Annotated in this window: 41 protein-coding genes and 2 tRNA genes; 26 read left to right on the top strand and 17 right to left on the bottom strand. The window is 39.9% G+C overall.

The annotated features are described in order from the left end of the window. Positions 1-292: 292 nt before the first annotated feature. The 3 genes from H4O18_RS20090 to H4O18_RS20080 form a co-directional block, all read right to left on the bottom strand. Positions 293-2,488, bottom strand: a complete 2,196-nt coding sequence (locus H4O18_RS20090; RefSeq protein WP_187588004.1) for a M56 family metallopeptidase — start codon at positions 2,486-2,488, stop codon at positions 293-295. Between the two features lie 2 nt (positions 2,489-2,490). Then, positions 2,491-2,856, bottom strand: coding sequence for a BlaI/MecI/CopY family transcriptional regulator (locus tag H4O18_RS20085; protein ID WP_187588002.1), 366 nt, complete (start codon positions 2,854-2,856; stop codon positions 2,491-2,493). 1,618 nt (positions 2,857-4,474) lie between these two features. Then, on the bottom strand, positions 4,475-5,863 hold the full coding sequence (locus H4O18_RS20080; protein WP_187587997.1) for a dipeptidase: 1,389 nt from the start codon (positions 5,861-5,863) through the stop codon (positions 4,475-4,477). Positions 5,864-5,974: 111 nt separating this feature from the next. Between H4O18_RS20080 and H4O18_RS20075 the strand changes: the two genes are divergently transcribed. The 6 genes from H4O18_RS20075 (at position 5,975) to H4O18_RS20050 (ending at position 12,749) form a co-directional block, all read left to right on the top strand. Then, positions 5,975-6,056, top strand: a tRNA-Leu gene (locus tag H4O18_RS20075). A 320-nt stretch (positions 6,057-6,376) separates the two neighbouring features. Further along, positions 6,377-7,897, top strand: a complete 1,521-nt coding sequence (locus H4O18_RS20070) for an FMN-binding glutamate synthase family protein (RefSeq protein ID WP_187587995.1) — start codon at positions 6,377-6,379, stop codon at positions 7,895-7,897. Positions 7,898-8,073: 176 nt separating this feature from the next. After that, positions 8,074-9,267: an Nramp family divalent metal transporter gene (locus tag H4O18_RS20065; protein ID WP_187587993.1), complete on the top strand. Its 1,194-nt coding sequence runs from the start codon at positions 8,074-8,076 to the stop codon at positions 9,265-9,267. Positions 9,268-9,270: 3 nt separating this feature from the next. Beyond that, complete coding sequence (locus H4O18_RS20060; RefSeq protein WP_187587991.1) at positions 9,271-10,287, top strand: NAD-dependent epimerase/dehydratase family protein; 1,017 nt, start codon at positions 9,271-9,273, stop codon at positions 10,285-10,287. Between the two features lie 30 nt (positions 10,288-10,317). Beyond that, positions 10,318-11,382 carry a dihydrodipicolinate synthase family protein gene (locus H4O18_RS20055; RefSeq protein WP_187587989.1) on the top strand — a complete coding sequence of 355 codons (1,065 nt, stop codon included), beginning with the start codon at positions 10,318-10,320 and terminating at the stop codon, positions 11,380-11,382. After that, the gene (locus H4O18_RS20050) at positions 11,367-12,749 is read left to right on the top strand and encodes a Gfo/Idh/MocA family protein (protein WP_187587988.1); all 1,383 of its coding nucleotides are present in this window, start codon (positions 11,367-11,369) and stop codon (positions 12,747-12,749) included. Before H4O18_RS20055 ends, H4O18_RS20050 begins: the two co-directional genes overlap by 16 nt. 201 nt (positions 12,750-12,950) lie before the next feature. On the opposite strand, the gene H4O18_RS20045 is transcribed toward H4O18_RS20050, so the two are convergent. Both H4O18_RS20045 and H4O18_RS20040 read right to left on the bottom strand, forming a co-directional pair. Next, positions 12,951-15,002, bottom strand: a complete 2,052-nt coding sequence (locus tag H4O18_RS20045) for an alpha/beta hydrolase family protein (protein ID WP_187587986.1) — start codon at positions 15,000-15,002, stop codon at positions 12,951-12,953. Between the two features lie 211 nt (positions 15,003-15,213). Continuing rightward, on the bottom strand, positions 15,214-15,834 hold the full coding sequence (locus H4O18_RS20040; RefSeq protein WP_187587984.1) for a CatB-related O-acetyltransferase: 621 nt from the start codon (positions 15,832-15,834) through the stop codon (positions 15,214-15,216). 405 nt (positions 15,835-16,239) lie between these two features. On the opposite strand from H4O18_RS20040, the gene H4O18_RS20035 reads away from it, so the two are divergent. The 5 genes from H4O18_RS20035 to H4O18_RS20015 all read left to right on the top strand — a co-directional run bounded on the left by H4O18_RS20035 (position 16,240) and on the right by H4O18_RS20015 (position 25,513). Then, positions 16,240-18,573 (top strand): helix-turn-helix domain-containing protein, encoded by a 2,334-nt coding sequence (locus H4O18_RS20035; protein ID WP_187587982.1) that lies wholly within the window; start codon positions 16,240-16,242, stop codon positions 18,571-18,573. A gap of 486 nt (positions 18,574-19,059) precedes the next feature. Beyond that, positions 19,060-20,031, top strand: a complete 972-nt coding sequence (locus H4O18_RS20030) for an NAD(P)-dependent alcohol dehydrogenase (protein ID WP_187587979.1) — start codon at positions 19,060-19,062, stop codon at positions 20,029-20,031. 644 nt (positions 20,032-20,675) lie between these two features. Continuing rightward, a complete protein-coding gene (locus tag H4O18_RS20025; protein WP_187587977.1) occupies positions 20,676-20,960 on the top strand; it encodes a hypothetical protein in 285 nt (94 codons plus the stop codon). A 251-nt stretch (positions 20,961-21,211) separates the two neighbouring features. Continuing rightward, positions 21,212-24,055 carry a DUF1549 domain-containing protein gene (locus H4O18_RS20020; protein ID WP_187587975.1) on the top strand — a complete coding sequence of 948 codons (2,844 nt, stop codon included), beginning with the start codon at positions 21,212-21,214 and terminating at the stop codon, positions 24,053-24,055. A gap of 6 nt (positions 24,056-24,061) precedes the next feature. After that, positions 24,062-25,513, top strand: a complete 1,452-nt coding sequence (locus H4O18_RS20015; protein WP_187587973.1) for a DUF1501 domain-containing protein — start codon at positions 24,062-24,064, stop codon at positions 25,511-25,513. A 136-nt stretch (positions 25,514-25,649) separates the two neighbouring features. Here the strand turns inward: H4O18_RS20015 and H4O18_RS22415 are convergent, their stop codons facing one another. From H4O18_RS22415 to H4O18_RS20000, 4 genes are all read right to left on the bottom strand, one after another. Further along, a complete protein-coding gene (locus H4O18_RS22415) occupies positions 25,650-25,778 on the bottom strand; it encodes a hypothetical protein (protein WP_262509684.1) in 129 nt (42 codons plus the stop codon). A 134-nt stretch (positions 25,779-25,912) separates the two neighbouring features. After that, the gene (locus H4O18_RS20010) at positions 25,913-27,247 is read right to left on the bottom strand and encodes a sugar porter family MFS transporter (protein WP_187587971.1); all 1,335 of its coding nucleotides are present in this window, start codon (positions 27,245-27,247) and stop codon (positions 25,913-25,915) included. 60 nt (positions 27,248-27,307) lie between these two features. Then, positions 27,308-27,544, bottom strand: a complete 237-nt coding sequence (locus H4O18_RS20005) for a hypothetical protein (RefSeq protein WP_187587969.1) — start codon at positions 27,542-27,544, stop codon at positions 27,308-27,310. A gap of 16 nt (positions 27,545-27,560) precedes the next feature. Then, positions 27,561-28,805 carry a glycosyltransferase N-terminal domain-containing protein gene (locus H4O18_RS20000; protein ID WP_187588008.1) on the bottom strand — a complete coding sequence of 415 codons (1,245 nt, stop codon included), beginning with the start codon at positions 28,803-28,805 and terminating at the stop codon, positions 27,561-27,563. A gap of 115 nt (positions 28,806-28,920) precedes the next feature. Here H4O18_RS20000 and H4O18_RS19995 point away from each other — a divergent pair, with 115 nt between their 5' ends. The 4 genes from H4O18_RS19995 (at position 28,921) to H4O18_RS19980 (ending at position 32,299) form a co-directional block, all read left to right on the top strand. Further along, a complete protein-coding gene (locus tag H4O18_RS19995) occupies positions 28,921-30,075 on the top strand; it encodes a DegT/DnrJ/EryC1/StrS family aminotransferase (protein WP_187587967.1) in 1,155 nt (384 codons plus the stop codon). A gap of 71 nt (positions 30,076-30,146) precedes the next feature. After that, positions 30,147-31,163, top strand: a complete 1,017-nt coding sequence (galE, locus tag H4O18_RS19990) for a UDP-glucose 4-epimerase GalE (RefSeq protein ID WP_187587966.1) — start codon at positions 30,147-30,149, stop codon at positions 31,161-31,163. 167 nt (positions 31,164-31,330) lie between these two features. Beyond that, entirely contained in the window at positions 31,331-31,759 is a 429-nt protein-coding gene (locus H4O18_RS19985) for a hypothetical protein (protein WP_187587964.1), read from the top strand. 183 nt (positions 31,760-31,942) lie between these two features. After that, positions 31,943-32,299: a hypothetical protein gene (locus tag H4O18_RS19980; RefSeq protein ID WP_187587962.1), complete on the top strand. Its 357-nt coding sequence runs from the start codon at positions 31,943-31,945 to the stop codon at positions 32,297-32,299. A 1-nt stretch (position 32,300) separates the two neighbouring features. On the opposite strand, the gene H4O18_RS19975 is transcribed toward H4O18_RS19980, so the two are convergent. Next, positions 32,301-32,801 (bottom strand): alpha-ketoglutarate decarboxylase, encoded by a 501-nt coding sequence (locus H4O18_RS19975; RefSeq protein ID WP_187587960.1) that lies wholly within the window; start codon positions 32,799-32,801, stop codon positions 32,301-32,303. A 135-nt stretch (positions 32,802-32,936) separates the two neighbouring features. Between H4O18_RS19975 and H4O18_RS19970 the strand changes: the two genes are divergently transcribed. Together H4O18_RS19970 and odhB are read left to right on the top strand one after the other, a co-directional pair. After that, the gene (locus H4O18_RS19970) at positions 32,937-35,750 is read left to right on the top strand and encodes a 2-oxoglutarate dehydrogenase E1 component (protein WP_187587958.1); all 2,814 of its coding nucleotides are present in this window, start codon (positions 32,937-32,939) and stop codon (positions 35,748-35,750) included. A 114-nt stretch (positions 35,751-35,864) separates the two neighbouring features. Next, complete coding sequence (gene odhB, locus H4O18_RS19965; RefSeq protein ID WP_187587956.1) at positions 35,865-37,088, top strand: 2-oxoglutarate dehydrogenase complex dihydrolipoyllysine-residue succinyltransferase; 1,224 nt, start codon at positions 35,865-35,867, stop codon at positions 37,086-37,088. A 109-nt stretch (positions 37,089-37,197) separates the two neighbouring features. Here the strand turns inward: odhB and H4O18_RS19960 are convergent, their stop codons facing one another. Further along, positions 37,198-37,638 (bottom strand): retropepsin-like aspartic protease family protein, encoded by a 441-nt coding sequence (locus tag H4O18_RS19960; protein WP_187587954.1) that lies wholly within the window; start codon positions 37,636-37,638, stop codon positions 37,198-37,200. Between the two features lie 38 nt (positions 37,639-37,676). Here H4O18_RS19960 and H4O18_RS19955 point away from each other — a divergent pair, with 38 nt between their 5' ends. The 8 genes from H4O18_RS19955 (at position 37,677) to H4O18_RS19920 (ending at position 42,958) form a co-directional block, all read left to right on the top strand. Then, positions 37,677-38,444, top strand: coding sequence for a TatD family hydrolase (locus tag H4O18_RS19955; RefSeq protein WP_187587952.1), 768 nt, complete (start codon positions 37,677-37,679; stop codon positions 38,442-38,444). A gap of 90 nt (positions 38,445-38,534) precedes the next feature. Continuing rightward, positions 38,535-39,581 carry an asparaginase gene (locus tag H4O18_RS19950; RefSeq protein ID WP_281387376.1) on the top strand — a complete coding sequence of 349 codons (1,047 nt, stop codon included), beginning with the start codon at positions 38,535-38,537 and terminating at the stop codon, positions 39,579-39,581. 66 nt (positions 39,582-39,647) lie between these two features. Next, positions 39,648-39,735 (top strand) — tRNA-Ser (locus H4O18_RS19945). 79 nt (positions 39,736-39,814) lie between these two features. Then, the gene (locus H4O18_RS19940) at positions 39,815-40,564 is read left to right on the top strand and encodes a MotA/TolQ/ExbB proton channel family protein (RefSeq protein ID WP_103441715.1); all 750 of its coding nucleotides are present in this window, start codon (positions 39,815-39,817) and stop codon (positions 40,562-40,564) included. A gap of 26 nt (positions 40,565-40,590) precedes the next feature. After that, a complete protein-coding gene (locus tag H4O18_RS19935; protein ID WP_187587950.1) occupies positions 40,591-41,034 on the top strand; it encodes a hypothetical protein in 444 nt (147 codons plus the stop codon). 14 nt (positions 41,035-41,048) lie between these two features. After that, the gene (locus H4O18_RS19930) at positions 41,049-41,669 is read left to right on the top strand and encodes an ExbD/TolR family protein (RefSeq protein WP_187587948.1); all 621 of its coding nucleotides are present in this window, start codon (positions 41,049-41,051) and stop codon (positions 41,667-41,669) included. Between the two features lie 25 nt (positions 41,670-41,694). Further along, the gene (locus H4O18_RS19925; RefSeq protein ID WP_187587946.1) at positions 41,695-42,177 is read left to right on the top strand and encodes an ExbD/TolR family protein; all 483 of its coding nucleotides are present in this window, start codon (positions 41,695-41,697) and stop codon (positions 42,175-42,177) included. 88 nt (positions 42,178-42,265) lie between these two features. After that, positions 42,266-42,958: a porin family protein gene (locus tag H4O18_RS19920; protein ID WP_187587945.1), complete on the top strand. Its 693-nt coding sequence runs from the start codon at positions 42,266-42,268 to the stop codon at positions 42,956-42,958. Here H4O18_RS19920 and H4O18_RS19915 read toward each other — a convergent pair. The 6 genes from H4O18_RS19915 to pyrH form a co-directional block, all read right to left on the bottom strand. Further along, positions 42,953-43,558 (bottom strand): hypothetical protein, encoded by a 606-nt coding sequence (locus H4O18_RS19915; protein ID WP_187587943.1) that lies wholly within the window; start codon positions 43,556-43,558, stop codon positions 42,953-42,955. The genes H4O18_RS19920 and H4O18_RS19915 overlap by 6 nt on opposite strands. After that, positions 43,558-45,015, bottom strand: a complete 1,458-nt coding sequence (rpoN, locus tag H4O18_RS19910) for an RNA polymerase factor sigma-54 (RefSeq protein ID WP_187587941.1) — start codon at positions 45,013-45,015, stop codon at positions 43,558-43,560. Before rpoN ends, H4O18_RS19915 begins: the two co-directional genes overlap by 1 nt. Before the next feature lie 40 nt (positions 45,016-45,055). Next, the gene (asnS, locus tag H4O18_RS19905; protein ID WP_187587939.1) at positions 45,056-46,489 is read right to left on the bottom strand and encodes an asparagine--tRNA ligase; all 1,434 of its coding nucleotides are present in this window, start codon (positions 46,487-46,489) and stop codon (positions 45,056-45,058) included. A gap of 102 nt (positions 46,490-46,591) precedes the next feature. Beyond that, entirely contained in the window at positions 46,592-48,994 is a 2,403-nt protein-coding gene (locus H4O18_RS19900) for an efflux RND transporter permease subunit (RefSeq protein WP_187587937.1), read from the bottom strand. Between the two features lie 303 nt (positions 48,995-49,297). Continuing rightward, positions 49,298-49,852, bottom strand: coding sequence for a ribosome recycling factor (gene frr, locus H4O18_RS19895; RefSeq protein ID WP_187587935.1), 555 nt, complete (start codon positions 49,850-49,852; stop codon positions 49,298-49,300). Between the two features lie 43 nt (positions 49,853-49,895). Beyond that, positions 49,896-50,603, bottom strand: coding sequence for a UMP kinase (pyrH, locus tag H4O18_RS19890; RefSeq protein ID WP_187587933.1), 708 nt, complete (start codon positions 50,601-50,603; stop codon positions 49,896-49,898). 242 nt (positions 50,604-50,845) lie between these two features. Here pyrH and H4O18_RS19885 point away from each other — a divergent pair, with 242 nt between their 5' ends. Further along, complete coding sequence (locus H4O18_RS19885; protein ID WP_187587932.1) at positions 50,846-52,738, top strand: M61 family metallopeptidase; 1,893 nt, start codon at positions 50,846-50,848, stop codon at positions 52,736-52,738. Positions 52,739-53,029: the final 291 nt, after the last annotated feature.

Below are 53,029 nucleotides of genomic sequence, written 5' to 3'. Positions count from 1 at the left end.
ACTTGCTGTCGGAAAAGAATCCACCCCTCCCTGTCCAGGGTGGGGAGCCGCTTTTGGCAGGTAAGTCAAATAGAATAGTCCAGAAAGAATCTATTTTATTTGAATATTGCTAAAACCGGGCGTCATCGTTAATTCATTTTTGCGTAGCTGTGGCAGCCGCATATTTTTGCTTTTTATCAGCTTGCATCTACTCCTGCAAGGTTTGCATAATCCCATAGGTATCTCAGTTGGTTGATGATTATAGTCCTGCAAGGTTTTAAAAACCTCGTAGGACAGACTTAAGTCCCATTGATCAACAGCCTCCCAGTTTAACCACAGGGTAATCGCTTACATCAATGTTGGGATCTTTACTATTTCTGACTAATTCGATTGCTTCATCCGTCTTATATTGATGGGGGCCAATATAAAAGGTCGCACCTTTTTCGGCCAATTCCTTTATATATTCCACTGGATCTGGATTTTTTTGAGCTGGTGGTTGAGGTACAGTGTACAAATGTCCATAATATAAAAAAGGCTCTTTTATAGCCTTTAAATTTTGATCGGTGCTACTTTGAGAAGTTGGTGATGATATATTATCTTCTTCAACGTTTGGCGTAGAATTTGGTTTTCCAAATTCCCCATTAGGGTCATTATATAATGGGACCGGATGCACGTAATGATTTTCCTTATATGCCAATTTTTTATACGTATCGTAAAATTGCATTACTTCAACATATTTTTTTTTTAGTTCATCAATACTACCCTTGTGCTCGTTGTGGTAACGGGAGACTGCAGCCCTATAGCTTTTCGCTTTTTTTAAATAGGTATTAATCGCATATTTCACTTCTTTCGAATAGTTTTCAGTATTGACGTGGGTTGCAATAGTTGGAGGAGGTGGTGGGAAATCGGAGCTAACAACGGGTACTATTTTCGCTTTCGATACCACTTTTCTTGAGATATGATTATTGTTTCCTAACTCTTCTTCATGGTCAACTTTTGTTTCTGTCTTTGGCGGTGTTGGAACTGGTGGAATAGGACTTGGCTCACCTTTTTTTACGGTTGGAACCAGCTTTGGAGCAGGAGCAGGAGCCTGTGGAACTGGTGGGCATTCTGGAAAGGGCTGAGCCTGCTGTTTTTGCTCATTGCTCATACGCCCGTAAATAGTTTCTAATTTCTTTAGGTCCTTTAACGGAATAACCCTTGTTTCTTGGGGTTGTGCATTGTATTTTTTGGCGAGGGTGTTGAATTCCTTTATTTCGGTTTTGGTGGCCCCAACTTGATCCGGGAATTTTGAAGGTCCTTTAATGTCAATGGTGGCTACGCCATAGTCCATTAAAATAGCATCTACTTGTTTTATAATATTATCCGGAGTTTCTTTCTCTACCCTAATAATGGCCCTAACGCTTTGCTCTCTTTGTTCTTTAGTTAGGCCTTTGTTGTATTTTGGTAGGTGTGATTTTAAGTCTTCAATCTTAACTATATCAACATTGACCAACAGCTGTCCCTTTTTGTTTATAGCTATGGAAATTTCTTGTGTTGGAATATTTTGATTTCGTAAATCGTTAATTTTTTCCTGTTCAATATCCTCTACGATTGTTTCTTGTTGGTAGTCCCGCTCAATAGTAATGGTCTCGATTTTTTGAATTTCAAGAATTTCTTTGGTGCTAAAACTATAGAGTAGGAGAGCCATTAATGGAATTAGCAATAAACTTTTAAGCCAAATGGCTTTTTTTGATGTCTGTGTTTTCATGATAACGATTCGTTTTTTGATTGATGAATAATGAATGGCGTTTGCCAAAGGGGATGTTACGGCATTTGATGAGAATACCAATACCAAGTTTTGATAGTTGGCAATACGTGCTCCTCTTTTTAAAACGGCTTGGTCCGCTAAAAATTCGTGGTTCAGTTTTGCTAAATGCTTTGCCCAATAGACCAAAGGGTGAAACCAGAAGACAATTTGAATCAGCTCCAACAGTAAGATATCCAAGCTGTGTTTTTGTAATGCATGTGTTTCCTCGTGCCAAAAAACTTCTTGCGGAATTTTCTCGGTTTCGTAATTGTTTTTGTTGAAAAAAATATAGCTAAAAAAGGTATGCGGAGCAATAAGTTCTTGAAGCAACACGTGATGGATAGGTCCCGATTTGCGTTTTGGATTATTTTTAATACTCTTAAGTAAGGATTTTAGATTGGCCAAAAACTTAAGAGCAAAAAGGACTACGCCCAAACCATATAGGCTCCACAACAAAATAGGGAGGATGTTGGACTCCGGATGTGGAAGTGCCTCTATATAGATACCGCTGTGTTCAGGGTTTTGAGCGAACATCATGCGTTCCACAGTAACCGTAACGTATTGGGTGAAAGTAATTAACGGGATAGCAAGAGAGATTATAAAGGAAGATAATAGGTAATATCTTTTAAAATGGTGAATGTGGACCTGTTCCAATACCAACTTGTAAAATAGAAGGAGTATGGCCAAAGACGCACTAAATTTTAAAAGATAGATCAACATGGCTATTTATTTTTAATTTCTGTATCGATCAAATTTCTTAATTCTTCCAGTTCTTCCTTGCTCAAATCTGTTTCTTTGGCAAAGAAGGAAGCAAACTGTGAGGTGCTATCGTTAAAAAAGGTTTTAATGAGTCCGTTTAGGTGCTTGGAGAAATAGTCTTTTTTCTTTACCAAAGGGTAGTATTGTCTAGCGTTTCCAAACAAGTTATACCCAACAAAGCCTTTGTCCGTCATTCGCTTTAACAAGGTAGCCACAGTTGTGGTGGCGGGTTTGGGTTCCGGATAGACCTCCAACAGATCCTTCATAAAAGCTTTGTTCAGCTTCCAGAGGTGGTTCATTAATTCTTCTTCTGTTTTTGATAGTTTCATTTGTAAAATGATTATTGCTCTACAAACATAGAGCAAATATTTTAATTCTACAAATGTAGAGGTATTTTTCTTGCTGAGAGTGATGAAAATTGAATCGCGGTTGAATAAATAGTTTTGCCTGAATGACGGGTTTAGGAACTGACCCGAGAGATTGTAAATTGATTTTGCGTTAGCAATTGCAGTGGCATCCTTTTTTGGCCTTACTCCTTCCAAGGTTTGTCAAACCTTGGAGGTATGTTGTCAGGTCATCATTGCTTATCTAGTTTTTCGGGGTAAGCTTGGTTCCAATCCTGCAAGGTTTTTTTTAACCTTGTAGGATTGGAGTAAGAGCGTTTTAATTTGTCGGGAAGTCTTGCTAAGCTAGGTGCTATAGTCCTACAAGGTTTTGAAAACCTTGTAGGTATGATGTCAGGTCATCATTGCTTATCTGGTTTTCCGGTGTAAGCTTGGTTCTAATCCTGCAAGGTTTTTTTTAACCTTGTAGGTATAGAGTAAGCGCGTTTTAATTTGTCTGGAAGTCTTACTAAGCTAGGTGCTATAGTCCTACAAGGTTTTGAAAACTTTGCAGGACTACCCAATAGTGCGCAAGGGAGGGGGCATCCCGACCTTTTTGTCGGGATGGCGGGAGGGGTAGTGTGCATTCTTGGGCTATTATGATATGGCTATTAGTGCAATCACTATTTTACAGGTTTTCTACCCGCCCCGTCTTCTTTTCCGACTCGTTGTCGGTAAAGAATCCACCCCACCCTGTCCAGGGTGGGGAGCCGCTTTTTTAAATTTTTTATTGGCCTGCCCTAGCCTACAAGGTTTTAAAAACCTTGCAGGACTACCCAATAGTGCGCAGGGGAAGCTGGCATTCCGACCTTTTTGTCGGGATGGCGGAAGGGGTAGTGTGCATTCTTGGGCTGTTGTGATGTGGCTATTAGTGCAGTCTCTATTTTACGGGCTTTCTACCCGCCCCGTCTTCTTTTCCGACTCGTTGTCGGTAAAGAATCCACCCCTCCCTATCCAGGGTGGGGAGCCGCTTTTTTAAATTTTTTATAGGCCTGCCCCTAGCCTACAAGGTTTTGAAAACCTTGCAGGACTACCCAATAGTGCGCAAGGGAGGGGGCATCCCGACTTTTTTGTCGGGATGGCGGAAGGGGTAGTGTGAATCCTGACGCTATTGTGAGGTGGCTATTTGGGCACCCTATAGTTTTACGCGCTTTCTACCCGCCCCGTCTTATTTCCTTACTCGCTGTCGGTAAAGAATCCACCCCTCCCTGCCCAGGGTGGGAGCCACTTTTGGTAAATAAAGCGATCAGAATATATGTCGTAATGTTAGAGAATTGGTCGAACCTAATTAAGTAGTGCCAAATCATGGCGTCATTGTTAATAGATTTTGCGTTAGCTATTGCAGCGGCATCCTTTTTTAGCTGACGCTAGGCCCCATACAGCGGTCCTGCAAGGTTTCTAAAACCTTGTAGGACTAGAATATAAATGTGACCGAAATATCTACAGGGTTTCCAAAACCTTGCAGGATTAGAACCAAAACCTTGCAGGACTGCTGGACATGAGCAAAAAAGATATAGCGGAAAGAGCGACCCGCTAGGGAAACGCCCAATAACATGATTCTTGCTTATTTGGATAGTTCCGTGAAATATTGATAGAAATAAGGAATGGTCTCTATGCCTTTTAGGTAGTTCCAGACTCCAAAATGCTCATTGGGAGAATGTATGGCATCGCTGTCCAGACCGAAGCCCATAAGGATGGTCTTGCTTTTCAACTCCTTTTCGAAAAGGGACACAATGGGGATACTGCCACCACTACGCTGAGGTATTGGGGTCTTGCCAAAGGTAGTTTCGTAGGCTTTGGAAGCGGCTTTATAGCCATTATTGTCTATGGGCGTTACATAGCCCTGTCCACCGTGATGGGGGGTAACCTTGACGGTTACTCCGTCTGGGGCCAGACTTTCGAAATGGGTTTTGAACAACTCGGTTATTTCTTTCCAATCCTGATGTGGCACCAAGCGCATGGAAATTTTAGCATAGGCCTTACTGGCAATTACGGTTTTTGCTCCTGCACCAATATATCCACCCCAAATTCCGTTTACGTCCAAGGTAGGTCTAATGGAGTTGCGTTCATTAGTGGTATAACCTCTTTCACCGTAAACAGCTTTTATATCCAGAGCTTTTTTATAGTTCTCCAAGCTAAAAGGTGCCTTGGCCATTTCTGCACGTTCTTCCTTGGAAAGTTCTTCCACCTTGTCATAGAATCCAGGGATGGTGATATGGTTGTTTTCATCGTGAAGTGCAGCAATCATTTTGGTCAATACATTGATGGGATTGGCCACAGCTCCGCCGTATAGGCCTGAATGCAAATCCCTGTTGGGTCCGGTCACTTCGACTTCCACATAGCTAAGTCCGCGTAAACCAGTGGTTATGGAAGGCACATTGTTGGCAATCATGCCGGTATCTGAAATTAAGATGATGTCGTTTGCAAGTTTTTCTTTGTTTTCGGCTACAAAAGTGCCCAAATTCTCGCTTCCGACTTCCTCTTCCCCTTCGATCATAAATTTTACGTTGCAGGGCAATTGGTTGGTTTTTACCATAAATTCCAAGGCCTTTACGTGCATATACATTTGTCCCTTGTCATCGCAGGCGCCTCTTGCAAAAATGGCCCCTTCGGGGTGAACGTCGGTGGATTTTATAACCGGTTCAAATGGAGGGGAGTTCCAAAGGTCTATGGGATCTGCTGGTTGAACGTCATAATGACCATAAACCAATATGGTAGGCAATTCTGGATTTATTATTTTTTCCCCGTAAACTATGGGGTATCCATTGGTTTCACAGATCTCTACCGTGTCGCAGCCAGCTTCCAAAAGTGAAGCCTTTACGGCTTCAGAAGCATTGATAACGTCCTGTGAATAAGCAGGGTCGGCACTTACCGAGGGTATCTTTAAGAGTTGTGTCAATTCGTTAATAAAACGTTCTTTGTTTTTAGCTAGGTACTCCGTAATGTCGTGCATAAATTGATTTAATTGAAGGCTAAATTTACAAAAAAGAACTTTTTAATGCCTAAGTATTTTAAAATTGAAAAATTACTTTATATTTGCATCCCGATAATAATCGGAGTCAATGCAGGCGTGGTGGAATTGGTAGACACGCTAGACTTAGGATCTAGTGCCGTGAGGTGTGAGAGTTCGAGTCTCTCCGCCTGTACTGAGTAAAAAGCTCTTCAGAAATGAGGAGCTTTTTTTGTGGTCGATGGTTTTGAAACGGGAGAGACGAGAAGCCTGTCCCGCCATGGGCGGGAAGTCTCGGAGTTTATTCTGGAAATTTCGAAGCATTAATCTTAAAAATTATGTCTGCTATGGAAATAGTTGGATTAAACCATCACAAAGTTGGTGTTCTGTTCCTTTTTTGCATCGCCAAAAAATCACTGGGCTGGTTTTAATTTTCTTATTAATTAACCTTGTATATTAGACTTCAACAATACATTTCTGTTTCTTATTTTTGTTGTTAACCTAACATGCCTTCCTATGAAAGTCCGTGAACGTTTTATTCTTATCTCAACCATAGTTGTCATTGCCATCATCTGTATTGCTCTTTTCTGGCCTCCTATTTTATGGAGTTTTATATTGGTAGGGCCATTGGTTATGATGGGCATCTTTGACATCTTTCAAAAACGTCATACCATAAGGCGTAACTTCCCGTTAATCGGTCGGTTTCGGTATGTATTGGAATCCATACGGCCAGAGATAATGCAATATTTTGTGGAGACGGATACCGAGGGAAGGCCGTTGAACCGTATTTTAAGGTCAGTGATCTACAGAAGGGCGAAAGGCGAAACAGATACCGAACCTTTTGGTACGCAGATGGATCTTTACCACTCGGGATATGAATGGATGGAACATTCCATGTATGCAAAGAATAATCCAAAGGATATTGGGGAGTTTCCCAGGTTGCTGATCGGAGGCAAGGATTGTAAACAACCTTATTCATCAAGCCTTTTGAATATTTCGGCAATGAGTTTCGGTTCTTTGAGCAACAATGCCGTTATGGCCTTAAATAAGGGTGCCAAAATGGGGAATTTTGCTCACAATACGGGCGAAGGCGGAATCAGCGATCATCATCTGAAATACGGCGGCGACCTTATTTGGCAGATTGGTACCGGGTACTTTGGCTGTAGAAACGATGATGGCACTTTTAATGAAATAACCTTTCGAGAAAATGCCCTACGACCCTCGGTAAAAATGATAGAGATTAAACTGTCGCAAGGGGCAAAACCTGGTCACGGGGGAATTTTACCTGCCATAAAGAATACAGAGGAAATCGCCAAGATCAGGCATATAAAACCTGGTATTGCCGTTCATTCCCCTCCGTCGCATTCGGCTTTTTCCGACCCTATTCAATTCATGTATTTTATTAAAAAACTGCGCGACCTGTCCGATGGAAAACCAATTGGGTTCAAATTGTGCATTGGGAGGAAACAGGAATTTATGGATTTCTGCGAGGCCATGATCTTTACAGGCATAACTCCAGATTTTATTACCGTTGATGGGGGAGAAGGTGGCACTGGTGCCGCCCCTGTCGAATTTTCGAATACAATGGGAATGCCCTTGCGTGAAGGGTTGATTTTTGTACATGATACCTTGGTAGGTTTCGGATTGAAAAAGGATATAAAAGTAATTGTGGCAGGAAAGATCATAACCGGATTTCATATGGCAAGGGCATTGGCTCTGGGAGCCGATGGTTGCAACAGCGCCCGTGCTATGATGTTGTCCATAGGATGTATCCAGGCCCTTCAATGCAATATGAATACATGCCCTACAGGGATTGCCACGCAGAACAGGTCGCTTGTTAAAGGGCTAGTAGTGGATGACAAAGCGCCAAGGGCTGCAGATTTAAGGCGTGAACATATAAGCAAGAGGGTGGGCATGTACGTTGTAAAGACCTACGATGAAATTTATCCATACATGGAGGAAGGTTGCTTATTGGATATTGCGGACATCCCCAAAAACTATCAAAGATATTTTCAATTGACAAGGATAATGAAGTAATATCTCTTGTTTGGCCTAAATATTAAGAATATGCGGTATAAAAAATATAACTTTCCGGTTAAGATGACATGGAGTTATGATTTCCCGCAAGGCTCAACGCTTGTGAAGGAGGTGAAGAAACTCCTTTAGTACTGCTAGAATGTATTGAGCTAATAAAATTCCAGTTCCTTTAAAAAATGAAAAAAATCTTCGAGCTTATCGGTCCTGGCTTTATTACGGCAGCCATGGTTTTGGGTCCTGGTAGTTTGGCTGTAGCATCTAAGATTGGGGCAAACTACGAATATCAACTGCTGTGGATAGTGCCGTTGTGCGTTGTGTTTATGGGTGCATTTACAGTTGTTTCCACAAGAATAGGCATTACCTCTGATATTTCATTGCTCCAACAGATTCGTCTCACATACAGTAGTTGGGTTGCAATTGTGGTTGGGGTCGGACTTTTTTTGGTAGCAGCATCGTTTCAAGCTGGAAATTCCATTGGTGCGGGAATGGTATTTAGTGAGACCTTGTCCATGTCATCAACCCCATGGATTATTGGAATATCGGTCATTGCCATTTTCTTGTTGTTTTTTAAGACCTTTTTTAGGATTCTTGAAAAAGTTATGATCGGTATGGTCATTTTAATGCTGGGATCCTTTGTGATTACCTTGATCATTTCTAATCCGGATCTTACAAGATTGGGAAGACAATTTATTTTTGGAATTCCGACAGGTTCCGAAATGCTCGCTTTAGCGTTGGTGGCATCAAGTTTTTCTATTGCCGGGGCCTTTTACCAAGCCTATTTGGTTCAAGAAAAGGGATGGACAAAAGCCAAATCACGATCCCACGAACGGGAAGGAATTACTGGAATTGTTATTTTGGGAGTAATTACCTCGACCGTACTCTTGGTAGGTGCGTCCGTTTTATTTCCCAAGGGTATAGCGGTGAATAGCGCCACTGAAATGGGAATGGCATTGGAGCCAATTTTCGGGTCGTATGCCTCTAATGCCTTTATGTTGGGACTTTTTGCAGCCTCCTTTTCTTCCTTATTGGGTAATGCTACCTTGGGTGGCGTTTTAATATCCGATGCGCTGGGGTTTGGGATGAAACTCGAATCGATAAAAGTACGTGCTATGGTTATGTTGGTGATTGCAATCGGTGCTATGGTCGCGATAGTTTTTGGCAATTTGCCCATTGAACTGATCGTTGTGGCACAGGGCCTTACCGTTATCGTGTCGCCATTGATCGGGCTGTTGTTGCTTTTGATCGCCTTTGGAAAATCGGCAAAAAAAGAAATGGAATTGGGCATTGGTTTAAAGGTCCTGATGATCTTAGGTTGGTTGATATTATTATTTTTGGCCTTGGCCAATGGGTATAACCTTTTTATTAAATAGCATATGCAAACCGTAGAAGAACTTGAGCTTAAATTATCGGAACCTTCGGAGAGACTTATCAAGGATGTTGCTAGGATCCATGGCGATATTATGATTTTAGGTTTGGGTGGAAAAATGGGCCCTAGCTTGGCCAAATTGCTTAAAAAAGCCATTGATAAGGCGGGAATTTCTAAAAGGATAATGGGGGCTTCACGGTTTTCGAACGAGACTATATACAACGAACTTTCCGATTTCGGAATTGAATGTCATAAGGTCGATTTGTTGAACGATGCCGCATTAAACGGGCTGCCCAAGACCGAAAATGTCATTTATATGGCTGGCAATAAATTCGGGACTGCAGGCAACGAGCATTTTACCTGGGCGATGAACGCCTATCTCCCGGGAAGGGTTGCCGAAAAATACAAACACTCCAATATCGTAGTGTTTTCAACTGGAAATATTTATCCCTTTGTGCCCATCGAAAGCGGTGGTGCAACGGAAAACATAAGGCCTTCGCCGATCGGGGAGTATGCCCAGTCCTGTTTAGGTAGAGAGAGGGTGTTTGAGCATTTTTCAGTAAAGAACGGCACCAAAATGTTGTTGTACCGTTTGAACTATGCACTTGATCTAAGGTATGGGGTGCTTTTGGAAGTCGCTAAAAAAGTGATTTCCGAAAAACCCATCGATTTGAGAATGGGTCACGTCAATGTAATTTGGCAGGGCGATGCCAACGAATATGCCATTAGAAGCCTGCTGCATTGTGAATCTCCTGCCAAAAAACTAAATATTACAGGTCCGGAAACCATATCGGTACAATGGCTTGCCGAACAATTCGGCGAACATTTCCAAAAAAAGCCGATTTTTGAGAACCAGCCTGCAGAAACAGCCTTGCTGAACAATGCTTCGCGATCATTTGAGCTTTTCGGAAAGCCTTTTGTTTCCCTAAATGAGATGATTATGATGACGGTAGAATGGGTAAAATCCGGAGGAAAGGAAATTAGTAAACCAACCCATTTTCAAGAGCGAAAGGGAGATTTCTAAATTTTATTGCCTTAAAAGGAACTCAAAAAAATGAAAGATTTGGATTCAAAAATAAAGGAATTATTAAATGAGGGAACAGTGATTCCGGCCCATCCGTTGGCCCTTACCGCCGACCGTAAGCTGGATGAGGCTCGGCAACGCCTGTTGACTCGCTATTATATAGCTTCCGGTGCCGGTGGCATAGCCATTGGCGTACATACCACCCAATTTCAGATACGCGATCCTGAAATCGGATTATACCAAACAGTGTTGGAACTGGCGCTAGAAGAAATCGACAAGGCGAATCTAATTCGGCCCTTCATAAAAGTGGCTGGGGTAAGCGGCAATACGGAACAAGCGATCAAGGAAGCCAAATTATGTGCTAAATTGGGGTATGACATCGTGCTGCTCAGTACAAACGGATTGAGAGATTGGACCGAAGAGGCTCTATTGGAACGTACCCGAAAGATTGCCGAGATCATTCCCGTATTCGGTTTTTACCTTCAGCCGGCGGTAGGAGGGAAGGTATTGAGTTTTGATTTTTGGAAGGCTTTTGCCGAAATAAAGAATGTTCACGCCATAAAAATGGCCCCGTTCAACCGCTATCAAACCTTGGAGGTGGTCAGGGCGGTCTGTGAATCGTCCCGATGCGATGACATCGCCCTTTATACGGGTAACGATGATAATATAGTCAATGATTTATTGTCCACATATAAGTTCAACGTCAATAATAAACCAGTAACCAAAGACATAGTCGGTGGTTTGTTGGGTCATTGGGCAGTTTGGACAAGTAAGGCGGTTGAAATGCTCGACAAGATAAAAAAGGTAAAAAAGAGTGGAAGTAACCTGCCAAAGGAACTATTGACCTTGAACGTGGCCGTAACCGATTCAAATGCCGCTTTTTTCGATGCTGCCAATAATTTTCATGGATGTATCGCTGGCATTCACGAAGTATTGTACCGCCAAGGAATTTTAAAGGGAATTTGGTGCCTCGATGAAAAGGAAAACCTTTCTCCAGGACAAAAAGAGGAAATCGACCGTGTTTACCGTGATTACCCTGAACTTAATGATGACAAGTTTATAAGGGTTCATATTGAGAAATGGATGGAGGATTAGTTGTATTGTTTCAACTTATAAATTACAGTATAGTTAGAATCAAAATAAAAATAGCGATTATGAAAGAATTAAATAAAACCGACAGAAGAGCTTTTGTAAAGACATCGGCCAAAACGCTAGCAGCCGGTATGGTCTTCAGCCACTTGCCGATATTTTCAAGTGCCAATGTACTGGGCCATGAAATAATTAGATTGGGATTGGTAGGTTGTGGCGGTCGTGGGACAGGTGCTATTTTTCAAGCTTTGACCGCTTCAAAGTCAGTACAGCTAGTCGCTATGGGCGATGTTTTCCAGCATGAGCTCGATAATAGCCTTCAACAGGTAACCACCAAATTTTCCGATCAGGTAGCTGTACCGAAAGAACGTCAATTTTTAGGGATGGATGCGTTTGAGAAGGTTATTGCGCAGTGCGATGCGGTCATCTTGGCAACCCCGCCGGGATTTCGTCCCCAACATTTTCAACATGCCATCGATGCTGGAAAACATGTGTTCTTGGAAAAACCTTTGGCCGTAGATGGTCCGGGCTATCGTAAAATAATCGAAACGGGAAAAAAAGCAGAAGATAAAAAACTAAACGTTGTTGTAGGTCTGCAATTCCGCTACGAAATCGCCATGAATGAAATGGTAAAGAAAATACATACAGGAGAAATCGGCGACGTGCTTTCTGCCGATGTGTATTACAATGTAGGCAAAGCCACCGTGCACCCACGAAAAGAAGGCCAGACAGAACTGGAATACCAGATCAGCAATTGGCATTATTTTAATTGGCTTTGGGGTGGACAGCTGGCAGGGCAGGCCATACACCAGATCGATGTCATCAACTGGATAAAACAGGCTTACCCCATAAAAGCAAGTGGAATGGGTGGCAGGGCACTGCTGGAAGGCCCGGATCATGGGGAAATATTCGATCACCATTATGTGGAGTACGAATATGCCGATGGCTCGAAATTACACGTACAATGTCGCCAAATGGACAATTGCGCCAACCGAATGGGGTTCAATGTACAAGGTACCAAAGCTAGAGCCGATGAGCGTTATCAGTTTCTCGACAATCAGGGTAATGCGCTTTGGCGGTACCGTGAAAGGGACGACCCTTCATCTTCACAAATCGAACAGGATGTGTTTATCGGCGCGATATTGGGATCCAAGCCCTATGTGAACAACGTTGAATTTGGTGCAGAAAGTAGTTTGACCACGATCATGGGCCGCATGGCGATCGAGTCCGGCCAGATTATTGAATTGGATAAGGCCAAGGCCTCCGATTTGAGTATTGTCCCAGATTCAATGTCATGGGATATGAAAATGGCCAATGCACCCTTGGAAGATGGTAATTATGCCATACCAAAGCCGGGTGTGAGGGTGCTGTAGAATGAAAGGATTTGTTTAATGTAGCCCCTAAGAAATCAATTATCCATAATCTGTTGTTAAACATCATATTGATGCATCTAATTTAAAAAGTGGCAGGGATATGGAGTCATATGCGTTAATCCTAAGAGTGGGGTCATTAAGGCCATTACTTATATCTTGGATTCATTTATTTGAAATGTCAGCGGAAAGTATTCCTTAAAATTAATCATCCGCCCATTGAGATACTTTTTGAACTTTTTTGTAGCCATCAGACCTATCCAAATTTTCATACAGGTCTTGGGTCCACTTATATGTTTTGGGCTCATTGCCGATAATAACGATTTCATCGGGATAATGCAAACCTACCACTTGCGGTAGATCCGTAACCCTCAAACAATTAAGCATTTCTATGGCTTCTCCCTTCCCTGTTGGTTCGCTGGGCACGTTTTGGGTCGCTGGGGGGTCTTTAAGCAAAAGTGATTTTACATGACCATCAAACAACGCGGCGTAAGCGGCAATTGCTGCCATTTCACCCTGTGCCAGAATGCTAATGTTGTCGGCATCCAAGCCCGGGATGCTTCGCAAGGCTTCCAAACAGCGTAGCACGTCATAGACACGCATGGAGGCGATGGTTCTTCCAGTCCAAGCTGCTGCCCTCCGTATATGCCATTGCTGTGATGCGGACCAGCCCGTGTCGCCGATGCCCCGCGCCTCAAAATAGGCTACTGTCATTTGTTCGCCCAGACCTCCGGCCAATCCTGCCGATGCATAGCGTTCTTCATTGGGATTTTTCAATACGAGAACAAGGGGTTTGGCGGTATTTGTGGGTTGCCCTGTATGAAGGGACACCTTCAAGCGCCATCCTTCCTCGGAAACAAAACTGTAATCCTTTCGTTCATCTCCCGACTTACTCGAAGACCTAAAAATCAATCGCATATCCAGCGGTTGGGATTCGTCGGGAAATGCGCCAAACGTTTTTTCTATCAAAAAAGCCTTTACCTCGTTTCTATAGGAATCCAGTTGTTCTACCGTTTTAATTTCTGGCGCTGTGGCCAAGTCTACGAACGAATCCTGAATAGATTTCGTTCTATTGTCATTTGGCACACCATTTATATAGACTTTTAATTCTTCCTCCGACAGTTCCTTGGTGGTGTCAATATTAATAAGGGCTTCCGGTTTTGCCTTCTTTCCTTTTAATTCTTTTATAAAGAATGATAAAATTTCTGGTCGCAGTTCTTCCTTCGATCCATAACTATGTCCCCCAGTCGCATCTTTCATAATCAGATTTTCTGGTTTTCCGTAGGAGGAATAAATGGGTTTTATCTTATTGTACAGCGTATGGACTGCCTCGATGGAGTAGTACAGGTCACGATTTGGTTGTGCAATCATAAACGGTCGTGGAGCAATCAATGCACCAATATCGGAAAAGTCGATGCCATAAGTGTTGATCGGCATCATACAGTCGCAATGGTCATCGATTGTTTTTTGAGCTATTTGTCCTTCAAGCGAACTTGCGCCTGCCACGGCCGCAGCAGCTTTTATTCGTTGATCGGCAGCCGGTAGATACCAGCTTTGGGAGCCACCTCCAGAAATGCCGGTTACCCCCAGGTTATTTTGATCTACTTCCGGCATTGCAGATAATAGATCTAAGCCTCGTATTCCGTTCCATACTTCCACCCCGGCAGGATTGTAGCCTCTACTGTACCAATGGAACCATCCGTTTGATTCCTGACCTAAATGTTCACCTTCTACCTCTCCTCTTTGAATGGTTTCGATAATCATGCACACAAAGCCATTTTCGGCGAAATTCTTGGCATGTGCTTGATAGTTGTATTTTTGGGAATGGGCATGGCCACTTACATACAAAATGGCGGGCACCGGTTTTTTGATTCCATTGGGAATATAGAGGTTGGCGGGCACATATAGACCGGGCAAAGATTCGTAGTATAGCTTTTCGATACGGTATCCTTTTTTTTGAATGCTTCCTGTTTTGGTTACATTTAAGGGAGACCTTTTTCCTTGAAGGGGCTTTCCCTGTAGCCCCAACATCTCAATAAATTGATGGTGCCTCTCCTCGCGGACAGCCTCCCAGTCCTGCAAATTTTTAATATCATTTAAGGAATTATGGGTAATATTGCTGGCCACCGTACACAGATGTTGACGAATGTTATTTGGTTGATCAAAGTTCGTATCAACTGTAAGCTCAAAAGATTGAGGGAATGTCAACATTGAACAAAATGCAAAAAGAAGGATTACAATAGATTGCCTTTTCATTGAATTGCGTGTTTACTTTTTTTAACTAAACTGTTGCATACATCAACACTAGATTCACGATTCTGCTTCTGACTAGACTTGTTGTAGCTTTTTATTTTGATACACTTTACTTACAATATATAAAAATATACTACCAAATGTATTTGAATATGATGTTTAAAAAGTTGTAAATCAAAAAGAAACAACCGGTAAATCCTTTGGTAAGAAAATTTTAAAACAATAGGTTTAAGTTAGTGCCGGTAAGATTTTGGACATTGGCAGTTATTTTTTCTATTGGCCAGTCCCACCATTGCTGTTCCAATAATTTGGCAATGTCCCCTTCTGAAAAGCGTTTTCGGATTAATTTGGACGGATTGCCCCCAACTATACTATAGGGCTCTACATTCTTTGCCACCGTGGTGTTGCTGGCTATAATTGCTCCATCGCCAATTGTAATTCCCGGCATAATGGTGGCTTTGTAGCCAATCCATACGTCATTGCCTATAACTGTGTTCCCTTTGGAAGGATAGCTTTTTCCATCCATCGCATGTTTCCAATCCTTGCCAAAAATGGCGAATGGGTAGGAGGATATTGAACTGCTCAAATGGTTGGCCCCGTTCATAATAAAGGTTACATCGGAGGCAATCATACAGAACTTTCCAATAATAAGCTTGTCTCCAACAAAGTCGAAATGGTATTTGAAGTTTCTCTCAAAATTGGACACATCCTCAAAATCATCGTAATAGGTATAATCACCTACTACAATATTAGGGTTCTTTACAATATTCTTTAAAAAGCAGAGTCGATCGTAATTTTCCAATGGAAATGGATCGTTTTTATCAGGTGCGTTCATAACATTAAAAATTTGATAAATAACTTATTAAAATGCCTACTGAAAAATCGAAAAGGGAATACTGAAATGATAGTTTTTTAATTTGAAAAAGTTTCCATATCCCCAAATTAAGCTAATTGAAGCGATTACAAAAAGTCCATAAATTGTGTAATTGGCAAGAATAATCGTTGTTATATCAAATATATTAAAAAGTAAGGTTTCAAAAACAAAATGCCCAAACGGTATTATAAGGGTAAAAATTCTTCTTGTATTGGGAGTAAATCGAAGTGCGAACTACAAAATTAATCAATGAAAAACCAAAGTATAGTTAACGCCTTTTTAAAATTTATACCCAAAATGGTTTTTGTAAATTATTGTATTTTTGATTAGGTTCCCAATTTAAAAACCGACTAAGATTTTTTTCGAATGCCTAGCAAAAAAAAACGCCGTATTGCCGCTATAATGTTTACGGACATAGTTGGTTATACAGCCTTAATGCAAAGGGATGAAAATGCGGCGGTGGAAATGCGTTCACTTCATAGGCAGGAGTTTAAAAAGAACCATGAGCTTTATAATGGGGATATCCTTCAATATTATGGTGACGGAACACTGAGTGTTTTTGCAAGTGGTTTGGAGGCTGTGGAATGCGCCATAGATATTCAAATGGCATTGCAGAAGGAAAACCCAGTACCACTTCGTATAGGTCTGCATCTAGGAGATATTGTTTTTGATGGAACGGAAGTTTATGGCGACGGAGTAAATTTAGCCTCACGAATAGAGAGTTTGGGAGTTGCAGGTTCAATACTTCTGTCCGGTAAACTAAACGATGAACTTAATAATCATCCTCACATATTAACGCAGTCCCTAGGGAAGGTTAAGCTAAAGAATATCTCAAAACCTGTTGAAGTCTATGCAGTAACCAACAAGGGAATAAAAATTCCTAAAAGTTTTGAACTTAAGGGTATTCCGAAAAAAGAGGCAAAATCAGTCGCCGTGCTCCCATTTGTAAATATGAGTTCCAGTCAGGATAATGAGTATTTCAGTGACGGTATGACAGAGGAAATCATTAATGCCCTTTCAAAAATTAAGGGATTAAAAGTGACCTCGAGAACATCTTCATTTCACTTTAAAAAGGTTAATCTACCTATTTCACGGATAGGTCAGGAACTTAATGTGTCCACTATTTTGGAGGGAAGTGTGCGTTTATCTAGCAATAAAATGCGCATAACTGCCCAGCTAATCGATGTAAAGGAAGATTATCATTTTTGGTCCGAAACTTTTGATCGGTCTTTGGAGGATGTTTTTGCCGTTCAAGATGAAATTAGCCTTCTTATTGCCGAAAGGTTGAGGGAGCATATTGGTCATTTTGATATTGTGGAACAATTGATCCAAGACCCAGAAATACCTGTCGATGTATATCAAGGTTATTTAAAAAGTAGATATCATATTCTAAAAATGGGCAAGTCAGATATTGAAACAGGGATTTCAATATTGGAAAAAATTATAGAGGATTGGCCCCATTTTGCATTGGCCCATTTGGGGATGCATCTGGCTTATACCCTTTTGGGAACAATAGGATTGGTTCCTTTACGAGAAGCCTTTGCCAAAGGCCAGCCTTTTCTGGACAAGGCTATGGAATTGGATGAAAACTTGCCCGAATGTCAATTGCACCTTTCCTATGCCTCCTTGATTCAAAAATGGGACCTCCCAGGAACCTATCGGCATTTGAACAGAGTGTATGAAGCTGGTCCCATAGTTGAATATTATCCAAGCATGGCATCCACCTTGGTAGCCGAAGGCAGATTTGCAGCGGCAAGAACATATATTGAAACAGCCCTTCAGCTTGATCCTTTTTCGTCCGTTAATTATCATCTCAAAGGATTTATTGATTACTGCGAAGAAAAATATGACAGCGCCATTAGTAGTTTTGAAAAGGCAGTGGAACTGAAATCGGATTTTAAAACGTCTACGTTATTTTGGGGACAAGCACTTTTGCTAAAGGGAAAATGCAAGGAAGGATTGGCGTTTTTTGAGAAACTTCCTCAGGATGAAACCGAAGATGTGATGAGGTTGGGAGGAACAACCATGGCTTATGCGGTTTTGGGCAAGAAAGAGCAAGCAGAAAAGGGAATTGTTAAGTTGGAAGCTGCTTTGGAAACCGATCTAATGGGTAGGGCATTGAACTTGCTGATTCTATGTAATGCACTTTTGGGGAAGACCCAGGAAACCATTAAATTAATAGAAAAAGGTATTGCCCACCGATTGCCAATGATGATCTATTTATTTGTGGAGCCAATACTCAAGCCCATGAACGGAATGCCCGGTTTTCAGAAACTCAGGAGAGAGGTTTTGGGGGAGGATAATCAATTTGGGACCGCTAAAAGAAAGTACCAAAAATCCCTGATCAATAAAACACAGATCAAGAAATATAGGAATCAATTGGATTTGTTGATGTTGGAAGAGGAACCATACCTTGATCCCAACCTCACACTTAGGGCTTTGGCGGAAATGATGGAAATCCCTTCCAATCATTTATCCCAGCTGCTGAATGAGGGATATGGGAAGAATTTTGCCGACTTTGTTAATTCCTACCGCTTGGAAACCTTTAAGTCCAAGGTCGCCGACCCCACGCAACGAAACCTCACCATTCTAGCTTTGGCATACGATAGTGGATTTAACTCCAAGACCGTATTCAATACCTACTTTAAAAAGACGATGGGCACAACTCCTAGGACCTATTGGAAAAAAACAGTTTCCTAAAAGGTTCCGATTTCCAAACCCGAACGACTGGTACTCCCATTTCATTCATCTTTGTCAGAAATAAAACCAGTTTAGCGCTAAAAGAAATTTGGGTTTCATCATAGAAATATAACTAATGTAATTTTTTTTAAAAATGGCCATACGCTTTATCATTCAAATTTCAATTGAGATAGCAATTTTGATTACCATCTTAATAACATCCTAATCTCATGACGATTTAGAGTTGCTCGAAAATTTTTCGAAAATACTATTTTTGAGGTCTCCTCAAGATTAATATATATGATCTATAGCATAGATATGATCGCCAAGGCCGAATACCCTCATGTGGTTGAGGTTTGGGAGACTTCGATCAGAGTAACACACCACTTTTTATGTTAAACGCATTTCCAAAACAGAACCAATAAAAAACTTCTGGGACTTTGTTCCGATTTTGAAATTAGAACGATTGACTTATCTGCACTGTATACATTTGTCTCAAAAAAAAATATGAAAGCAATAGTGATTACCAAGTATGGTGCTCCCGATGTTCTGAAACTTAAGGAAATAACAAAACCCCAACCTGGGGAAAATGAAATTTTAATAAAGGTAAAGGCGGCCAGTGTAACCACCGCGGATACCATGATACGAAGAGGGAGTCCATGGTATGGTAGACTTTTTATTGGTTTAACCAAGCCTAAGTATCCCATAGTTGGCACCGGTTTCTCTGGGATAATTGAGTCAATTGGAGAAAATGTAAGTCTATTTAAAAAGGGAGATCATGTTTTTGGCGAATCGGTATTTGGACAAGGTAGCAATGCAGAATACCTGTGTATTTCGGAAGATGGATTAATAATTATAAAACCTAATATAATATCCTTCGAGGAGGCAGCAACCATCTGTGATGGGCCATTAACTTCTTGGAATTTTTTAAATGAAATGGCCAAAGTGAAAAGTGGTCAAAAGGTGCTAATAAATGGTGCCTCTGGAAGTTTGGGTACAGCTGCGGTACAGTTGGCCAAATATTATGGTGCAGAAGTGACAGGTGTTTGTAGTTCTTCCAATTTGGAGATGGTTAGGTCTCTTGGGGCGGATTACCTTATAGATTATACAAAAACAAATTTCACAAAAACGGGGAATTGTTACGATGTTGTTTTTGATACGGTGGGCAAGAGTTCGTTCTCCGAGTGTAAACGAATACTGGCGAAAAATGGCACATACCTTTCACCGGTACTTAGTTTTCCCTTATTATTTCAAATGTTATGGACCACTATATTTGGAAGTAAAAAGGCCAAATTTTCAGCTACAGGTCTTTTGGCTGTTCCAAAACTAAGGACAATGCTAACTGCACTCACTGGCCTTTTGGAAGTCGACCTTTTGAAAGTGATCATTGACCAATGTTATTCCTTGACCGAAGTTCCTGCTGCACATAGGTATGTGGATACAGGCCACAAAAAAGGCAATGTAGTTCTAAAGCTATAAGAAGGGGTGACTTTCAACCTTTTCTCCAGGCTTGGGCGTTTTTATAGAATATATAGCAGCATACTTTTTAAAAGTCTTTTTTTTAGGTTAAATGATTACCATGGAATTGGCCACTGAAAAAGCCATTAAGGTTCCTACTGAATATCGTTATTTAGGATTGTATTTTTAGGGCATTTAATAAAGTGGATTATATCATTTTCGGTTGGTAGTTAAGCTAAATGTACATTTTATCCAAGGTTTGTTAGAGTTGAACGTTGATATTTTGAAACTCGATCGATCTACACTAACTTTAGATTAAGAAATGTGCCTAAGTTAATTGCACATTTATAATTTAAACCAAGGAATAACCAAATCAAAATTAAATACCTCATCAGTGTTATGGTGTTGACTATGGAAAACAATAAAAAATAAAGTGATGAAAAAGAAATTCAATTTAATTGACCTTGTATTGACATTTAGCGGCGCCTTTGCAGTTATTGTATTGGTATTGGTAGTTTCCAAGTTTGTTTAGTAGCGCTTGTTGTTAAGATGTTTAGGTCATAGAAAAAGTTTCTTAATGTTAACGGTCCATGGATGCTATTTTTAACGTAAATATATTATCGTGTCCAAATGGATTAATTTATTGTTTAAACTAAATTCGGAATATGTCTAAAACATCCGCCCGTTGGTTATTGGTATTGGGTTTTGTTATAGTTGGTTTTGGGGTCGGTATTTACTTGCAGGATTTAAAGCATCAGGAAAGTACTAAGGCCGCTTGGAAAGCCAATAGGTTCAACGTGGCTAGATTTAATAAGATAATGCGGTACGCTGGGGATATGAACTCCCAAAATTGGTCCTCTATGAGGGACAGCATTGGTGGTCAATTGGATAGTTTGATGATATTGAGATTTAGAAAGGAAGTTGATAGCATAAAAAAAACACGAAAATAGAATTCTCCGCCTAACCTGTCCAAGTTATTACTTATCACTGGGACATGGTAATTCTGTAAGGAAATAATTAGTAGAAGCAACCTAAATAGGGTTGCTTTTTTTTGTGAATAACTGTACAAAATGGCATTGCATTTTAAATCGAATAGTTAACTTAGAGGAAAATAAATGTAATATGCTTAAAATTATGTTGAGAACTGTAAACCTCTTAATTCGTAAAATATTAGCATACAGAAAAATATTAAATTGCAATTATGGACAGTAATTCGTGGGACTGGATATTTCAGTTGTTAGGACGCTTTCATCCTATGGTAGTACATTTTCCGATAGGCTTGTTGGTGGGGGCAATTTTTTTAGAATTTTTGACTCTTGGCGGTAAAAGACAAGGTCTTAGGGAAGGTATTAATTGGATGATTGCTTTGGGATCTGGGTTTGCCGTACTAGCTGCAGTCTTGGGCTGGTTGCTTCGTACAAATGACGATTATGTAGGAGATTTGGTTCAGTTTCATCAGAATGTGGGTATTGCAACAGCAGTTTTTGCCACTATTACCTGGTTCTTGTTGCGAAGTACTTTAAATGGAAAGCTTGCAAATTATGGTTATTATCGCTTTGGTCTTTTTGTAACCGTATTGTTACTGGTTGTTGCCGGTCATTTGGGTGCAAGTCTTACCCATGGGGAAGATTATTTAACCAGTGTCTTGCCGTATAATCAAGATTCTTATGACGATGGAAAGGCCACGGTACTTTTGGCTGAATTAAAGGGGTTGGATTCACTGTCCGAAGCTCAACAAGAAGATCTTAATCTGGGTGTAAGGGCAATTATAGCTCATAATTGTTATCAATGCCACAGTGAAAATAAACAAAAAGGGGAGCTGGTACTGGACAATAAACGTGGGGTTTACCAAGGAGGGAAGTCGGGCCCAATTATTGTTGAAGGTAGGCCGGAGGAGAGTGAGATGTTCCGAAGAATAAGTCTTCCACCTGATCATGATGAAGTTATGCCCAAGAAAGGAAAGGTTTTGAAAAGCAATGAAATAAAATTGATCGAATTATGGATCAAAAACGGGGCAAAGTGGTCCGATGGGGCGCTTAAGATTTTTCCCGAAGCCGAGTTGGCCTTGACAATGCCCGATATTCCCAAGACTAGCAATGAAAAACATCCCATAGATAAGTTTATGGATGTCTATTTTAAGGAAAAGAGGTTGAAATGGCCCCAGGTGGTGGACGACAGAACATTTATTAGACGTGCCTCTTTGGATATTCTTGGCCTACTACCTGAGCCAGAAAAAATAGATCAATTTGTAAACAACGGTGATAAGGGGAAGAGAGAAAAGCTTATAGATGAATTGTTGGGAGATAATCATAATTACACCCAGCATTGGTTGAGTTTTTGGAATGATATACTCAGGAATGATTATAGTGGTCCCGGATTTATAACGGGTGGTCGTAAACAGATTACAGATTGGTTGTACCATTCCCTCATGGACAATAAGCCCTATAATATTATGGTCAAGGAATTGATAAATCCAAGTGAAGAATCGGAGGGGTTTATCAATGGGATTAAATGGCGGGGCTTGGTTAATGCCAGTCAACGCACCGAGATGCAGGCCGCCCAGAACATTGGTCAATCTTTAATGGGAGTCAATGTAAAGTGCGCTTCCTGTCATAACAGTTTTGTGAGCAATCTTACTTTGGAGCAATCCTATGGGTTTGCCTCTATTTTTGCAGATTCCATTATGGAATTAAATAGATGCGATATGCCCATTGGGAAAATGGCCGAAGTAAATTTTCTATATCCAGAACTCGGCTCGGTAGAGGCGGAAAGTGTAAAGGAGCGATTGCTATTGCTTTCAGAGGTCATGATAAAGCCCGAGAATGGTAGGTTGTACAGAACTATCACAAATAGATTTTGGAAACGTTTTATGGGAAGGGGGATTATTGAACCCGTAGACGAAATGGACAATGAACCATGGAATGCTGATTTGTTGGATTGGTTGGCTGCTGATTTTGTGGACGCTGGTTATGATGTAAAATATTTAATGAAAATGATAATGACCTCCAAGACTTACCAATTGGAGTCTACCCGCTTGGAAAATCAAGAGGATTTGAAAAAAGGATATGTATTCAATGGGCCAATCCTAAGACGATTAAGTGCAGAGCAATTTTCGGACGCCGTTAGCCAGGTAGTTGCCCCCATGTATTATGCGGCGGCATATGACCCCAATAATGAAGGTTTGCCTTATAATAGGGTTTGGCATAGGGAAGTTAAGTTTGATCGTGATGTACTGCCCGAGGCAGGGAAGAGATATTTCCGACATGGCTTCAATTTAAAGGGGAAAAAAATCCAGACAGCAAAGGCACTAATTTCCGTTGATCATTCCTATACCCTGTATCTCAATGGTAAAATAATATCGGAGGGAACGGATTGGAGAAAAGTAGATAAGTTAGAGGTTGGGGACAAGCTTGTTGAAGGTGATAATATATTAGCTATAGAGGGAAATAATGAGGGAAGCATTGCTAATCCGGCGGGTATCCTGTTCGCTATGAAAATCCAATTTGAAGATGGATCGGAAATGCTGGTTACCTCCAATGATAAATGGAAAAGCACCGATGTACAACCGGAAGGCGAATGGGTAAGTTTAACATTTGATGATGGTAGTTGGCTAGGTGTCCGTAATTATGGATCAAGTAACTGGGATAAGTTGGTAAATTTCACTTTTGAAAATACGGAACGGGAATTTGCTAGGGCCAGCCTTGTAAAACAACATCCATTTATGAAGGTTATGGGTAGGCCTACTCGGGAAAATGTAGCCACCACAAGGGATGAACAGGCTACTTTGTTACAAGCTCTGGAGTTGACCAATGGGGAGTATTTTAATGGCGTTCTAAAGGAAGGGGCAGAGGCATGGCTGAAGAAGTATGGAGATAAGGATGAACAAATAGTGCTCAATCTATACCAAAAAACATTGGGTAGAAATCCAACGGATAAGGAAAGGGGAATAATGCTCAGTGCATTGCAGACCGGTTCAAAAGAAGAGGCGTTGCAGGATCTTTTTTGGTCGATGTTCATTTCGCCCGAATTTCAATTTATATACTAACAAAAAATGAATAAGGATTTACATAGTAGTGCGAGAAGGGATTTTGTTAAAAAGATGGGAGCGGCTAGTCTGGCGGCAGCCTCTACCAGTATTCCACTTGCCAGTTTTTTAAGTTCCTGCAATTCGGTTCCAGCTATAACTTCCAAAGCCGATACCATTATTTTACTGTGGATGGCCGGGGGTATGGCCCATACGGAAACATTTGACCCCAAGGCATTTGTACCCTACACCAAGGGAGTGGAAAGCAAAAGAGTTTTAAGTACCTTTCCTAAGGTGCCTACAATTGTGGACGGATTACATTTTTCGGAGGGACTTGAAGGGATAGGGGGTGTAATGGATAAGGGTGCTATAATCCGCTCTTATAAATCAGCAGATCTTGGTCATATATTACATACGCGTCATCAGTACCATTGGCATACCTGTTATGAGCCGCCCCAATCTGTGCAGGCTCCACATATAGGTGCTTGGATTGCCAAAGAAATGGGACCTGTAAACCCGGTTATTCCTCCATTTATAGCAATGGGACAGCGATTTACGGTTGGGGAGGCAGAGGAATTGAAGGCATTTCATTCTGCTGGATTCTTGGGGAGTGAATATGGTCCCTTCCTAATACCGGATCCTTCTACAGGTTTGGATAGTGTAAGACCACCTCAAGGGATGTCGCTTAAAAGATTTGAAGCCCGCTATAAACTTTATAAGGAATTGGCTAATAAGAGCAAGATTATGGAGGGCGGCAGTGATTATCAAAGGGAATCCCTGATGCGTTCTATGGAACAGTCCTATCGGTTATTAAATTCTCCTGAAGCTAAGGTGTTCGATCTATCACAGGAACCCAAAGAGGTGTATGACACCTACAATACAGGTAGGTTTGGGCTGGGATGCCTTCTGGCAAAAAGATTGGCCGTGAACGGAGGTAGGTTCATCAGTGTTTCCACAGAATATGAACCATTTCTTGGATGGGATACCCATGAGAATGGCCATACGCGGGCTGCGAAAATGAAAGAGCTAATAGACCGGCCAATAGCACAACTTATAAAAGACCTAAACGAATCAGGGCATTTGGATAGAACGCTTATAATACTGGCCAGTGAATTTAGTAGGGATGCCATTATGGAAGGTCGACCAGGAGTTCCTGTAAAGGACCAAGTAGATCAGCCAGATATTATCCAGGACGAAAAATTCTATGGTATGCATAGACATTTTACCGATGGTAGCTCCATACTCATGTGGGGCGGCGGAGTCAAGAAAGGTTTGGTGTACGGTAAAACAGCAGATGAACGACCCTGCTCTTCAATTGAAAACCCAGTGGTTATAGATCAGGTGCATCAATCCATATATCATGCCTTGGGTATGGATCCAGAAACAAATTATACTATTGAAGGTAGGCCATTTTACACCACTCCGGATGGACAAGGTAAACCAATATTGGACTTGTTTGGCGAAAGAATAGTGACCTAAATGCCTTTCAATGGAGTTCCGTTTGAAGAACTATAGAATCAGGCCAAGCTGAAATAATATAAATAAAGGGTCCTGTTATATTGGGGGGAATAATATAACTTGGAATTGTATAGGTCTAGAAGCCTAGGGTCCAGTTTCAATTGAAGAAACCAAAAGCTGCTAAAATAAGACAGACTACCACGGCTAATAGAATGGCGACCAATACTACTACCATAAGGCTTAGGAATCCATTGAGCACCCTAGTGCCAAAAGTAACATCTTCCATAATATTAAGATTTTAATACAATTTAATGAATTATCCTTAAATTATGATGGGATTCAGAGTCAAATCCGTTAAATGACTTTGAAATAGTATACTAATCCGTTGTATTGTAAAAATTTTCGATAAACTGCTGGAAATCAATCGATATTATTTTTAGATCTACTCAGTTTTTTGCCGAGTTCTTCAAGGGTAATTCCCTTGGTTTCCGGCATCATAAACATTACGAAGAGCAATTGCAACACCATCATAAAGGCGAAGAATCCGAAAACAGGTCCTGGACCTACCCAAGCAAAAAGTGCAGGTATAGAGGAGGGTATAAGCCATGCCAGTACCCAATGCACAGAACTGCCAAAGGCCTGACCGGTTCCTCTTAAATGATTGGGGAATACCTCCGAAATAAACACCCAAATTACCGCACCCTGACCTATGGCGTGCGATGCAATAAATAAGAATAGAAAAATAGGGACTGCCATGCCTTCCCAGTTTAAAATAAAAGCAGCTGCTACCAGTGATAATGAAATTATATAACCAATAGAGCCAAAATACATTAATTGTTTTCGACCTAGGCGGTCAATTAGAAATATACCCAATAGGGTAAAGATGAGGTTGGTGATACCGATCCCAATACTACTGAGTAGTGCAGTACTTTCACCCAATCCTGCAGCTTCAAATATTCGGGGAGCGTAGTATAGAAAAGCATTGATTCCAGAGAATTGATTGAAAAATGCGATTAAAAAGGCCAATGTCAAAGGAAAACGATATTTTTTCATAAAAATACTTTCAGATGCGGCAGCACTTTCTTCTCCATAGGCAATTTCCGCTTCCAATTCTTCCAAGGACAGATCTGGGTTTATGGAATACAGAATTTTTTTGGCCTCATCGGTTCTGTTTTTAGTCAAAAGCCATCTTGGACTTTTAGGAACGGTAAGAACAAATAAGGTATAAATTATAGCGGGGAAAGCTTCAACGCCCACCATCCAACGCCAATCGTTTTCGCCCACATTGCTGAGGGCATAATTGGACATAAAGGCCACAAGGATTCCAAATACAAGCATAAATTGGTATAGGCCAACCAATCTTCCCCGATCTTTTGCCGGAGCAATTTCCGAAATATAGGCCGGAGCTGCCACGGTTGAAGCACCAACACCCAAACCGCCAATAAACCTGAATATTCCAAAGGTAACTGGGTCGTTTGCAAAAGCAGAACCTATGGCGGAGATGGAATAAAGAATACCTATCCAAATAAGGGTATTTTTTCTACCAATTTTATTGGTGGGTATTCCACCTAAAATTGCCCCAATAACGGTTCCAAACAAAGCCATGCCTATTACTACCGTTCCGTGAAAAGCTTCCGAGGAATTCCACAAAAGTTGTAATTTTTTTTCGGCACCTGAAATGACTACAGTGTCGAAGCCAAATAAAAATCCGGCCAAAGCGGCAATTAGGGAAATACGAAGAATTTTGGAATTCATAATTTGGTTTGTTGATTTTTGTAAAGCTAACAAAAAAAGAAAACCAAATTTATAGACTATTTAAGATAGGGCAATTTTTGGGCTAAGGGTGTCCCTTGTTTTGGACTTTTGTCCATTTTTTGATTTTGGAGCCACTTTTTCAGGTTGTGGTTTCTTGATGACCTCCTTCTTTGGAGATGTTGCTTCGTTTTCAGGCGGTGTTGTGCCCTGTTGTTCTCCCATTGGTTCTCTACATGAAAGACAGGAAAGCACTAAATAGGTAACCGCAACCAAGGTTAAAATTCGGGAATATTGCATAGTCGTACATAGGTGTTCATAGTAATGTACGTATATAGGTCATGATTTGGACGCTTGCTCCCTTATTTTCAGAGACATAGGTTCCGTTAATATTTCCAGTTTTTGATAGATATTCTAAGTCACCTAATAGTTCATTCATAAGGGTGTTGAATTCCATTTTGGATTTAACAATCAATATTCCACCTTTGATTACCAAGTCTTCCGCTTCCTTAAATCCCTTAAAGTTTGGTCCAATTATAACAGGAATACCGTGTACGGCAGGTTCCAATGTATTGTGTAATCCAGTAGCAAAACCACCTCCTACATAGGAAATGTCCGCATAACTATAAATTTTGGTCAGTAGCCCAATAGTGTCTACTATAAGTACGTCATAGTCAGTTAAATCTTTATTCCCAATATTCTCAATCTCAGAAAAAAGCACCGTTTTCTTATTTATAGATGCCCTTAGTTTGTTAATATGTTCCAATTTGATGTTGTGTGGGGCAAGAACAAATTTTAAATGGGATTCACCAGAATTTATATACGGCACCAAAATTGCTTCGTCCTCTGGCCAAGTGCTGCCAGCTACCAAAGTTTGGGTATTGCTCTTAAATTCTTCCATGAATTTTAAAGTATTGTCCCGTTGCAGAATTTCAATTACCCTATCAAATCTGGTATCCCCGCTGATATCTGTATTTTTGATCCCAATCCCGTTCAATAATGCAATGGATTTGGAATCCTGAACAAAAATATGGGTGAAATTGCCCAACGCCTTGCGCATAAATCCACCAAAACTTTTGAAATAAATTTGATTGTCCTTGAAAAGGGCGGAGATAAGGATAGTAGGTGTTTTCCGTTGGCCTAATGTTTTTAAATAATTGGGCCAAATTTCGTACTTAACAAAAATCACCAGCTTGGGGTCAACGATGTCAAGGAATTTTTTGGCCTTTTTTGGGGTGTCCATAGGCAGGTAGGTAACCATATCGGCTGCAGCCGTATTTTTTTTAACCTCATAGCCCGAAGGGGAAAAGAAAGTTACCAATATTCTATACGCTGGATAATCTTTTTTTAACTGTTCTATTATGGGAAGGCCTTGTTCAAATTCTCCCAAAGAAGCCGTGTGTATCCAAATTATTTGATCGCCCTTTGCAATGTTCTTTTGAAGGTAGGACTGCACTCCTTTGCGACCCTCTACGAAAAGTTTGATTTTTGGATGGAACAGCGCTATCAATTCCAGGAAAAGAGCGGATAATTGTACGGCAAAATTATATATAGCAAACACTGAATCTTCGTTTGGGGCTAAAATACGCTTCTTTAAATAAATTCCATTGGCTGCCAATCCTTATTTTTGTAATATTGTTTGCTCCAAACCAAGTTGGGAATCTAAGCTTTATTCAATGAGGAAAATACAAATGGTTGACCTAAATGGTCAATACGAGGTCATAAAGGAGGAAGTAAACACCTCCATCTCCAATGTTCTGGAAACAGCGGCATTTATTAACGGTCCCGAAGTACATGCCTTTCAAAAGGAGTTGGAAAACTATTTGGGGGTAAAGCATGTAATTCCATGTGCCAATGGTACCGATGCGCTACAAATAGCCATGATGGGACTTGGTTTAAAGCCTGGGGACGAGGTGATAACCGCCGATTTTACTTTTGCGGCAACGGTAGAGGTAATTGCCCTTTTGCAACTTACTCCGGTTTTGGTAGATGTGGAACAGGACAGTTTTAATATAGATCCAATAGCCTTGGAAAAGGCCATTACTCCAAAAACCAAAGCGATAGTTCCCGTACACCTTTTTGGCCAATGTGCCAATATGGACGCTGTTTTGGAAATTGCCGAAAAGCATAATCTATTTGTTATAGAAGATAATGCCCAGGCTATTGGAGCTGATTATACCTTTAATAATGGTAAAAAGCAGAAAGCCGGTACTATGGGGCATGTGGCGGCAACCTCCTTTTTTCCCTCCAAGAACTTGGGGTGTTATGGTGATGGTGGTGCAATATTTACCAACGATGATGCTTTGGCGCATACCCTAAGGGGTATTGTGAATCATGGGATGTACGAACGTTATCATCATGATGTAGTTGGAGTGAACTCTAGATTGGACTCAATTCAGGCCGCGGTGCTACGATCGAAACTTTCGCGATTGGATGGTTATAATGCCAGTAGGAGGGCAGCAGCAAAAAAATATTCAAAAGCCTTTAGTGGTAACAAGAATATTGTTGTCCCACAAATGGCAAATGGCTGTAAGGAGATATGTAATACTTGCGATTGTCATGTGTTTCATCAGTATACGCTGAGAATTTTGAACGGACAACGGGATGCTCTGGTAAAGCATTTGTCTGAAAAGCAAATTCCTTGTGGGGTGTATTACCCAATACCTTTACATAGGCAGAAAGCGTATTTGGATGAGCGTTATAAGGAGAAGGATTTTCCTATAACCAATCAATTGGTCAACGAGGTTATTTCTTTGCCAATGCATACCGAGCTGGACGATGAGCAAATCGCGTTTATTACCGAAACCATTATTCAGTTTATAGATAAATAATTGAAAATCATTTAGGACTACTCTTGTTGCAGTTGAAAATGAAAACAAAAATTTAAAATAAAAATCATTACATGAAAATACTCGTAACGGGAGGCTTGGGATTTATTGGTTCCCATACCACGGTAGAATTGCAGAATAAGGGCTATGAAGTAATTATTATTGACGATTTATCCAATTCAACGGAAAAGGTTTTGGATGGTATTGTGGCCATTACGGGGAAAAGACCCATTTTTGAGAAACTTGATCTTAAAGAAAAGTCAAAAGTTGAGGATTTTTTTAAAAGACATCAGGATGTAGCTGGCGTAATTCACTTCGCCGCTTCTAAAGCGGTAGGTGAAAGTGTAGAAAAGCCCTTACTGTACTACGAGAACAATATAGGCACTTTGGTGTACTTGCTTAAGGAGCTCTCCCAAAAGAACAAATCCAGTTTTATTTTTAGTTCGTCCTGTACCGTTTATGGACAAGCGGATAAGATGCCTATTACCGAGAGTGCACCCGTAAAAGCAGCTGAATCACCCTATGGGAATACTAAGCAAATGGGAGAGGAAATAATTCATGATACCTGTAAGGTGACACCAGGAATAAATGCCATTGCCCTTAGATACTTTAATCCAATGGGGGCACATCCAAGTACTGAAATAGGGGAATTGCCCATTGGTGTGCCGCAGAATTTGGTGCCGTTTATTACCCAGACAGGTATTGGTCTCAGAGAGCAGCTTTCTGTTTTTGGTGGGGATTACCCAACCTCGGATGGAACTTGTATTAGGGACTATATTCATGTGGTGGATCTGGCTAAGGCCCATGTTGTGGCCTTGGAAAGATTACTGAACGGTAAGAACTCGGAGAATTATGAGGTTTTCAATGTAGGTACAGGAAAAGGTAGTACCGTTTTGGAGGCCATAAAAAGTTTCGAAAGGGTGTCCGGAAAAAAATTAAACTATAAAATTGTGGACAGGAGACCAGGGGACATTACCTCTGCCTATGCTGATACCACCAAGGCCAATAAGGTTTTAGGTTGGAAGGCAGAATCCACTCTGGACGAGGCTATGAAATCGGCCTGGCTTTGGGAACAAAAAGTCAGGAAATAAATTTAGGGAATCCTATTTTTGATTTTAAAATAATTTGTTGAAAACATATTGGCTTTCAATAATTGAACGACTGTTTATTTGTGGGTTACTATATTGATGGTAAGTAATTTTTCCTGGAATAAAGCAACCTGCTCGAAGATTTTGTATCCTTCTTAAAAATAAAGGAAATGAAAGTCTTTGTTGGATTAATAACGTTATTGATAATTCTGAACTGTAGTCATAAAAGTGAGGATGATGCCTTGGATTGCTTAAATGTGGCCTGTACCGAAGAGTATAGGACAATTACAATAAATGTCAAAGATCAGGAAGGTAAAGCTGTGGCTTTGGATGAATTTAAAGTAGTTACCCTGCCAAAGGGGGATGATATTACCCCCGATATTGCAAGTGGCGATTATGAGTGGATGATGATAAATGGTGTCTACCCTTTGTTTAGTGATAAGCATTCAATGGAATATAGGGACAAAAAACTTGAAATAAATTTCAAGGGATATGTAGAGGATAGACTTGTGGTTGATTCGAATTTTACAGTGGGAGCGGATTGCTGTCATGTTTTGCTTTTTGAAGGGGAAACGGACGTAGTTGTCAATAATTTTTGATTCGTTTAGGCCATTTATTAATTTGGTTAGGAAGATGTTCTAAATTAATGAGGTGTTGTCTTTTCTGGGTTTTTATGATAAATTTTCACACAATCTTTAAGGTTGGGACTGGGGATTTTTGAAAAAAAATGGCTTTATTGCATTTCTAAAAAACCATTTAAAGTAAAATTTCGTAAATAGCATATGGTTGTAAATTTCCCCACTATTTCAGCACTTCTAGAGCATGCAGAGAACAAGAGCCTCTATCAAAACCTGGTTTTGCAACTGCAAAAGGATTTTGTTTTTGCCAATGTATTTATAGACTTGCCCGACAAGATATCACCAGAGGATTTGAAAACTTTGGTACATGAGAAAGTGTATTATTTGATCATGGAGAAATTCACGGACTATTTAAACTTGCTTTACATTATTGATGTGCCAGAGAAAGTGGTCAAAGCTATTGAAGCTACCGATGTGGTTGAAATTTCTGAGCAGGTGACCTTTGAGATATTAAAAAGGGAATGGCAAAAAGTGTGGTTTAGAAACGAGTACGGTTCCTAGTTTAAAAATATACCCGCACAAAAGGCATTAAGGCACTGGCATAAATACTTTTTTGAGAGTCGTATAAAACATCGTATCTTATGCCTATGGTCACATTTCTATTGCCATAGCCAATTCCTAGAAACAAGGCGGGTGACCAGTAATCTTCTTCCAAATTGCCACCATCCAGTTCAAGTTGACGATTTACCCTTAGCTGTTCCAACTCTGCCGAAAGTTGCAATGCAGGAATTGGATTGAATAGGGATATTACACTTCCGCCGTAGGCCACTAATTTTGCGTCACGAAATTTGGCATAGTTAAAATTAAGTCCTGCCCCTAAACCCAATATTTCGGTGGCTTGATAAATGGCACTTGGAGAGATCGATGCATTGAAGGAATTATTGCCAAATCCAAGGCCCAAATTACCTCCAAAATGTACATTTTTCCAAAAATCAGAATCCCGTGGAGTCAGTTGTGAATAGCCCAAGCCGCATAAAGCAGTGAAAAAAACACATAAAATCAACCTTTTTTTTTAAGGAATAACGATTTATCATAATTATTGTAATAATTTTCCATTATTAAGGACTAAGATAAGCTTAGATATGCTAAATGTTGTATTTTTGAATAAATTTTGTTCAAAAGACAGAGAGACTTTTTCATGGATAAATATTCCTTTTTAAATGCTGCGCATACTTCTTACTTCGCAGAATTATACGATAAGTACTTAACAAATCCAGACAGTGTAGAGCCCAGTTGGAGGGCCTTTTTCCAAGGATTCGATTTTGGCATGGAAAGTTCCATGGAAGGTATGGCCGATGAATTGCAAATGGCGCCATTGTCCGTTGCCGGTGGTCATGAGGTAGAGGTTCCGGAGAAACTTCAGAAGGAGTTTCAGGTGGTGCGACTTATAGATGGGTATAGAACTAGAGGACATTTGTTTACCAAAACAAACCCGGTAAGGGAAAGAAGGCAATATTTTCCTACCCTGGAAATTGCTAATTTTGGATTGACGCCGAGTGATCTGGATACCACTTTTACCGCAGGAGAAATTTTGGGTATAGGCCCCAGCAGCTTGCGCCAAATTATAGAGCACCTTACAAAGATTTATTGCGATGCAATAGGTGTGGAATATATGTATATAAGAAACCCTGAGCGGGTAGAATGGATTCAAAATTGGTTGAATGTCAATGATAATCATCCAAAATATGATGCAGATCGGAAAAAGCATATTCTAAAAAAATTAAATGAAGCGGTTTCCTTTGAAGGTTTTCTGCATACCAAATATGTTGGGCAAAAAAGGTTTTCCTTGGAAGGTAATGAGTCGTTGATTCCAGCTTTGGATGCCGTAGTGGAAAAGGCTGCCGAAATGGGGGTTGAGCAATTTGTTATGGGAATGGCCCATAGAGGCCGATTAAATGTTTTGACCAATATCTTTGGAAAGAAAGCAAAGGATATCTTTAGTGAATTCGACGGGAAGGATTATGAGCAGGAAATCTTTGATGGGGATGTAAAATATCATTTAGGGTGGACTTCCGAACGAAAAGCAAATAACGGGAAGAAAATTATTATGAACATTGCGCCAAACCCTTCCCATTTGGAAACTGTAGGTGCTGTTGTTGAGGGTATTGCTAGAGCAAAGCAAGATGCGCGTTATAGTGAGGACTTCTCCAAGGTGCTGCCTATTGTAGTACACGGAGACGCTGCCATAGCAGGTCAGGGATTGGTTTATGAATTGGTGCAAATGGCCAATTTGGATGGTTACAAAACCAATGGTACCATTCACATTGTTGTAAATAACCAGATTGGGTTTACGACCAATTATCTGGATGCCCGTAGTTCCACATATTGTACGGATGTGGCCAAGGTTACCTTGAGTCCTGTCTTACATGTTAATTCGGACGATCCCGAGGCGGTAGTACATGCCTCGCTTTTTGCCTTGGAATTCCGTATGCGTTTTCAAAGGGACGTATTCTTAGATCTTTTGGGATATAGGAAATACGGTCATAACGAAGGGGATGAGCCTCGTTTTACCCAGCCAAAATTATACAAAGCAATTGCCAAACATAAAAATGCTCGGGATATTTATGCTGAGGCATTAATGAAGGAAGGTATCATTGGGGAGAGTTTTGTGCGGGAGCTCGAGGAAGAATATAAAGCTACCTTGGAAGAGGAGCTGGAAGATTCCAGAAAAGAGGATAAGACCGTAATAACGCCATTTATGGCCGATGAATGGAGTGGGTATACCCATGTTCGTGAGTGGGAAATGATGGATCCAGTAGATACAAAATACGATAAAAAGAAACTTACCGCAATAGCCAAGGTATTAACGGAACTGCCCAAGAATAAAAAGTTCTTGCGTAAAGTTGAGAAATTGGTAAACGACCGTAAGGTCATGTTTTTTGAAAATGACACTTTGGATTGGGCCATGGGAGAACTTTTGGCTTATGGGACTCTTTTGGAAGAAGGTTATGGCGTGCGAATGTCCGGTCAAGATGTGGAAAGAGGTACTTTTTCGCATCGTCATGCGGTGATGAAAGTGGAAGAAAGTGAGGAAGAAGTAATGCTCCTGAACCATATTTCCGAAAAACAGGGAGATTTCCAAATCTATAATTCCCTTCTATCGGAATACGGAGTGGTTGGTTTTGATTACGGTTATGCAATGGCAAGCCCTAATACGCTTACCATCTGGGAAGCTCAATTTGGGGATTTTAGCAATGGTGCCCAAATTATGATCGATCAGTATATATCCGCAGCAGAGGATAAATGGAAATTACAGAATGGATTGGTAATGTTGTTGCCTCATGGATACGAAGGCCAGGGAGCGGAGCATTCCTCGGCCCGTATGGAGCGCTATTTGCAATTGTGCGCCAGGGATAATATGTTTATTGCCGATGTTTCTACACCCGCGAATATGTTTCATTTGTTAAGGAGGCAAATGAAGGTGAATTATAGGAAGCCATTGATTGTTTTTACGCCTAAAAGTTTATTGAGGCATCCCAAAGCTGTATCAACGGTTGAGGAATTTGCCAATGGTGGATTCCAGGAGGTGATAGACGATGCTTCTGCTGAGGTATCCAAAATAAAGAGTTTGGTATTCTGTACCGGCAAATTTTATTATGACCTTTTGGCCTTTAGGGAAGAAAATAATAGGGAAGATGTTGCCTTGGTCAGAGTGGAGCAATTGTTTCCAGTACCAACAAAGCAAATGAAGGCGATTATGGAGAAGTACACTAATGCCGACGATAAGGTATGGGCACAGGAAGAACCTAGGAATATGGGTGCATGGGGGCATTTAACAATGCATTTTAGCGAGGCACATAAATTAAGGGTAGCTTCTAGGAGATTTTACGCCTCTCCGGCTGCTGGTAGCGCGGTGCGCTCCAAACGTCGTCATCAGCAAGTAATTGATTATGTTTTTGATATAAACAAGAACAATATGGGTTTAAATCCAGATGCCATAATTAATAAATAGTAATATGTCAAAGGTTAAAATGGATCGAATCTGTTTTAAACCTGTTATGGCGTATTTTATGAAAGTCAAATTACAATAAGAGTTCAGACAAAACACAAATTAAAATTATAAAACATGATTTTAGAAATGAAAGTCCCTTCTCCAGGGGAATCCATTACGGAAGTAGAGATAGCGGAATGGTTGGTAAATGATGGTGATTATGTTGAGAAAGATCAGGCAATAGCAGAAGTGGATTCCGATAAGGCTACGCTTGAATTGCCGGCAGAGGAGAGTGGAATTATTACTTTAAAGGCAGAAGTAGGCGATGCAGTTGCCGTAGGCGCTGTTGTATGTTTAATAGACACTAGCGCTTCCAAACCGGAAGGGGCAGCCAAAAGTGAAGAAAAGCCAACGGAGAAAAAACCTGAGGTAAAAGAGGTGGCTGAAAAGAAAATTGAGGCAAAACCAGAAAAAACTTCTTATGCTTCCGGGTCAGCTTCCCCTGCTGCCAAGAAAATCCTAGCTGAGAAAGACTTGGATGCAGCCAATATTAAAGGTACGGGCAAGGACGGTAGGATTACCAAGGAAGATGCTGTAAAAGCGGTTCCATCCATGGGTACGCCTACTGGTGGATCTAGAGGTGAAAGTCGTACCAAGTTGTCTATGTTACGTCGTAAAGTAGCGGAGAGATTAGTATCGGCCAAGAATGAGACGGCCATGCTGACCACTTTTAACGAAGTGGATATGTCGGCTATTTTTAAATTGAGAAATGAATATAAAGAAGACTTTAAGAACAAGCATAATGTAGGTTTAGGATTTATGTCCTTTTTTACCAAAGCTGTAATTAGAGCCTTGCAAATGTATCCTTCGGTTAACTCCATGATAGATGGCAAGGAAATGATTTCCTTTGATTTCTGTGACATCAGTATAGCGGTTTCAGGACCAAAAGGACTTATGGTACCTGTGATACGCAATGCGGAAAATTTAAGCTTTAGGGGTGTGGAATCCGAAGTTAAAAGGTTGGCGATAAGAGCTCGTGAGGGAGAGATTACGGTAGATGAAATGACTGGTGGTACTTTTACCATTACCAATGGAGGGGTTTTTGGTTCAATGTTGTCAACTCCAATTATCAATCCACCTCAAAGTGCAATTTTAGGAATGCACAATATAGTGGAAAGACCTATTGCCCGTGATGGAGCCATAGCAATTGCACCAATAATGTATGTTGCACTCTCCTATGACCACAGAATTATAGACGGTAAGGAGTCTGTTGGGTTCTTGGTGGCGGTCAAGGAAGCATTGGAGAGTCCAGAAGAGTTGTTGATGGACAATAATGTAAAAAAGGCTTTAGAGCTTTAGTATAATACTCAAGGGGCATGGCCCCTCATATAATAGTAATGGAAATAGAATTGACCTGTCAGGTTTTAAAAACTTGGCAGGTCTTATTTTTTACACACCTTGATTGTTCTTATTGTTTTAAGTAGAGGCGGGTTTTTTTGTAATCAATAATAGCCTTACCTTTTTTTAGGATATCAGCTCCAATAATGCCGTCTACTGGCATAGCCTTATGGGAGGTTAAGGCTTCATTTACATGAACTAGGTCGAACAGGACAATTTTATGTTTTTTCTTGAACCAACTGCCCATTTCTATCCTATTTTTAGTCGATAGTTTTGTAAACATTTCTGTAGCCCCGGCACCCGCAGCCTTTATTTTGGAATCTTTGGAGTTTAATTTGAAGAAATCTATTTTGTCCAAGCCAATACAAGTGTTTGATGCTCCGGTGTCCAGGATAAATCTTCCTTTCACTCCATTTATGGTGGCCGTGACTTCAAAATGATTTGTTGCCGTTAGGACTAAGGGAATGGCTATATATTTTTTTTTGTGAAGAAAAACTTTAAGACTGGACATATATAAATTTTTGTCAAAGATAATCCTATTTTTGTTCTATGATATTAACAGATACGCATACCCATTTATATAGTGAAGCATTTGATGATGATCGCAATTTGGTCATAGAAAGGGCCATGGATTTGGGAGTAAAACGCTTTTTTATTCCGGCAATAGATTCATCCTATACTGCGGCCATGCTGGATTTGGAAAAATCCTATCCAGATAATATATTTCTCATGACCGGATTGCATCCAACACATGTAAAGGAGAATTACAGGGATGAACTGGCCCACGTTGAAGAGATGTTGGCCTCAAGGAAATTTTATGCCGTAGGGGAGACAGGGATTGATCTGTATTGGGATAAAACTTTTCTTAAGGAACAGCAGATTGCCTTTAAACAGCAAATACAATGGGCCAAGAAATATGCTTACCCCGTTGTAATACATTGTAGGGATGGTTTCGATGAAATATTCCAAATTTTGGAGGATGAAAAAAGTGAGGAGCTATTTGGTATTTTTCATTGTTTTACCGGCACTTTTGAACAGGCGCTTAAGGCTATTTCCTATAATATGAAATTGGGTATTGGAGGAGTCGCTACCTTTAAAAACGGAAAAATAGATACTTTTTTAAGGGAAATAGACTTGAAACATGTAGTATTGGAAACAGATTCTCCTTATTTGGCCCCTGTTCCCTTTCGCGGAAAGCGCAATGAGAGTGCCTATTTGGTGAATGTTCTGGAAAAGATGTCGCTCATATATGGGATGGACAAGGACGAAATTGCCGCTATAACCACTGCCAATTCCAAGGAGGTTTTTGGAATCTGAAAATAGTTGGAGCTATAGGTTGATAAATGGGATTCAGCCCTAATTATGTTGCTTAGTATTTGTTATTGTGTATCCTAATAAAAACTAACATTGAACAATAGACCCTCAGAAGCAAAAAAAACTAAAATTCTCCTGATTTATACGGGAGGGACCATAGGTATGGTTAAAGATTATGAGTCCGGAGCCTTAAAAGCTTTTAATTTTAACAAATTGCTTAAAAATATTCCAGAGCTCAATCAATTGGACTGTCAAATAGATAGTGTTTCCTTTAAGGAGCCTATAGATTCGTCCAATATGGATGTTGGGCATTGGGTCAACATCGCTACAATAATTGAGGATCATTATGATTCTCATGATGGTTTTGTGGTGCTTCATGGCAGCGATACTATGAGCTATACTTCTTCAGCCTTGAGCTATATGTTGGAGAATTTACAGAAACCAGTGATTTTTACGGGTTCCCAGTTGCCCATTGGAGATTTAAGGACAGACGCCAAGGAGAATCTAATTACATCGATTCAGATTGCCGCTTTGTGGAAAAACAACAAGGCTGTAGTACAGGAAGTTGGTCTGTATTTTGAATATAAATTATATAGGGCAAATAGGACAACCAAGATAAATGCGGAACATTTCGAAGCTTTTGCCTCCTTAAATTATCCGGCATTAATAGAGTCTGGGGTACATTTAAAGGTAAATGAGGAGTATTTATTTAGGCCGAACTCCGCTAAAAGACTTAAAGTCCATAAAGAAATGGATCAAAATGTAGTCATTTTGAAATTATTTCCTGGTTTTAATCAATCTGTGTTGCACAGTGTCTTAAATTCCCCTAACTTAAAGGCAGTAGTTTTGGAAACATATGGCTCAGGAAATGCTCCAACAAACGAATGGTTTAGCTTGGAATTAAAAAAAGCCATGGAAAGAGGAATTTTTATTATAAATGTAACACAGTGTTCTGGAGGCAGTGTTCTTATGGGGCATTATGAAACCAGTAAGCACCTTCAGAAACTACAAGTTATTAATGGTAAGGATATTACAACGGAGGCGGCAATTACCAAGTTAATGTATTTACTTGGAAATAATATTTCCCCTAAGTTGTTCAAAACCATATATGAAACATCTCTCAGGGGTGAAATGCAATAAAAATAACAGTCTAAATTTCTTTAACTAATATTTTTTTTGTTATTTGGCTGCCCGTTAACTAGTACTAGAGAGGTGGCCGAGTGGTCGAAGGCGCACGCCTGGAAAGTGTGTATACCCCACAAGGGTATCGAGGGTTCGAATCCCTTCCTCTCTGCTGTTAAGTTTTAATTTTTATATTGCGAATTTTTTTTATCTTTAACCCTATTAACTAACTAAATTTAAGTTTGAAAGAAATGAAAAGACTATTCTCTATCCTAGCAACAGCTGGGTTATTTGTGGCAGGTACAAATACAGTAAGTGCGAAAGTTGTTGCAGCAGCAGCTATTTTGCAAGATGCGGCTCCAGCGGCAGAAAAAGGATTTACCCAAGTGCTTAAGGAGCAATTTATACAGGGTGGTGCCGGATTTATGGGTATTGTTCTTTTATGTTTGATTCTTGGACTTGCGGTTGCAATCGAAAGAATTATTTATTTAAATCTTGCAACTACGAACACAACTAAACTAAAGCAACAAGTAGAAGATGCTTTGGCTTCGGGTGGTGTTGAAGCTGCTAAGGAGGTTTGTAGAAATACAAAAGGTCCAGTTGCTTCTATCTACTATCAAGGTTTGGAAAGAGCTGGTGACAGTATCGAGTCTGCTGAAAAAGCAGTTGTGGCCTACGGAGGTGTTCAAATGGGTCAATTGGAGAAAAATGTTTCTTGGTTGTCTTTGTTTATCGCAGTAGCTCCGATGCTTGGGTTCATGGGTACGGTAATCGGTATGATTCAGGCCTTCCAGAAAATTGCGGCGGTAGGTAACTTAAGTGCTTCGCTTATTGCAGGTGATATCCAGGTGGCGTTATTAACAACGGTATTTGGTCTTATTACTGCGATTATCCTTCAAATCTTCTACAATTATATCATTGCAAAAATCGACAGTATTGTAAATGATATGGAAGATTCATCAATCGCTTTGATTGATATGTTGGCAGATCACAAAAAATAAGTCGGACACTAAATACTTAAAGTATCATGCATAAAATAGTTAAAATAATATTAGTTGTACTCGGAGTGATCGGGGCCATTCTTTGGTTCCAACTTCCAAGTGCAGACGTTCCCGCAACGGAAGCCATAAATAATGGGTCTATGAACTTTATGTTTATTATCACTTATTTATTGTTGGGGATTGCGATAGCGGCCTCGGTTCTTTTTGGATTGATGAATTTATTGACATCCAAAGGAGCCTTAAAGAAAACCTTATTTGGTGTAGGTGGTCTATTGGTCGTAGTTGTTATTGCTTACGCACTAGCCAATGGAACTGACGTTAATTTGGACGAAATGGCCAAAAAAGGAGTTCCTACTACTGAGAGTACAGTTAAGACCATAGGAATGGGATTGAATGTATTTTTCATACTTACAATAATAGCAGTTGCTGCCATGTTGTGGTCTGGAGTTAAGAAAATGATTAGTAAATAATAAAATAAAATATTATGCCAAAAAGAGGAGCACCACCAGAGGTAAATGCGGGTTCTATGGCAGACATAGCGTTCTTATTGCTTATCTTTTTCCTAGTGACTACCACTATTGAGACAGATGCAGGTTTAGATCGTATGTTGCCACCAATAGAGCCGCCTGATACGGATGTAATTATTAAGCAAAAGAATATTTTTCAAGTCAGTATTAACCGTGACGGACAATTATTGGCTGATGAGGAATTAACAAATATTAAGGATCTAAGAGCTAAAGCCATTGCCTTTTTAGATAATGGTGGTGCCCCTTCGGGATCTGCAGATTACTGTAGTTATTGCAAAGGGAAAAGGGATGCATCTTCATCCGATAGCCCGGCAAAAGCTATTATATCACTTAAGAACGATAGGGAGACCAAGTACGGTACTTATATAACCGTTCAGAACGAATTGGTTGGTGCTTATAATGATCTTAGGAACAGAGAGGCCCAACGTTTGTTCAAGAAAGATTTTACGGATATGGAAGCTGAATATCTTAATCCCGAAACTCCGGACAATGTTCGTGATGAATTGAAGGAAAAGGTAAAGAGGATTCAGGATTTGTTTCCACAAAAACTTTCAGAGGCTGAAACATCGTCAAACTAAATTCAGAAGTTAAAAACTAAATACTATGTCAAAATTTAATAAGAAAAAAGATGCGGCTTTACCTGCGGTGAATACGGCCTCTTTACCAGATATTGTTTTTATGCTTTTGTTCTTCTTTATGACGGTTACTGTAATGAAAGATAGTACCCTTAAGGTGGAAAACGTACTGCCCAATGCTACAGAAATTAAAAAACTGGAGAAAAAGGATAGGGTGATTTATATTTATGTTGGGAAACCAACCCGTGAATATGAAAAGGTATTTGGTACCGAGTCTAAAATTCAGTTGAACGATAAATTTGCTGATGCATCCGAAGTTGGAGATTATATTTTGATGGAAAGGGCTAAAAAGCCTCAGGAATTACAAAATGTATTGACAACTGCACTTAAGGTGGACAAGGAAGCCAATATGGGTATTATTTCCGATATTAAACAAGAACTTAGAAAGGTAAATGCTTTGAAGGTTAATTACACTACTTATGAGGGTGATGCTTTCAGGAATTTGCAATAGTTAGTAAAAGGATAAGAGAATCAAAACGCTTCAAATGGTTATATTTGGAGCGTTTTTTTTATGTTTAATTAATTACCTTTAGTGGGCTATGAGGTTTTCCTGCATATTAATTATACTTCTGTTGTCCAGTGCTTTTGTTGCTGGGCAAGTTTTGGATTCCAGCCAAAAGGTGGATAGGAAATATTTGGAAGATCAGTTTTATTTTGGGTTTACTTATAATTTTGCCACAAATCTTCCAAGTGGCGTTTCCCAGAGAAATTTATCATATGGATTGCAAGGTGGTTTTATAAAGGATATCCCGATCAGTTATGATAGAACCTTTGGTCTTGGGATTGGTTTGGGCTATGGTATAAATTCCTATTACACAAATTTATTGGCGTCGCAACAAGGAACTGAATTGGAATATACGGTATTGGATAGTGATGCCGATTTTAGACGAAACAAGATAGCTACCCATGTTCTGGAGCTTCCCTTTCAATTTAGATGGCGCAATTCCACTCCTCAGGAGTACAAATTTTGGCGGATATATACCGGAATTAAGATGGGCTATGTTTTTGATGGGCGGTCCAAGTATGTTTCCAGCACCGAGAGAATTGTCTTTGTCAACAAGGATATTAGGGACTTTCAATACGGCCTAACCTTGAATGTTGGCTACAATACCTTCAATATACATATTTACTATGCCTTAAGTTCGTTGTTTAATGATGGAGTTATGGTAGAATCCGGGGAGGCAATAGAGTACAAGCCTCTTAAAGTGGGACTTATTTTCTATATATTATAACCAATATTTAATAGTGAATAATTGGGTCAATAGGCCTATGGCAAAACCAATTATCACTTCAGCTTTGGTATGGGCGTTTAAGTAAAGTCGGGATGTGGCTGCTAGGCCGCAAAGTAATGTCACTATGCTAATGGCAATGGTGATGTTGATCTCAAAGTGAATGCTCAGATTTATAAGGAACATTAAGAGGCTGCCCATGCCCAATAGATGCATACTACACTTAAAGTTTAAAAAAAGTAATACCAGTGCGCTAAATAGGCCGGCTATAAGGCCTAAAAAATAGTAATGCAGCTCTATGGTAAAGTTGTTGGGGATAACCTTCAGCAAGACCATTAAAAGCAGTCCTAGGCTAATGTAAAGTGGGTATTTCCTTTCTTGGAGATTTGGCATGAAAATGGAACTGACAATCCCCAGGTTTCGTAAGATCAAATAAAAAATTATAGGAATAATAATGGTCAATATAAATATGGGCAAGATATTGCCGCTCTGCACTTCCAGCGGACTGTACTTGGGAGTAATCAAAAAATAGGCTATGGTGCCTGCAAATGGAATAAAAAGCGGGTGTAGTAGGTAAGATGTAATCTTTAGGAATAGTCGCATTAAATCTGTTTTCTCAACCTAGCCACAGGAATATCCAACTGTTCCCTATATTTTGCTACTGTTCTTCTGGCAATAGGGTAACCCTTTTCTTTTAAGATGGCCGCCAGTTTGTCGTCTGTTAGCGGTTTTTTCTTGGTTTCTTCGCCAATGACAGTCTCCAATATCTTTTTTATTTCTTTTGTGGAAACATCCTCTCCCTGATCATTTTTCATGGATTCTGAAAAATAGTCCTTGATCAACTTTGTTCCATAGGGAGTGTCAACGTATTTGCTATTGGCTACCCTGGAAACTGTGGATACGTCCATGTGGATTCCATCAGCTATGTCCTTTAGGATCATAGGTCGCAGTTTGCGTTCATCTCCCGTAAGAAAATATTCCTTTTGGTATTCCATGATTTCGTTCATGGTAATGTAGAGCGTTTGCTGGCGTTGTCTAATGGCATCAATAAACCATTTGGCGGAATCCAGCTTTTGCTTAATAAACATTACGGTGTCCTTCTGGGACTTGGATTTTTCCTTGGAATTTTTGTACCCTTCCAGCATGTTGTTGTACTCCCTTGAAACATGTAGTTCAGGAGCATTTCTTCCATTTAGGGTGAGCTCTAATTCTCCATCCACGATTCGAATGGTGAAATCGGGGACCACGTGCTCCACAGTTCTGTTATTTCCTGAATATGAACCGCCTGGTTTGGGATTTAAGCGCTCTATTTCGGATATGGCATCCTTTAACTGTTCCTCTGTAATATTGTGTTTCTGAATTAGTTTTTGATAGTGCTTTTTGGTGAACTGTTCAAAGGATTTCTCCAATAATACTATCGCCAATTCAATACTGGGAGTTACTTCTTTTCTCTTTAATTGAATAAGAAGACATTCTTCCAAGGTTCTTGCGGCTACACCCGCCGGGTCAAGATCTTGAACTATGCGCAATACTTTTTCAATGGTCTTTTCTTCGGTGTATATATTTTGGGTAAATGCCAAATCGTCCATGATGTCCGTAAGCGGCCTTCTTATATATCCACTTTCATCCACACTACCTACCAGGAATTCGGCAATGGACCATTCCTCATCGGTTAAATAGATCGTGTTTAATTGATTTATTAGGTATTGATTAAAAGAAATTCCAGCGGCATAAGGTACACTTTTCTCTTCGTCATCGGCACTGTAGTTATTGGCTTGTGTACGGTAATCCGGAACTTCGTCATCGCTTAAATAATCATCTATATTGATATCTTCGGCACTGATATTTTCGCTATCGGTTTCGTTATCGTAAAGATCATCAAATTCATCCTCCTGAGTTTCACCTTCTTCCTTTCCAGTTTCAAGAGCAGGGTTTTCCTCCAATTCTTGTTTTAGTCGTTGTTCAAACGCTTGCGTAGGCAATTGAATCAACTTCATCAACTGTATTTGTTGTGGAGATAATTTCTGCGATAATTTAAACTGTAGGTGTTGTTTAAGCATAAAAATTGATAATCTTTCCTATAAAGTTAAAGAATAATGATTAGAATTCGGCATTTTGAGGCGTTCTTGGGAATGGTATTACATCCCTAATATTCCCCATTCCCGTTGCAAACAGTACCAACCTTTCAAAACCAAGTCCAAAGCCACTATGAACGGCAGATCCAAATTTCCTAAGGTCCAAATACCACCAAAGTTCCTTTTCGTCAATACCTAGTGCCTGTATCTTCTCCAATAGGATGTCCAAACGCTCCTCACGTTGCGATCCACCTACTATTTCGCCAATTCCAGGGAAAAGTATGTCCATGGCCCTAACCGTTTTGCCATCCTCATTTAAACGCATATAAAAAGCCTTTATTTTAGCAGGATAATCAAATAATATTACAGGACATTTAAAATGTTTCTCCACCAAGTAACGCTCATGTTCGCTTTGGAGATCTGCTCCCCATTCGTCGATAAGATATTTAAACTGTTTCTTTTTATTCGGCTTGCTGTTTCTTAATATATCTATGGCTTCCGTATAGGTTACACGCTTAAAGGTATTGTCCGAAACAAACTTTAGTTTTTCGATCAATGGCATCTCACTTCGTTCCGCCTGTGGTTTGCTTTTTTCTTCGTCCAATAATCGCTGTTCCAAGAATTGTAGGTCCTCCAAACAATTTTCCAAGGCGTACTTAATTACTTCCTTAATAAAATCTTCTGCCAAATCCATGTTGGCGTCCAGGTCATTAAAGGCTACTTCAGGTTCGATCATCCAAAATTCGGCCAAATGTCTGGATGTATTGGAGTTTTCTGCCCTGAAGGTAGGGCCAAAGGTGTAAACTTTTCCCAATCCCATAGCATAAGTTTCTGCTTCCAATTGTCCGGATACCGTTAAATTGGTTTCTTTTCCAAAGAAATCTTCCTTATAATCTACTTCTCCCTTTTCTGTCAAGGGCGGTTTTTTATTGTCCAAGGTAGATACTCTGAACATTTCTCCAGCTCCTTCCGCATCCGAACCTGTAATTATTGGGGTATGAACGTAAAAAAATCCATTTTTCTGAAAATATTGATGTACAGCAAAAGAGAGTGCAGAGCGTACCCTCATAATGGCCGCAAACGTATTTGTTCGTACTCTAAGATGTGCCTTCTCCCTCAAAAACTCCAAGGAGTGTTTTTTAGGTTGAATCGGGTAGATTTCCGGATCTGCTCCCCCGTGTACCTTTATTTCCTTAACCTGTATTTCCAAGGATTGTCCTTTCCCTTGACTTTCCACCAACGTACCACTTATTCCAAGTGCCGCTCCGGTATTTATTTGTTTAAGTAAATTTTCATCAAATTCCTCAAAATTTACTACACACTGTATATTGTTTATGGTAGATCCATCGTTCAAGGCAATAAATCTATTGCTTCTGTAGGTTTTTACCCAACCATTAACAGTGACCTCCTGGTGTAAATGATCGGCAGATAATAGCTCTTTTACGCTAATTGTATTCATTTTAATTCCTTCTAAATTAAGTGGCAAAGATAGCCTTTTTGCAAAAATATAAATTGAGTATATACCTGTATATTCCAGGTAAAAAATATTTTAATAAATGGATTATTCTTCCTTGTCCGTGATAGTTAATTCTTCCTTGGGGAGAATGTCTATTTGCGGTTTTTTAAGTACCTGTTTGTTGGCTATGCTTCTTTCTAGTGAAAGCAGTAGTGAGGGCAATAGGATTAGGTTGGCCAGCATAGCGAATAATAAGGTAGCGGAAACCAAGGCCCCTAAAGCTACCGTTCCTCCAAAACTTGAAATAACAAATACCGAAAAACCAAAGAAAAGGACAATGGAGGTGTAAAACATGCTTACTCCGGTTTCTCTCAATGCTGCATAGACCGATTTCTTTATTCTCCAGTGGTTGGCTATGAGTTCCTGCCTATATTTTGCCAAGAAGTGTATGGTGTCGTCCACCGAAATTCCGAAGGCGATGCTAAATACCAAGATGGTAGAGGGCTTTATAGGCACGCCCACGAATCCCATGACACCTGCCGTTATTACCAAAGGTAATAGGTTTGGTATCAAGGAAATGACTATCATTCTAAACGATCTAAACAGATAGGCCATAAAGAGGGCAATTAAGCCAATAGCCAAAGCTAAGGACATAATCAGGTTTTTTACCAAATATTTGGTCCCCTTTAAAAATAGGAGGGCACTTCCGGTCATGGTAACCTTATACCTATCCTGCGGAAATATTTTATCAATATTCTCCCTTAGTTTTGCCTCGATAATTTCCATTCGGGATGTTTTTACGTCCCTCATATAGGTGGTCATCCGGGCTACTTGTCCTGTGCTATCCACAAAACTACTTAGGAGATTGCCGTTATCCGCAGATTTTCTGGCCACATCCATGATAAAAGTATTCTCCTGGGAAGTAGGGAGTTGATAATATTTTGGGATGCCATTGTAAAAGGCCTGTTTGGAATATTTAACTAGGTCTACTACGGAAACCGGTCTGGATAGTTCAGGGATCTCATGAATTACTGTTCCCAATTCATCCATTTTTTTTAGAGTGGACGGTTTTAGGACCCCTTTGGGTCTTTTGGTGTCCACCACAATTTCTACGGGCATTATTCCATCAAACTCTTGTTCGAAAAATCGGATGTCCTGAAAAAATTCAGCCTTTTTTGGCATATCCTCTATGGGACTTCCCGAAATATCTATTTGATAAATTCCAATAATACTGGCTACCAAAAGGGCAATGGAAACAATATAAACCGCAATCCTTCTATCCCGAACAATGCTTTCCATCCAGCTCACAAAAGTTTCTATCCACTTGGTGTTTAAGTGTTTCAGATGCTTGTCTTTTGGAAGCTTCATAAAACTATAGATAATTGGAATTATCAATAAGGAAAGCACAAATATTCCAATAATATTTATAGAGGCTACAATGCCGAACTCTTTAAGTAATTTACTGTCCGTTATAATAAATGTCGCAAAACCGGAAGCGGTAGTAACATTGGTCATTAAGGTAGCATTGCCAATTTTTGAGATTACACGTTGTAATGATAATGCCTGGTTACCGTGCTTCTTTACTTCTTGTTGGTATTTGTTTATGAGGAAGATACAGTTGGGAATACCAATTACAATTATTAATGGTGGAATAAGTGCAGTTAGTACTGTAATTTCATATTGTAGTAGGCCTAAAATTCCAAAAGCCCACATAACCCCAATAATCACCACGAACATGGAAATAATCGTCGCCCTAAAACTTCTAAAAAAGAAAAAGAAAATTAAAGAGGTAACTCCAAGTGCCGCTAGGATAAATTTCCCTATTTCATCAATGATGTTCTGGGAGTTCATGGTCCTTATGTACGGCATTCCGGAAATATGGACATCCAGGTTTGTTTCCTTTTCAAAATTTTTGACCAAAGTGGATAGGTCTTCCAGTATAAAATCTTTACGTACAGAGGTGTTAACGATATCTTTATCCAAATAAATTACACTACGTATGGTATGTGTTTTTTTGTTGTAGATAAGATTGTCATAAAAGGGTAGGTTGTTAAAAAGGTGATTGGTTAAACTGTCTACCTCCTTTTTGGTTTTTGGAGCTTTCTTTAAAAAAGGCCGCATAACAAATTCTTGCTTTACAGTGTCCTTTATGAGCTCTTGTAGGTTGTCTGTAGATAAAACAAAATCTACCTCAGGGAATGCTCCCAATTGTTTGCTGAGCTTGTTCCAGCGGTTAAATTTTTCAGGGGAAAATAGTGAACTGTCCTTAACCGCAATAACAACAACATTGCCTTCCTCTCCAAATTGTTCTAAAAAAGAAAGGTATTCCAGATTTACTGGGTGATGGTCCGGCAAGAGATTGGCCTGTGAATTGGAAAACCTCATTTTGTCCCATTGCATGGACATGAAGATAGTCATGATGGCTAAAAGGACTAGAATTAGAATTCTGTTCCTGAGTATTATCCTTGCTATTTTTGCCCAAAATCCTCGCGTTAACTTTGCAACCATCTAGTGAAACGTCTTATTTTAAAATGCCTTTTTGGGCATGTAAACCGTTAAATGCAATAAGCCATCCCAATTGTAGAGCCGCTTATTGAATCCTAAAATTATTCGAGCGCAAAGGTAGAGAATGATTGTTATTGTTCCTAGAAAGCATGCACTAAATAGTTGGTTATAAGGATGTGGTGCAGACCTAACATTAAACCTGTAGGGTAGACTACTGGTATATTATATTTTAAATGGGCAAATAGTTTGTGGATATTAAAAGAGCGACCAATTGGTCGCTCTTTTAAGAATAGTAATTTTTGATGATTATATCTTCATAATTTCAGCTTCTTTGGCTTCAAGGAAGGCGTCGATCTTTCTTATATATTTATCCGTAAGCGCTTGTACATCGCCTTCAGCATTCTTTTGTAAATCTTCTGACACTTCTAAGCCCCTTATTTCCTTGTTGGCTTCCTGCCTTGCATTACGAACACCGATTTTGGCATCCTCTGCTTCCGCTTTTGCCTGTTTTACCAAATCTCTCCTGCGTTCCTCCGTTAGGGGAGGTACGTTGATAATTACGAAATCGCCATTGTTCATAGGATTAAATCCAAGATTGGCGTTCATTATAGCTTTTTCAATTTCGTGTAGCATGTTTTTTTCCCAGGGCTGAACGGACAAGGTTCGGGCATCGGGAGTATTCACATTTGCAATTTGGGATAAAGGGGTGGGGGAACCGTAATATTCCACCATTACACTGGATAACATTACGGGACTTGCTTTTCCAGCCCTAATTTTTATAAACATTTTTTCCAAGTGGGCTATGGCGCTATCCATTCCTTCCTTGGTAGTGTCCAGTATAAACTTAATATCTTCGTTCATATGCTATTTTTTTTAAATTGATTTAACACAAATAGTGCCAAAACTATAGATTTACGACCGTTCCTATATTTTCTCCGGAAACCAATTTCATGAGGTTTCCTTTTTTGTTCATATCAAAAACCACAATGGGCAATTCGTTTTCCTGACTTAAGGTAAAGGCCGTTGTGTCCATAACCTTAAGACCTTTCGTCAATACATCTTTAAAGGTGATGGTATCGAATTTTGTGGCTGTTTTGTCCTTTTCTGGGTCGGAGGTATAAATCCCGTCAACCCTGGTGCCTTTTAAAATTACATCGGCCTCAATTTCTATGGCTCGAAGTACAGCAGCCGAATCTGTGGTAAAATAAGGGTTGCCTGTACCACCTCCGAATATGACCACTCTGCCTTTTTCCAAATGTCGCATTGCGCGTCTTCTGATAAAAGGTTCTGCTACCTCATTTATTTTTATGGCAGATTGTAGCCTGGTTTGTACTCCCTTTAATTCCAAAGCACTTTGTAGGGCCAATCCATTTATTACGGTGGCCAACATGCCCATATGATCGGCTTGTACCCGGTCCATTCCATTGCTGGCTCCGGCCAAACCCCTAAAAATATTACCTCCACCAATAACAATAGCTACTTCTATACCCTTGTCTACCACTTCTTTGATCTCCTCGGCATATTCAGATAGACGTTGCCCGTCTATCCCATACTGCTTTGTTCCCATTAAGGCTTCCCCGCTGAGTTTTAAAAGTATTCTTTTATATTGCATCCTGATGTTGATTAATTTGAAGCAAAAATAATCAAAAATATTTATGAAGCGTCTTGCGCTGGACGATTCATGTATCCTTAATTATTTCATAATGGACATGGGAAGGTAGAATAATTTTTATAATCTTGTGTCAAATACTGGAGTTCCATTAATTTATATAGGTTAAATGCTATATGTTGGCCTATGCTCACATTGGGGCTTTTAGCTTTTCTGGGACCTACAATAAATAAAATCAATTGAAAATGACGAACAGATTAAGGTTATTTAAAAACTTATGGTTATTTGGAGTTGCAATTTTAATGCTCCAAGCATGTGGTTCAACAAAGACATTGGCATCTGCAGATAAGACTTCGGTTATTGCGAAAATCGATTTAATCAATGTTGTAGAGGATAAGGTAAATGTGGTTTTAGATCCAGGCGTCTTTACTAGGGACACAATTTCTTTTTTTATTCCTAAGACAGTGCCTGGCACCTACAGCGACGATAATTATGGAAAATACATAGAACAATTCAAGGCTCTGGATTACAAGGGCGGGGAGTTACAAGTAGAAAAGTTGGATGATAATACTTGGAGGGTTATCAATGCCAAGGACTTGGATAAAATTGATTATTGGGTAAACGACACCTATGATACCGAGACGGAGGTTGATGAGCATGTCTTTTCACCTGCCGGTACCAATATTCTTAAGGGCAAGAATTTTATGTTGAACCTCCATGGTTTTGTAGGCTACTTTGAGGGATTGGAGGAAATACCGTATTCATTGGAAATTACGGCGCCTGATGGATTGGAGCCGGTAACTTCCTTAACTAAGGGAATTCAGGATGTAAATAAGCCGGAAACAGATTTTTATATGGCCAATCGTTATTTTGAGGTTATTGATAACCCAATAATGTACTCTAAACCCAGTACGGAAACATTTCAAGTGAACGATATTGCGGTAACCTTAAGTGTTTATTCTCCCAATGGTCATTTTACTGCCGCTAGTTTAAAGGCGGGAATGGAGAAAATGATGAGGGCGCAAAAGGCATTTTTGGGAGAAATCAACAGTACAAAACATTATACCATAATCCTCTATCTTTCCAATATGGATGATAATGATGCCACAGGTTTTGGAGCATTGGAGCACCATACTTCTACTGTGGTAGTAATGCCCGAGCAAATATCTAAGGAGCGATTGGAAGAGGCAATTTTTGACACGGTAGCCCACGAGTTTTTTCATATCGTTACTCCCTTGACAATCCACTCCAATGAAATACAATATTTTGATTTTAATGACCCCAAAATGTCCATGCACTTATGGATGTATGAAGGGACTACCGAATATTTCGCCAATCTTTTTCAAATACAGCAAGGGTTGATTACCGAGGAAGATTTTTATCAACGTCTTATGGAAAAGGTCGAGAGGTCTAAAACCTTTGACGATAGTATGTCCTTTACGGTAATGAGCAAAAATATTTTGGAGGAGCCCTATAAGGATAATTATGCCAACGTTTATGAGAAAGGAGCTTTAATAAATATGGCTTTGGATATTAACCTTAGGGAATTAAGCGGTGGGGAGAAGGGTGTTTTGTGGTTGATGAAGGAATTTTCCAGAAAATATGGAGATTCCAAGCCGTTTGAGGATGACAAATTGATTGATGAAATCGTTGCAATGACATATCCGGAAATCGGAGAATTTTTCAATGACCATGTTATTGGAGAAATACCTATAGACTACGATAGGTATTGGGAAAAAGTGGGGCTGATGACAACGGAACAGGAGCAATCTACAGGATATTTTTTTGACGGTGAGGTGCCTTATATAGATGTAGACCCGTCCAATGACAATGCTATTTTTGTTAGGAAAGGAATTCAATTAAATAGCTTTTTCAATAATTTGGGAGCCCAAGGGGGGGATATCATTAAGAGTGTGGATGGTAAAATGACCAATCTGGTTAATATTCGATTACTCATAGGTCAGAGCATAAATTGGGATCCCGATAAGGAAATTGTTATGGTGGTGAAAAGAGGGGATGAGGAAATTACCTTGACTGGGAAGGTTGGCACGCCTACCTTAAATGTCGTTAAGCTGGTTTCTGTGGAAGGGGCTAGCGATAAACAGATCAAACTGAGGGAAGCTTGGTTGAAAGGTTAGTTGGTGGAGGATAAAGCATTTAGAAAAAGCATTATATCGTCAATTACTGAATGGATTAATGCAATCTAGTGTTGTAAAAAGGGAGGGAATGAAATAAGATTTTCTCGACCTTATTCCAGACATACAAATTCTATAATTTAATTTTATGTCTAGTCCTAAATAACCGTTACGGTTTATAGGATTAAAAATAGTTAATTAAGCTCAACGGCCATAGTGCCGTTGAGCTTTTGTGATTTATATGTTCTCATTGTTATCTCTTGTTGGCCGTGCATCTGTTGTGGTGTTAATTAA

This window comes from Arenibacter arenosicollis, from assembly GCF_014397245.1.
GTDB lineage: Bacteria > Bacteroidota > Bacteroidia > Flavobacteriales > Flavobacteriaceae > Arenibacter > Arenibacter arenosicollis.
Note: the sequence above shows the minus strand (reverse complement) of the source record. Positions and strands in the feature narration are given on the sequence as shown.

Bases quoted from the DNA above. Each gene is read 5' to 3' on its own strand.
- H4O18_RS19970 (WP_187587958.1), top strand. From the start codon at position 32,937: ATGGATAAATATTCCTTTTTAAATGCTGCGCATACTTCTTACTTCGCA.
- H4O18_RS19920 (WP_187587945.1), top strand. From the start codon at position 42,266: ATGAGGTTTTCCTGCATATTAATTATACTTCTGTTGTCCAGTGCTTTT.
- H4O18_RS19980 (WP_187587962.1), top strand. From the start codon at position 31,943: ATGGTTGTAAATTTCCCCACTATTTCAGCACTTCTAGAGCATGCAGAG.
- H4O18_RS22415 (WP_262509684.1), bottom strand. From the start codon at position 25,778: ATGGAAGATGTTACTTTTGGCACTAGGGTGCTCAATGGATTCCTAAGC.
- H4O18_RS19915 (WP_187587943.1), bottom strand. From the start codon at position 43,558: ATGCGACTATTCCTAAAGATTACATCTTACCTACTACACCCGCTTTTT.
- rpoN (WP_187587941.1), bottom strand. From the start codon at position 45,015: ATGCTTAAACAACACCTACAGTTTAAATTATCGCAGAAATTATCTCCA.
- H4O18_RS19935 (WP_187587950.1), top strand. From the start codon at position 40,591: ATGCATAAAATAGTTAAAATAATATTAGTTGTACTCGGAGTGATCGGG.
- H4O18_RS20065 (WP_187587993.1), top strand. From the start codon at position 8,074: ATGAAAAAAATCTTCGAGCTTATCGGTCCTGGCTTTATTACGGCAGCC.
- H4O18_RS20085 (WP_187588002.1), bottom strand. From the start codon at position 2,856: ATGAAACTATCAAAAACAGAAGAAGAATTAATGAACCACCTCTGGAAG.
- H4O18_RS20020 (WP_187587975.1), top strand. From the start codon at position 21,212: ATGGACAGTAATTCGTGGGACTGGATATTTCAGTTGTTAGGACGCTTT.
- H4O18_RS19900 (WP_187587937.1), bottom strand. From the start codon at position 48,994: ATGGTTGCAAAGTTAACGCGAGGATTTTGGGCAAAAATAGCAAGGATA.
- H4O18_RS19985 (WP_187587964.1), top strand. From the start codon at position 31,331: ATGAAAGTCTTTGTTGGATTAATAACGTTATTGATAATTCTGAACTGT.
- H4O18_RS20080 (WP_187587997.1), bottom strand. From the start codon at position 5,863: ATGCACGACATTACGGAGTACCTAGCTAAAAACAAAGAACGTTTTATT.
- galE (WP_187587966.1), top strand. From the start codon at position 30,147: ATGAAAATACTCGTAACGGGAGGCTTGGGATTTATTGGTTCCCATACC.
- H4O18_RS19995 (WP_187587967.1), top strand. From the start codon at position 28,921: ATGAGGAAAATACAAATGGTTGACCTAAATGGTCAATACGAGGTCATA.
- H4O18_RS20050 (WP_187587988.1), top strand. From the start codon at position 11,367: ATGGATGGAGGATTAGTTGTATTGTTTCAACTTATAAATTACAGTATA.
- H4O18_RS20005 (WP_187587969.1), bottom strand. From the start codon at position 27,544: ATGCAATATTCCCGAATTTTAACCTTGGTTGCGGTTACCTATTTAGTG.
- H4O18_RS20060 (WP_187587991.1), top strand. From the start codon at position 9,271: ATGCAAACCGTAGAAGAACTTGAGCTTAAATTATCGGAACCTTCGGAG.
- H4O18_RS20055 (WP_187587989.1), top strand. From the start codon at position 10,318: ATGAAAGATTTGGATTCAAAAATAAAGGAATTATTAAATGAGGGAACA.
- H4O18_RS20015 (WP_187587973.1), top strand. From the start codon at position 24,062: ATGAATAAGGATTTACATAGTAGTGCGAGAAGGGATTTTGTTAAAAAG.
- pyrH (WP_187587933.1), bottom strand. From the start codon at position 50,603: ATGCAATATAAAAGAATACTTTTAAAACTCAGCGGGGAAGCCTTAATG.
- asnS (WP_187587939.1), bottom strand. From the start codon at position 46,489: ATGAATACAATTAGCGTAAAAGAGCTATTATCTGCCGATCATTTACAC.
- H4O18_RS19925 (WP_187587946.1), top strand. From the start codon at position 41,695: ATGTCAAAATTTAATAAGAAAAAAGATGCGGCTTTACCTGCGGTGAAT.
- odhB (WP_187587956.1), top strand. From the start codon at position 35,865: ATGATTTTAGAAATGAAAGTCCCTTCTCCAGGGGAATCCATTACGGAA.
- H4O18_RS19930 (WP_187587948.1), top strand. From the start codon at position 41,049: ATGCCAAAAAGAGGAGCACCACCAGAGGTAAATGCGGGTTCTATGGCA.
- H4O18_RS20010 (WP_187587971.1), bottom strand. From the start codon at position 27,247: ATGAATTCCAAAATTCTTCGTATTTCCCTAATTGCCGCTTTGGCCGGA.
- H4O18_RS20035 (WP_187587982.1), top strand. From the start codon at position 16,240: ATGCCTAGCAAAAAAAAACGCCGTATTGCCGCTATAATGTTTACGGAC.
- H4O18_RS20070 (WP_187587995.1), top strand. From the start codon at position 6,377: ATGAAAGTCCGTGAACGTTTTATTCTTATCTCAACCATAGTTGTCATT.
- H4O18_RS20025 (WP_187587977.1), top strand. From the start codon at position 20,676: ATGTCTAAAACATCCGCCCGTTGGTTATTGGTATTGGGTTTTGTTATA.
- H4O18_RS19955 (WP_187587952.1), top strand. From the start codon at position 37,677: ATGATATTAACAGATACGCATACCCATTTATATAGTGAAGCATTTGAT.
- H4O18_RS19940 (WP_103441715.1), top strand. From the start codon at position 39,815: ATGAAAAGACTATTCTCTATCCTAGCAACAGCTGGGTTATTTGTGGCA.
- H4O18_RS20045 (WP_187587986.1), bottom strand. From the start codon at position 15,002: ATGAAAAGGCAATCTATTGTAATCCTTCTTTTTGCATTTTGTTCAATG.
- frr (WP_187587935.1), bottom strand. From the start codon at position 49,852: ATGAACGAAGATATTAAGTTTATACTGGACACTACCAAGGAAGGAATG.
- H4O18_RS19885 (WP_187587932.1), top strand. From the start codon at position 50,846: ATGACGAACAGATTAAGGTTATTTAAAAACTTATGGTTATTTGGAGTT.
- H4O18_RS19960 (WP_187587954.1), bottom strand. From the start codon at position 37,638: ATGTCCAGTCTTAAAGTTTTTCTTCACAAAAAAAAATATATAGCCATT.
- H4O18_RS20040 (WP_187587984.1), bottom strand. From the start codon at position 15,834: ATGAACGCACCTGATAAAAACGATCCATTTCCATTGGAAAATTACGAT.
- H4O18_RS20090 (WP_187588004.1), bottom strand. From the start codon at position 2,488: ATGTTGATCTATCTTTTAAAATTTAGTGCGTCTTTGGCCATACTCCTT.
- H4O18_RS20030 (WP_187587979.1), top strand. From the start codon at position 19,060: ATGAAAGCAATAGTGATTACCAAGTATGGTGCTCCCGATGTTCTGAAA.